This window comes from Pseudomonas sp. FG43 (assembly GCF_057809175.1).
Genome location: NZ_JBMDJL010000016.1, coordinates 57,672 through 114,938, shown reverse-complemented (window position 1 = coordinate 114,938; position 57,267 = coordinate 57,672). Strand labels below are relative to the sequence as shown.

At 56.1% G+C, this 57,267-nt stretch carries 54 protein-coding genes and 2 pseudogenes (2 of these 56 running past the window's edge); 37 read left to right on the top strand and 19 right to left on the bottom strand.

Going from position 1 to position 57,267, the window contains the following annotated elements; all coding sequences use genetic code 11:
- From ACODS3_RS18600 to ACODS3_RS18580, 5 genes are all read left to right on the top strand, one after another.
- Positions 1-815 carry the 3' end of an ATP-binding protein gene (locus ACODS3_RS18600; RefSeq protein WP_489035685.1) on the top strand. Its footprint begins 1,420 nt before the window's first position, so 815 of the gene's 2,235 nt are visible here — the last part of the coding sequence; its start codon lies off the left edge, out of view; it ends in the stop codon at positions 813-815.
- Positions 816-1,271: 456 nt separating this feature from the next.
- Complete coding sequence (locus ACODS3_RS18595; protein ID WP_489035683.1) at positions 1,272-1,487, top strand: DUF6124 family protein; 216 nt, start codon at positions 1,272-1,274, stop codon at positions 1,485-1,487.
- A 141-nt stretch (positions 1,488-1,628) separates the two neighbouring features.
- Entirely contained in the window at positions 1,629-2,147 is a 519-nt protein-coding gene (locus ACODS3_RS18590; RefSeq protein WP_489035681.1) for a hypothetical protein, read from the top strand.
- 403 nt (positions 2,148-2,550) lie between these two features.
- Positions 2,551-3,636, top strand: coding sequence for a nucleotidyltransferase family protein (locus ACODS3_RS18585; protein ID WP_489035679.1), 1,086 nt, complete (start codon positions 2,551-2,553; stop codon positions 3,634-3,636).
- A 199-nt stretch (positions 3,637-3,835) separates the two neighbouring features.
- Positions 3,836-4,492 (top strand): hypothetical protein, encoded by a 657-nt coding sequence (locus tag ACODS3_RS18580; protein WP_489035677.1) that lies wholly within the window; start codon positions 3,836-3,838, stop codon positions 4,490-4,492.
- Positions 4,493-4,594: 102 nt separating this feature from the next.
- Here ACODS3_RS18580 and ACODS3_RS18575 read toward each other — a convergent pair whose 3' ends face one another.
- Both ACODS3_RS18575 and ACODS3_RS18570 read right to left on the bottom strand, forming a co-directional pair.
- On the bottom strand, positions 4,595-5,317 hold the full coding sequence (locus ACODS3_RS18575; RefSeq protein ID WP_489035675.1) for a hypothetical protein: 723 nt from the start codon (positions 5,315-5,317) through the stop codon (positions 4,595-4,597).
- Positions 5,318-6,177: 860 nt separating this feature from the next.
- On the bottom strand, positions 6,178-7,356 hold the full coding sequence (locus ACODS3_RS18570; protein WP_489035674.1) for a XylR family transcriptional regulator: 1,179 nt from the start codon (positions 7,354-7,356) through the stop codon (positions 6,178-6,180).
- A 171-nt stretch (positions 7,357-7,527) separates the two neighbouring features.
- On the opposite strand from ACODS3_RS18570, the gene xylA reads away from it, so the two are divergent.
- From xylA to ACODS3_RS18550, 4 genes are all read left to right on the top strand, one after another.
- Positions 7,528-8,844 (top strand): xylose isomerase, encoded by a 1,317-nt coding sequence (gene xylA / locus ACODS3_RS18565; RefSeq protein ID WP_489035672.1) that lies wholly within the window; start codon positions 7,528-7,530, stop codon positions 8,842-8,844.
- A gap of 127 nt (positions 8,845-8,971) precedes the next feature.
- On the top strand, positions 8,972-9,973 hold the full coding sequence (xylF, locus tag ACODS3_RS18560; protein ID WP_201004481.1) for a D-xylose ABC transporter substrate-binding protein: 1,002 nt from the start codon (positions 8,972-8,974) through the stop codon (positions 9,971-9,973).
- 65 nt (positions 9,974-10,038) lie between these two features.
- Complete coding sequence (gene xylG / locus ACODS3_RS18555; RefSeq protein WP_489035669.1) at positions 10,039-11,595, top strand: D-xylose ABC transporter ATP-binding protein; 1,557 nt, start codon at positions 10,039-10,041, stop codon at positions 11,593-11,595.
- Complete coding sequence (locus ACODS3_RS18550) at positions 11,596-12,732, top strand: sugar ABC transporter permease (RefSeq protein ID WP_304575183.1); 1,137 nt, start codon at positions 11,596-11,598, stop codon at positions 12,730-12,732.
- Between the two features lie 64 nt (positions 12,733-12,796).
- On the opposite strand, the gene ACODS3_RS18545 is transcribed toward ACODS3_RS18550, so the two are convergent.
- Complete coding sequence (locus tag ACODS3_RS18545; RefSeq protein WP_201004475.1) at positions 12,797-13,168, bottom strand: winged helix-turn-helix transcriptional regulator; 372 nt, start codon at positions 13,166-13,168, stop codon at positions 12,797-12,799.
- A 109-nt stretch (positions 13,169-13,277) separates the two neighbouring features.
- Here ACODS3_RS18545 and ACODS3_RS18540 point away from each other — a divergent pair, with 109 nt between their 5' ends.
- Positions 13,278-14,027 carry an SDR family oxidoreductase gene (locus ACODS3_RS18540; protein WP_201019855.1) on the top strand — a complete coding sequence of 250 codons (750 nt, stop codon included), beginning with the start codon at positions 13,278-13,280 and terminating at the stop codon, positions 14,025-14,027.
- A gap of 292 nt (positions 14,028-14,319) precedes the next feature.
- Positions 14,320-15,024 (top strand): tRNA (adenine(22)-N(1))-methyltransferase, encoded by a 705-nt coding sequence (locus ACODS3_RS18535; RefSeq protein WP_489035666.1) that lies wholly within the window; start codon positions 14,320-14,322, stop codon positions 15,022-15,024.
- Here the strand turns inward: ACODS3_RS18535 and ACODS3_RS18530 are convergent.
- From ACODS3_RS18530 to ACODS3_RS18510, 5 genes are read right to left on the bottom strand one after another with little or no spacing between them, the layout of a single operon-like run.
- Positions 15,015-15,908 carry a LysR family transcriptional regulator gene (locus tag ACODS3_RS18530; RefSeq protein ID WP_489035664.1) on the bottom strand — a complete coding sequence of 298 codons (894 nt, stop codon included), beginning with the start codon at positions 15,906-15,908 and terminating at the stop codon, positions 15,015-15,017. The genes ACODS3_RS18535 and ACODS3_RS18530 overlap by 10 nt on opposite strands.
- 54 nt (positions 15,909-15,962) lie before the next feature.
- A complete protein-coding gene (locus tag ACODS3_RS18525; RefSeq protein WP_201019853.1) occupies positions 15,963-17,018 on the bottom strand; it encodes an alpha/beta hydrolase in 1,056 nt (351 codons plus the stop codon).
- A 33-nt stretch (positions 17,019-17,051) separates the two neighbouring features.
- Positions 17,052-18,122: an alpha/beta hydrolase gene (locus ACODS3_RS18520; RefSeq protein ID WP_489035662.1), complete on the bottom strand. Its 1,071-nt coding sequence runs from the start codon at positions 18,120-18,122 to the stop codon at positions 17,052-17,054.
- Positions 18,123-18,153: 31 nt separating this feature from the next.
- The gene (locus ACODS3_RS18515) at positions 18,154-18,738 is read right to left on the bottom strand and encodes a flavodoxin (protein WP_489035660.1); all 585 of its coding nucleotides are present in this window, start codon (positions 18,736-18,738) and stop codon (positions 18,154-18,156) included.
- Between the two features lie 11 nt (positions 18,739-18,749).
- A complete protein-coding gene (locus ACODS3_RS18510) occupies positions 18,750-19,739 on the bottom strand; it encodes an aldo/keto reductase (protein WP_489035658.1) in 990 nt (329 codons plus the stop codon).
- A gap of 288 nt (positions 19,740-20,027) precedes the next feature.
- On the opposite strand from ACODS3_RS18510, the gene ACODS3_RS18505 reads away from it, so the two are divergent.
- On the top strand, positions 20,028-21,272 hold the full coding sequence (locus ACODS3_RS18505; protein WP_489035656.1) for a Bcr/CflA family multidrug efflux MFS transporter: 1,245 nt from the start codon (positions 20,028-20,030) through the stop codon (positions 21,270-21,272).
- A 335-nt stretch (positions 21,273-21,607) separates the two neighbouring features.
- Entirely contained in the window at positions 21,608-22,102 is a 495-nt protein-coding gene (locus ACODS3_RS18500) for a demethoxyubiquinone hydroxylase family protein (RefSeq protein ID WP_201004578.1), read from the top strand.
- 36 nt (positions 22,103-22,138) lie between these two features.
- On the opposite strand, the gene ACODS3_RS18495 is transcribed toward ACODS3_RS18500, so the two are convergent.
- Positions 22,139-23,059, bottom strand: a complete 921-nt coding sequence (locus tag ACODS3_RS18495) for an aromatic alcohol reductase (RefSeq protein ID WP_489035654.1) — start codon at positions 23,057-23,059, stop codon at positions 22,139-22,141.
- A gap of 84 nt (positions 23,060-23,143) precedes the next feature.
- Here ACODS3_RS18495 and ACODS3_RS18490 point away from each other — a divergent pair, with 84 nt between their 5' ends.
- Entirely contained in the window at positions 23,144-23,554 is a 411-nt protein-coding gene (locus ACODS3_RS18490) for a winged helix-turn-helix transcriptional regulator (RefSeq protein WP_489035652.1), read from the top strand.
- Positions 23,555-23,720: 166 nt separating this feature from the next.
- On the opposite strand, the gene ACODS3_RS18485 is transcribed toward ACODS3_RS18490, so the two are convergent.
- A complete protein-coding gene (locus ACODS3_RS18485; protein ID WP_304575190.1) occupies positions 23,721-24,734 on the bottom strand; it encodes an NADP-dependent oxidoreductase in 1,014 nt (337 codons plus the stop codon).
- Positions 24,735-24,825: 91 nt separating this feature from the next.
- On the opposite strand from ACODS3_RS18485, the gene ACODS3_RS18480 reads away from it, so the two are divergent.
- The 5 genes and pseudogenes from ACODS3_RS18480 to ACODS3_RS18460 all read left to right on the top strand — a co-directional run bounded on the left by ACODS3_RS18480 (position 24,826) and on the right by ACODS3_RS18460 (position 28,096).
- Positions 24,826-25,728, top strand: a complete 903-nt coding sequence (locus ACODS3_RS18480; RefSeq protein ID WP_201004575.1) for a LysR family transcriptional regulator — start codon at positions 24,826-24,828, stop codon at positions 25,726-25,728.
- A gap of 40 nt (positions 25,729-25,768) precedes the next feature.
- Entirely contained in the window at positions 25,769-25,936 is a 168-nt protein-coding gene (locus tag ACODS3_RS18475; RefSeq protein ID WP_489035718.1) for a winged helix-turn-helix transcriptional regulator, read from the top strand.
- A gap of 366 nt (positions 25,937-26,302) precedes the next feature.
- Positions 26,303-26,839 (top strand): annotated as a pseudogene (locus ACODS3_RS18470) (GNAT family N-acetyltransferase).
- A gap of 286 nt (positions 26,840-27,125) precedes the next feature.
- Positions 27,126-27,635: a hypothetical protein gene (locus ACODS3_RS18465; RefSeq protein ID WP_489035649.1), complete on the top strand. Its 510-nt coding sequence runs from the start codon at positions 27,126-27,128 to the stop codon at positions 27,633-27,635.
- Positions 27,632-28,096, top strand: a complete 465-nt coding sequence (locus ACODS3_RS18460; RefSeq protein WP_489035647.1) for a hypothetical protein — start codon at positions 27,632-27,634, stop codon at positions 28,094-28,096. Before ACODS3_RS18465 ends, ACODS3_RS18460 begins: the two co-directional genes overlap by 4 nt.
- An 86-nt stretch (positions 28,097-28,182) precedes the next feature.
- Here the strand turns inward: ACODS3_RS18460 and ACODS3_RS18455 are convergent, their stop codons facing one another.
- Entirely contained in the window at positions 28,183-29,097 is a 915-nt protein-coding gene (locus tag ACODS3_RS18455) for a LysR family transcriptional regulator (protein WP_489035645.1), read from the bottom strand.
- A 162-nt stretch (positions 29,098-29,259) separates the two neighbouring features.
- Between ACODS3_RS18455 and ACODS3_RS18450 the strand changes: the two genes are divergently transcribed.
- Positions 29,260-30,270 (top strand): zinc-dependent alcohol dehydrogenase family protein, encoded by a 1,011-nt coding sequence (locus ACODS3_RS18450; RefSeq protein WP_095068513.1) that lies wholly within the window; start codon positions 29,260-29,262, stop codon positions 30,268-30,270.
- 72 nt (positions 30,271-30,342) lie between these two features.
- On the opposite strand, the gene ACODS3_RS18445 is transcribed toward ACODS3_RS18450, so the two are convergent.
- Positions 30,343-30,930 carry a hypothetical protein gene (locus ACODS3_RS18445; protein WP_489035643.1) on the bottom strand — a complete coding sequence of 196 codons (588 nt, stop codon included), beginning with the start codon at positions 30,928-30,930 and terminating at the stop codon, positions 30,343-30,345.
- A 24-nt stretch (positions 30,931-30,954) separates the two neighbouring features.
- Positions 30,955-31,242 carry a hypothetical protein gene (locus ACODS3_RS18440; protein ID WP_304575196.1) on the bottom strand — a complete coding sequence of 96 codons (288 nt, stop codon included), beginning with the start codon at positions 31,240-31,242 and terminating at the stop codon, positions 30,955-30,957.
- A gap of 412 nt (positions 31,243-31,654) precedes the next feature.
- Between ACODS3_RS18440 and ACODS3_RS18435 the strand changes: the two genes are divergently transcribed.
- Positions 31,655-33,025: a GntT/GntP/DsdX family permease gene (locus ACODS3_RS18435; RefSeq protein WP_201019842.1), complete on the top strand. Its 1,371-nt coding sequence runs from the start codon at positions 31,655-31,657 to the stop codon at positions 33,023-33,025.
- On the opposite strand, the gene ACODS3_RS18430 is transcribed toward ACODS3_RS18435, so the two are convergent.
- Both ACODS3_RS18430 and ACODS3_RS18425 read right to left on the bottom strand, forming a co-directional pair.
- Positions 33,017-33,520, bottom strand: a complete 504-nt coding sequence (locus tag ACODS3_RS18430) for a nuclear transport factor 2 family protein (protein ID WP_489035640.1) — start codon at positions 33,518-33,520, stop codon at positions 33,017-33,019. The genes ACODS3_RS18435 and ACODS3_RS18430 overlap by 9 nt on opposite strands.
- 79 nt (positions 33,521-33,599) lie before the next feature.
- Positions 33,600-34,685, bottom strand: a complete 1,086-nt coding sequence (locus ACODS3_RS18425) for an aldo/keto reductase (RefSeq protein WP_201019840.1) — start codon at positions 34,683-34,685, stop codon at positions 33,600-33,602.
- Positions 34,686-34,829: 144 nt separating this feature from the next.
- On the opposite strand from ACODS3_RS18425, the gene ACODS3_RS18420 reads away from it, so the two are divergent.
- The 3 genes from ACODS3_RS18420 to ACODS3_RS18410 all read left to right on the top strand — a co-directional run bounded on the left by ACODS3_RS18420 (position 34,830) and on the right by ACODS3_RS18410 (position 39,193).
- On the top strand, positions 34,830-35,768 hold the full coding sequence (locus ACODS3_RS18420; RefSeq protein ID WP_489035638.1) for an AraC family transcriptional regulator: 939 nt from the start codon (positions 34,830-34,832) through the stop codon (positions 35,766-35,768).
- Between the two features lie 155 nt (positions 35,769-35,923).
- Positions 35,924-38,119, top strand: coding sequence for an OsmC domain/YcaO domain-containing protein (locus ACODS3_RS18415; RefSeq protein WP_489035636.1), 2,196 nt, complete (start codon positions 35,924-35,926; stop codon positions 38,117-38,119).
- 540 nt (positions 38,120-38,659) lie between these two features.
- Positions 38,660-39,193: a BRO-N domain-containing protein gene (locus ACODS3_RS18410; protein WP_489035634.1), complete on the top strand. Its 534-nt coding sequence runs from the start codon at positions 38,660-38,662 to the stop codon at positions 39,191-39,193.
- Between the two features lie 77 nt (positions 39,194-39,270).
- Here ACODS3_RS18410 and ACODS3_RS18405 read toward each other — a convergent pair whose 3' ends face one another.
- The 3 genes from ACODS3_RS18405 to ACODS3_RS18395 form a co-directional block, all read right to left on the bottom strand.
- Entirely contained in the window at positions 39,271-40,113 is an 843-nt protein-coding gene (locus ACODS3_RS18405) for a hypothetical protein (protein ID WP_489035632.1), read from the bottom strand.
- 191 nt (positions 40,114-40,304) lie between these two features.
- Positions 40,305-41,306 (bottom strand): alpha/beta hydrolase, encoded by a 1,002-nt coding sequence (locus tag ACODS3_RS18400; protein WP_489035630.1) that lies wholly within the window; start codon positions 41,304-41,306, stop codon positions 40,305-40,307.
- A 33-nt stretch (positions 41,307-41,339) separates the two neighbouring features.
- A complete protein-coding gene (locus ACODS3_RS18395) occupies positions 41,340-42,218 on the bottom strand; it encodes an MBL fold metallo-hydrolase (RefSeq protein WP_201019834.1) in 879 nt (292 codons plus the stop codon).
- Positions 42,219-42,286: 68 nt separating this feature from the next.
- On the opposite strand from ACODS3_RS18395, the gene ACODS3_RS18390 reads away from it, so the two are divergent.
- Both ACODS3_RS18390 and ACODS3_RS18385 read left to right on the top strand, forming a co-directional pair.
- On the top strand, positions 42,287-42,856 hold the full coding sequence (locus tag ACODS3_RS18390; RefSeq protein ID WP_489035628.1) for a TetR/AcrR family transcriptional regulator: 570 nt from the start codon (positions 42,287-42,289) through the stop codon (positions 42,854-42,856).
- Between the two features lie 27 nt (positions 42,857-42,883).
- Entirely contained in the window at positions 42,884-43,342 is a 459-nt protein-coding gene (locus ACODS3_RS18385) for an SRPBCC family protein (RefSeq protein ID WP_304575205.1), read from the top strand.
- Between the two features lie 72 nt (positions 43,343-43,414).
- Here the strand turns inward: ACODS3_RS18385 and ACODS3_RS18380 are convergent, their stop codons facing one another.
- Positions 43,415-43,783: a PH domain-containing protein gene (locus tag ACODS3_RS18380; RefSeq protein ID WP_025259164.1), complete on the bottom strand. Its 369-nt coding sequence runs from the start codon at positions 43,781-43,783 to the stop codon at positions 43,415-43,417.
- A 215-nt stretch (positions 43,784-43,998) separates the two neighbouring features.
- On the opposite strand from ACODS3_RS18380, the pseudogene ACODS3_RS18375 reads away from it, so the two are divergent.
- The 11 genes and pseudogenes from ACODS3_RS18375 to ACODS3_RS18325 all read left to right on the top strand — a co-directional run.
- Positions 43,999-44,817: pseudogene (locus ACODS3_RS18375) on the top strand (HAMP domain-containing protein); the annotation flags it as partial.
- On the top strand, positions 44,812-45,675 hold the full coding sequence (locus ACODS3_RS18370; RefSeq protein WP_374063456.1) for a methyl-accepting chemotaxis protein: 864 nt from the start codon (positions 44,812-44,814) through the stop codon (positions 45,673-45,675). The pseudogene ACODS3_RS18375 and the gene ACODS3_RS18370, both read left to right, overlap by 6 nt.
- Before the next feature lie 60 nt (positions 45,676-45,735).
- Positions 45,736-47,556, top strand: coding sequence for an alpha/beta fold hydrolase (locus tag ACODS3_RS18365; RefSeq protein ID WP_304575206.1), 1,821 nt, complete (start codon positions 45,736-45,738; stop codon positions 47,554-47,556).
- Between the two features lie 39 nt (positions 47,557-47,595).
- Complete coding sequence (locus ACODS3_RS18360) at positions 47,596-48,135, top strand: hypothetical protein (RefSeq protein WP_236249347.1); 540 nt, start codon at positions 47,596-47,598, stop codon at positions 48,133-48,135.
- A gap of 432 nt (positions 48,136-48,567) precedes the next feature.
- On the top strand, positions 48,568-49,092 hold the full coding sequence (locus ACODS3_RS18355) for a hypothetical protein (protein ID WP_489035625.1): 525 nt from the start codon (positions 48,568-48,570) through the stop codon (positions 49,090-49,092).
- A 154-nt stretch (positions 49,093-49,246) separates the two neighbouring features.
- Positions 49,247-49,531 (top strand): DUF5629 family protein, encoded by a 285-nt coding sequence (locus ACODS3_RS18350; protein ID WP_025259169.1) that lies wholly within the window; start codon positions 49,247-49,249, stop codon positions 49,529-49,531.
- 93 nt (positions 49,532-49,624) lie between these two features.
- Positions 49,625-50,797, top strand: coding sequence for a lactonase family protein (locus ACODS3_RS18345; RefSeq protein ID WP_025259170.1), 1,173 nt, complete (start codon positions 49,625-49,627; stop codon positions 50,795-50,797).
- A 184-nt stretch (positions 50,798-50,981) separates the two neighbouring features.
- Positions 50,982-51,164, top strand: coding sequence for a hypothetical protein (locus ACODS3_RS18340; RefSeq protein ID WP_489035623.1), 183 nt, complete (start codon positions 50,982-50,984; stop codon positions 51,162-51,164).
- A gap of 140 nt (positions 51,165-51,304) precedes the next feature.
- Entirely contained in the window at positions 51,305-51,622 is a 318-nt protein-coding gene (locus tag ACODS3_RS18335; protein ID WP_201019826.1) for a hypothetical protein, read from the top strand.
- Positions 51,623-51,750: 128 nt separating this feature from the next.
- Positions 51,751-52,476 (top strand): hypothetical protein, encoded by a 726-nt coding sequence (locus ACODS3_RS18330; protein WP_201019825.1) that lies wholly within the window; start codon positions 51,751-51,753, stop codon positions 52,474-52,476.
- Positions 52,473-57,267, top strand: the 5' portion of a protein-coding gene (locus tag ACODS3_RS18325; protein ID WP_489035621.1) for a calcium-binding protein. Its footprint extends 4,457 nt past the window's final position; 4,795 of the gene's 9,252 nt are visible here — the first part of the coding sequence; its start codon is at positions 52,473-52,475; its stop codon lies off the right edge, out of view. Before ACODS3_RS18330 ends, ACODS3_RS18325 begins: the two co-directional genes overlap by 4 nt.

Sequence of the window (57,267 nt, the reverse complement as noted above, 5' to 3'; positions counted from 1 at the left end):
TCTGGAAAGTCGAGATGGCGGGCATTTCCACCAAATGGACCCACGGCGATGTCTTCGCCGCCAACGACCTGCGTCGCTCGGCGCTGGAAGACGACCTGGCTCGTCAGGTACGCCGTGAGCAGTTGGCAGTGCGTGCCAGGGATGAACTGGTCGCGGTTGTGTCCCATGACCTGCGCAACCCCATGACCGTCATTTCCATGCTCTGCGGCATGATGCAAAAAGCCTTCAGCTCCGATGGTCCGCACACCTCGCGTCGCATTTCTTCCGCGATCGACACCATGCAACAGGCTGCCAGCCGCATGAATGTTCTGCTGGAAGACTTGCTGGACACCTCGAAAATCGAAGCAGGCCGCTACATCATTTCGCCTCAGCCGCTGGAAGTGAGTCATATTTTCGAGGAAGCCTATTCATTGCTGGCGCCGCTGGCCATGGACAAATCCATCGATATCTCCTTCCATAGCGAACCGGACCTGAGAGTCAGCGCCGACCCGGAGCGCCTGTTCCAGGTGCTGTCGAACCTGATCGGCAACGCCATCAAGTTCACGCCCAAGCAAGGCCGGATCGACGTGGCCGCAGTGCCGGACGGCAACGAGATCGTCTTCACCGTGCGCGACTCCGGCGAAGGCATCCAGCCCGAACAACTGCCGCACATCTTCGAGCGCTACTGGACCATCAAGGAAGGCAACCCGACCGGCACCGGCCTTGGGCTCTACATCTCCCAAGGCATCATCAAGGCCCACGGCGGCGTGCTGACTGCAGACAGCACGGTGGGGCAGGGCAGCGAGTTCAGGTTTACGGTGCCGGTTGCCGGCTGATTGAGGCCTTGGCCGCGACTACCGCGTAGGAGCGAATTCATTCGCGAGACGTCATTTCAAACGACGTATCTCTGTCGGATGGACCGGACCTTCGCGAATGAATTCGCTCCTACGCGCTTGATGTGAATTCGTTACTTCACCTAACGAAAATCCCACCCGCGCAGGACATTTCCTGCAGGCCTTGCCCTTTCTTCTGTGCGAACTTTCCTAGAAAATCTCAAGCCCTTGCGCCTGTGAAATCTCGACACTAGGCTGCGTCGGTCGCTGAAAATCAGCGATCGGGTTTAGCAGCCTGAATCAGTTTTTTCCGACGCAAGTTCCGCTATGGCGGCTTTGCGTGGGGCACTTTCGAGTGCGCCGGAATTGGGAAAACTGCCGGTCTGCTAACCCGCGTCAAAGCTGCCACCCTTGTTCGTTTAGCAGCAAACATCCGGTGGCTTTATCGGAGTTTTCCCAATGATCGATTCAACACCGTCACCACCCTTCCCATCACTGGAAGAGTCCCTGCTGCATGTCAGTGACCTGCTACGTTGCGCCGCTGCAACAGCCTATGAAACCGGCGACACCCTCAATGGCCCCAAACGTGATCTGGCTTTTTCGGTCGTGCATCTGATCGGTATGGCCAAGGCCGAGCTGGATCGTTCGCTGGCGCGTGTCGAGGTGCGAGCCTGATCGTAGGAGCGAATTCATTCGCGAAGGGCATGGAACAAAGAGCATAGACCTATGCCCTGAGTACTGGTTGATACATCACCGAAACCATTATCATCAGCCCGCTATTCGGCAGTCACAAGCAACAGAATCACGGAGAGATGGATGTACCTCAATCAAAAATCCAGCCGCTGTATCTTGCTGGCCGGCGTGTTGGTAATCAGCGGTTGCACTTCGTTTTTACAGGGTAAGCAGTATGTCGTTCCTAGCCCCGATGAACCCTCTGCAACGATTCGCCTCAAGGCTGGAAATGGTGCGAGACTGGATGCCATGACGTTCAGCGACAATGGATGCTATGCGGGTTACACCGTGCTGCCCTCTAACGGTGACTACATCGAATCTCGGGTCGCTGTGAATAAGGAACTGATTTTGACCTATTGGCAGACCGCAGGAAGCAGCGTTTGCCAGATACCGTTCTCCTTCACGCCACATAGCGGCGCCACCTATACCTTGATCCAGGGTTCCTGGAGTGAGCCCAAGGCAGGCATTCTGCCGATCTTCAACCGCGAGGAACATTTCTGCGGCGTAGGCGCCATCAAGAAAGTCGGCGACCAGGAGAGCATCGAACCCATTCAACAGCTGAAAATCAAGACTGGGTTCGCATGTTTGAGGTTTGTTAAATAGAGATATCGCATGGTATTCGCTGCGGGTTGGTTGAATCATATTGGGTGGATGTCGCCTTCCCTGGCAATGATACTAATGACCGATTACTGGGCTGGGAGGTCAGCTTTCGGCCAAGATCGGCCTATCAAAAATCAGTCAGCAGCCTACTGAGTATTGTTTCGCCGAGGTGTCCTGCGATAGTTTTGGGTAAATCGTACATTGAGGTATGAAGAGTCTGTATAGTTACTTTGTTCTCAAATAGGTGTTGATTCTGCCCAAGTCAAGAACGGACGAAACGGAGAAGCATGTCTATTGCACAGAGCGGATTGCCAGCGAGCACACCATCAGTCAATAGCCATACCTTTAAAGAAAATTCGTACACAACCACCTACTCAAGCCAACTGTAAATGGATGTTGAAGTTTAATGAGACCTCAAGAAAACAAAGAATTCTATGCTTTCTACAACACAAGCGCTGAAAAGCTTGCGCAATATGATCTGAAGGTATCCACGCTTACAGAAATATACGACGATCACGTACAAAAAAAACCCGAACTGGAGAACACGGCTACTCTCTTGGCATCCACGATTCAGAAAATTCCAGACGTTCACTCGGTGCGCTGGAGAATCAAGGACGCTTCGCACCTGATTTCGAAAATCATAAGAAAGCACGAGAGCGGCAATGTAAAATACAAAAACATCGATGCGATGAGCTATCGATCGATTATTCAAGACCTCATAGGCCTAAGAGCACTGCATCTTTATAAAAGCGGTATGTTTTCTATTGACGACGAAATCAGGAAAACGCTCAACCTTCTGGAAGAGCCAACTGCTTATATACGCCTAGGTGACTTAAAGTCGGCCATGGAACGCAAGGGGTTCATTGTACAGGAGCACGCCGATGCCTACCGATCGGTGCACTACATCATCCAGACCACGCCTTTCAGGGACGTCATTTATTCAGAGCTTCAGGTCCGAACTATTTTCGAGGAGGGCTGGGCTGAAATCGATCATGACGTCCGTTATCCTGACTACAATGATAATGCGGTGGTGAAGCAGTTTCTGAGCATCTTCAATCGTCTGTGCGGTGGGGCAGACGAAATGGGTGAATTCGTAAAGACACTGACCGATGCGCTCTCTGTTGGAAAAACTGACAGCTCAGGTGAGACAAAAGATACACCTTCCCAGATCAGTACGCTCAAGACCAATCTTGAAAAATTGCAAACGCTGCCAGCTTCTGGTGACGAGCAACGTGAAATTATCGAAGCCCTGAAACAGCAAGTTAATGATCTGGAATCTAGTTATAGGCAGGCAATCCCTATTTCTAGCAATACTGTTAAAAACTCCTACGCGGGCCTTGAGGGTTGGGCCTTGGCTACGCGCATGATTTCGGATGTGATAGCCGCGTCAGACGCAGCAGAAAAGGCAAAAAAAGCACAACTTAAAATTCTGGATATGGGGGATGCCATAACTGTAGATAATCCATCGCATAAATATGGGAAGCTCAAATAGCCTTCTTATCTTTCTAAATCGCGAGCAACCGTAAATTAGTTACACTTCGCATAACTTGCGTTTGGCCGCTTTGGGGCGAGAGCAGACAACCAACTACACTTTATTGAGGATCTCGCGACAGGCAATATTTGACCTCGGCTCCGTACTTTGTTAAGCAGAGTAAGTAGTTTCATTTTTTGAACCGATGGACGGAGTATTCATGACGCAAGAGAAGCACGGAATCCAAATTTTTGATCAGACGGGAGGCCCTGTCCTAGAGGTTGGACCGCATCTCGTTCGAGAGAACTCTGAGTTTGCTGAGAAAATAGGCATAATCGCCGCATCATGGGCACAGGCAGAGGTTAATCTGAATTGCCTATTCGCAGTCCTACTAGATACAACTCCGGACGAGGCCGCGAATCAGCTCAAAAAATACAGCAGCGCAGCGAGAGCGGCAGATGGAGCAAGGAAGCTCGCTGCGGAATACCTGACAGGAGCAGAGCTTGAGTCCGTCACAAAAGCTTTGAACCAACTCGATCTGGTACGATTACGACGTAATCGAGTACAGCATGACGTATGGGCTAAGAAAGGTGACGACAATCAAACAATGTTTGCCATTCACTCGGATCAATACTTAGCTTTCACTACCAACGTTGTAGCGGCAACAGAGTTAGTGGTCCCTGAAGGCGAAAAAAGCGAAAGAGTCATAAATCTAGCGAACGAGTTCGCAGCAATAATAACAAAAGGCCATACCATTAGAGATCTTCAAGAAATTGACCAAGAGTTGAACCTTGCAAGCAAGTCTCTCATGGAGGCGATGTTCTTCCGTATATCCCAGCGTTTTAAGGAAAAAGGTGCTGCGCAGATTCAGAGGTAAATGCTCGACGACAGTCCGCTTCTGGCCGGGGTAGCCATTCAGAAGCGGCAACTATCAACCAGAAGCAACCAGCCGGTTTCATCTAGAAAAAAACGGAGCAATTCATTTTGCACTATATTGAACAAATTTTCTGATTTTTAAATCTTCATTTCCTAGTGCGCGCACCCAGCTATTGGTAGGGGTGCTAAATTTAAATACATCAAAAATATTATAAAATTTTCCAATGGCATCGCTATAATTGCCTTTTACAACGATGTAAGAGCTCAAGGCACTTTCTAGCGTAAAAGGATGCAAGGAATAATGCATGGACTTACCCGTTTCGTAAGAAAGGGTGATGTCATCAGGGAAAGTATCACCGAAACAAGAGGTATAAACGAGATCGTCTTTCAGCGGTGTGATGACTGCGCTTTCGAGCTTTACGTTGTAAGCGTTTGCATTTTTCCCTGAACAATATGGAATATCAAAAAATATTTTCTGCGGTTCAATTTCCTTAACTGAGATTCCCCTGTGGCAAAGATCGATAATGGGTCTTGACGTTTTGTTGGAGGCTGCATCGAGTTTTTTAATTTCGATCAATATCTGATTTTTACGTTCCCATATAGTTAAGGTAACTGCAACAATTATTAGAAATAAGCCAATAGGCACTGAGGGGTCTGACGCCTCAATTGATAAATATTTTAATAGGGTCGCCGATATGTATTTATCAAAAAAAGGGGAGGCTCCAATCAAGCTTAGTCCGCCAGCAATTAAGGCGACAATCACCTTGCCTATAAGGGTGCCTTTGATTATCTCAATAAGCTTTAAAATAAATAATTTTAAGTCCATAAGTAATTCTCAGTGCGTATAGCAGTATTGGAAGATGCGTAAAGTTGCGCTCTTGTCGTGATAGTGTGTCATATGGCACTCTTCCTTCCGTTGTCCTGTGGTCTCGATAAATACGACATTGCCCAGAAGACGAAACTATTCAAGTAGAATATTCGTGATGCTAACCATATGCCATCAATGTGTCCATCTCTGCTTCTGGCCGTTTCCTGCCGCTTCCCCGGGCTCTCTAAATCGAAACCTGCCAATCAATATCACCCCATGCGCTGGTCAAATACCGTACAAATGACTGATCAGATCAAATTCATATGGGTGTCAGCAGCTAAAGTCAGTCCAATCACGCAACAGGTATATGTCGTCTTCAACACCATCTTCGCGAATAAATTCGCTCCTACGCGGCGGATGTGTATTCGTTACTTCCCCTAACGAAAACCCCACCCGCGCAGGTCCTTTCCCGCATGCTTTGCCCTTTCTCCTATGCGAACTTTCCTGGAAAATCTCAAGCCCTTGCGCCTGTGAAATCCCGGCACCAGGCTGCGTCGGTCGCTGAGCATCAGCGGTGAGGATTACAAGTTTCGCAAGTGTCGCTTATGGCGGCTTTGCGTGGGGCACCTTCGGGTGCGCCGGTTAATTGCGCTTGTTCCCACCGGTCTGCTAACCCGCGTCAAAGTCGCCACCCTTTTTCGGTCGTACATCTAATCGGCATGGCCAAGACCGAACTTGATCGTTCACTGGCACATGTTGAGGTGCGTAGAACCTGATTGCAGGAGCGACGGGCAGTTACATCCGATAGAGATGTGTCGTTCAAAACACCGCCGTCGCGAGCAAGCTCCATCCCACGAATTGTGGGAGGGTAACGATATCTACACGGCCCCATCCAACTGATACCTGCGCGGCGTACACCCAAACTCCCGTTTGAACACCGTATGCAGATACTGCGCAGACTTGAATCCGCAATTACGCGCCGTGTCTGCAATTGTTGAATCCGTGTTCTTCAACCCGTTGGCTGCCGCGGCCAGTTTGAAACGCAGGATTTCGTCATGGACGCTACAGCCGCGTACTTTGCGGAAGTGCGATTCCAGCGATGAGCGCGATACGCCGACATAAGCCGCCACCTGGGCGGTCTTGATGCCTTGGCAGGCATATTGGCGGATGAACAGCAGGGCCTGCATGACGTAAGGGTCGCCCAATGGTTGATGCAGGCTGGATACCTGCACGTTGATCGATTCCGGTGGGATCAGGATCTGGGTGCCTTTGGCTGGCATGCCGTGCAGCATCTGGTGGAGCAGGCGTGCGGCGGTGCGGCCCATGGTTTCGGTGCCCTGGACGACCGAGCTCAGTGGTACTCGGGTCAGGCTGCGGGTCAGCGGGTCGTTGTCGATGCCGATCAGGGCCACTTGCTCCGGCACGGCGATCCCTGCGGTCAGGCAGGCTTGCAGCAACTGGCGGGCGCGGGCGTCGCTGACGGCGATGATACCGATGGGTTTGGGCAGGCTTTGCAGCCAGGCGATCTGTTGTTCGACGGCGCTGTCCCACAATGGCGCGCTGGTGCCCATGCCTCGGTAGATCTCGGCGTGCAGGCCATCGCGTTGCATCAGCCAGCGAAAGGCCTTTTCCCGTTCCTGCGCCCAGCGATTGGCCTGCGCTTCGGGCAGGCTGAAGCAGGCAAAGCGCGTCAGCCCTGCTTCGATCAGGTGCTCGTAGGCCAGGGTCATCATGGCCTTGTTGTCGGTGGCGACGTAGGGGATGTCTTGGGGATAGGCGCGTTCATCCTGATACGAACCGCCCACAGCCACCACTGGCAACTTGATCCCGGCCAGGGCTTCGCCTATCAGCGGGTCGTCGAAGTCGGCAATGATCCCGTCGCCCTGCCAGCGTTCGATGCCTTTCAGGCGGCACAGGAAATCCTCCTCAAGAAACAGGTCCCAGGAGGCGCGGGTGCTGCTCAGGTAATTGCCGATTCCGCTGATGATGCCGCGGTCGTAGATCTTGCTGCCGTTGAACAACAGTGCAACGCGGTGAACGGGCGGTACGGTTTTCATTGTTATTGTCCCGGGTCTGCCAACACCAAGGTGGTCGTCACAGCCTAGGCGCGTCGAGGGTGAATCTCAATACTCAAAATCGCACCCTGCGTTGGTGACTTTCATAATTTTCGGGCACAGCGCCGTTGCTAGTATCGATACACCGACAAGAACAACAAAAGGATACGACCCATGCCGTTCTTCCCCGACCTCGACAGGATTCGCTACGAAGGCCCGGCCAGCGATTCTCCTCTAGCCTTCCGCCACTACGACGCCAATAAAATCATCCTCGGCAAACCCATGCGCGAGCACTTGCGCATGGCTGCTTGCTATTGGCACACCTTCGTCTGGCCGGGGTCCGATGTGTTCGGTGCGGGGACGTTCAAGCGTCCGTGGCAGCGTGCGGGTGATCCTATGGAAGTTGCCATTGGCAAGGCGGAGGCGGCTTTCGAGTTCTTCACCAAACTCGGGATCGACTATTACTGCTTCCACGATACGGATGTGGCGCCGGAAGGCAGTTCACTGAAGGAGTATCGCAACCACTTTGCGCAGATGGTCGATCATCTGGAGCGGCATCAGGAGCAGAGTGGTATCAAGCTGCTGTGGGGCACTGCCAACTGTTTCAGCAACCCGCGCTTTGCCGCAGGTGCCGCCAGCAACCCGGACCCGGAAGTGTTCGCCTGCGCCGCCGCTCAGGTGTTCAGCGCCATGAACGCCACCCAGCGCCTCAAAGGCTCCAACTACGTGTTGTGGGGCGGGCGCGAAGGTTATGAAACCCTGCTCAATACCGACTTGAAGCGCGAACGCGAACAGATGGGCCGCTTCATGCAGATGGTGGTCGAACACAAGCACAAGATCGGTTTCCAGGGCGACCTGCTGATCGAGCCCAAGCCGCAAGAGCCCACCAAGCACCAGTACGATTACGACAGCGCCACGGTCTTCGGCTTCTTGCAGCAGTTTGGTCTGGAAAACGAGATCAAGGTCAATATCGAGGCCAACCACGCGACGCTGGCGGGGCATAGCTTCCATCACGAGATTGCGACGGCCGCGTCGTTGGGGATCTTTGGCAGCATCGATGCCAACCGCGGTGATCCGCAAAACGGTTGGGACACCGACCAGTTCCCCAACAGCGTCGAAGAGATGACCCTGGCCACTTACGAGATTCTCAAGGCCGGCGGGTTCAAGAATGGCGGGTTCAACTTCGACTCAAAGGTGCGCCGCCAGAGCCTTGATGAAGTGGACCTGTTCCACGGTCATGTCGCCGCGATGGATGTTCTTGCCCTGTCACTGGAGCGTGCAGCGGTCATGCTGCAGAACGACCGGCTTCAGCAATTCAAGGATCAACGCTATGCAGGCTGGCAGCAGCCGTTGGGGCAAAAGGTGCTGGCGGGTGGCTTCAGCCTGGAATCACTGGCCGAACATGCCTTCGCCCAGGAACTGAACCCGCAGGCCGTGAGCGGCAGGCAGGAAATGCTTGAAAACGTCGTCAACCGGTTCATCTATAGCTGACAGGCAGGCTGTTACATTCCCACGACAAATCTGTACTGGCCCGGCTCCACGACGCTCTACAGTTGTACCAGCACGATACTCATCGTCAGGCAGTGTCTTTCAAACAACAATAAAAGGACGCACCACCATGAATAAAGTCAAACGCACGTTACTGGCCAGTGCTCTGGCCCTGCTGTCCATCCCGGCCATGGCCGATTCTGCCAACCCGAAAATCGGTTTCTCCATTGATGACCTGCGCCTGGAACGTTGGTCACGGGATCGGGATTACTTTGTGGCGGCGGCAGAAAAGCTCAACGCCAAGGTCTTTGTCCAGTCGGCTGATGCCAACGAGCAGAAGCAGATTTCCCAGATCGAAAACCTGATCTCCCGTGGCGTCGATGTGATCGTCATCGTGCCGTTCAACGCCACCGTGCTGACCAACGCCGTGGCCGAGGCCAAGAAGGCCGGGATCAAGGTGGTGTCCTATGACCGCCTGATTCTCAACGCCGATATCGATGCCTACATTTCCTTCGATAACGAAAAGGTCGGCGAGATGCAGGCCAGCGGTGTGCTGCAAGCCGCGCCCAAGGGCAATTACTTTCTGCTGGGGGGCGCGCCTACCGACAATAACGCCAAGATCCTGCGTGAAGGTCAGATGAAAGTGCTGCAACCGGCCATCGACAAGGGCGATATCAAGATCGTCGGCCAACAGTGGGTAAAGGAATGGAACCCCACCGAAGCACTGAGCATTGTCGAAAATGCCCTGACTCGTAACGACAACAAGATCGATGGCATCGTCGCTTCCAACGACGCCACCGCTGGCGGTGCGATTCAGGCTCTGGCTGCGCAGAAACTGGCCGGCAAGGTGCCGATTTCGGGGCAGGATGCAGACCTGGCAGCGGTCAAGCGAGTGATCAATGGCACTCAGACCATGACGGTCTATAAACCGCTGAAGCTGATCGCTTCCGAGGCCGCCAAACTTTCGGTGCAACTGGCGCGCAACGAGAAACCCACCTACAGCTCTCAGTACGACAATGGCAGCAAGAAGGTCGACACCATCCTGCTCACGCCAACCCCGTTGACCAAGGACAACATCGACCTGCTGGAGAAGGACGGCTTCTACACCAAGGCACAGATTGCCGGGCAGTGATCTGACTGACCTGAGTACAACCCCCGGCCCTGCCGGGGAGTGGACCCTTTGTGTGAGCCCTCGCCATGTCCGACTACCTGCTGCAAATGAACGGCATCGTCAAAACCTTTGGCGGTGTCAAAGCCCTCAATGGCATCGACATCAAGATCAGGCCGGGGGAGTGCGTCGGATTGTGCGGCGAGAACGGTGCCGGTAAATCCACGCTGATGAAAGTGCTGTCGGCGGTCTATCCCCATGGCACCTGGGACGGTGAAATTCTCTGGGACGGCCAGCCGCTCAAGGCGCAGTCGATCAGCGAAACCGAAGCCGCCGGCATCGTCATCATTCATCAGGAACTGACCCTGGTTCCCGACCTGTCGGTGACCGAAAATATTTTCATGGGCCATGAGCTGACGTTGTTTGGCGGGCGCATGAATTACCCGGCCATGACCCGCCGCGCTGAAGCCCTGATGCGTGAGCTGAAAGTGCCGGACATGAACGTCTCGCTACCGGTTTCCCAGTACGGCGGTGGCTACCAGCAACTGGTGGAAATCGCCAAGGCGTTGAACAAGCAGGCGCGCCTGCTGATCCTCGATGAGCCGTCTTCGGCCCTGACCCGTTCGGAAATCGAGGTGCTGCTGGACATCATCCGCGACCTCAAGGCCAAGGGCGTTGCGTGTGTCTACATCTCCCACAAACTCGATGAAGTGGCCGCCGTGTGCGACACCATTTCGGTGATCCGGGACGGCAAACACATTGCCACGACCGACATGGCGGACATGGACATCCCCAGGATCATCACCCAGATGGTCGGGCGGGAAATGAGCAACCTGTATCCCACCGAACCCCATGGCATTGGTGAAGTGATTTTCGAGGCGCGCCACATCACTTGTTACGACGTCGATACCCCCAAACGCAAGCGGGTCGACGACATTTCATTCGTTCTCAAACGCGGTGAAATCCTCGGTATCGCCGGGCTGGTCGGTGCCGGTCGCACGGAGCTGGTTTCGGCGCTGTTCGGCGCGTATCCCGGTCGTTACGAAGGCGAGGTCTGGCTGGAAGGCCAGCAGGTTGATACCAGCACACCGCTCAAATCCATCCGTGCCGGGCTGTGCATGGTCCCCGAAGACCGCAAGCGCCAGGGCATCATTCCGGATCTGGACGTCGGCCAGAACATCACCCTGGCGGTGCTGGAGAATTACTCGCGGTTGAGCCGTATCGACGCCGAAGCCGAGCTGCATGGCATCGATCAGGAAATCGCGCGCATGCACCTCAAGACCGCGAGCCCCTCCTTGCCGATCACCAGCCTCTCTGGCGGCAACCAGCAAAAAGCCGTGCTGGCGAAGATGCTGCTGACCAAGCCCCGTGTCCTGATTCTTGATGAGCCTACCCGTGGCGTGGATGTCGGTGCCAAGTATGAAATCTACAAGTTGATGGGGGCGCTGGCGGCCGAGGGCGTGTCGATCATCATGGTGTCCTCGGAGCTGGCCGAAGTGCTCGGCGTTTCGGATCGGGTGCTGGTGATCGGTGAAGGTCAGTTGCGCGGTGACTTCATCAACCACGAACTCACTCAGGAGCAGGTGCTTGCCGCCGCGCTCAGCCAGGCTACTGGCCATAACAATAATGATCGGAAGTCTGCGTAGATGAACCAGGTCAAACAGCTTTTCACCCGCTACAAAATGCTCGCACTGGTCATCGCCGTGGCGATTATCTGGCTGTTCTTCAGTTGGCAGACCGACGGCGGATTCCTGACCCCGCGCAACCTATCCAACCTGCTGCGCCAGATGTCCATCACCGGGATTCTGGCCTGCGGCATGGTGCTGGTCATCATCAGTGGCGAGATCGATCTGTCGGTCGGCTCATTGCTGGGTTTGCTCGGTGGCCTGGCGGCGATTCTCGATGTGATCTATCACGTACCGCTGCTGGCGAACCTGAGCATTGTCGTCCTGTGCGGGCTGATGATCGGCATCGCCAACGGTTACATGACCGCTTACCTGCGCATCCCGTCTTTCATTGTCGGGCTGGGCGGCATGCTGGCGTTTCGCGGCATTCTGCTGGGCATCACCGGCGGCACCACCATCGCCCCGGTATCGCCTGAGCTTGTTTACGTGGGGCAGGGCTATCTGCCGCATACGGTGGGTACGGGCCTGGGCATTGTGCTGTTTGCACTGACGCTGTTCCTGACCTGGAAGCAGCGCCGCAATCGTGCCCTCCATGGGCTGGCAGCGCATTCGCTGGTGCGTGACGTCCTGCGCGTAGTGTTGATCGGCGCGGTGCTGGCCGGTTTTGTCCATACCCTCAACAGCTACGACGGTATCCCCGTGCCGGTGCTGCTGTTGCTGATTCTGCTGGGTGTGTTCAGCTACGTGACCAGCCAGACCGTCTTCGGACGCCGTGTCTATTCAGTGGGCAGCAATATGGAGGCCACGCGGCTGTCGGGCATCAATGTGCAGGCCGTAAAGCTGTGGATCTTCGGCATCATGGGCGTGATGTGTGCGCTCGCCGGCATGGTCAACACCGCACGCCTGGCCGCAGGCTCGCCCTCGGCCGGCAGCATGGGCGAACTCGATGCCATTGCCGCCTGCTTCATCGGCGGCACCTCCATGCGCGGCGGCTCCGGCACGGTCTATGGCGCTTTGCTCGGAGCACTGGTCATCACCAGCCTGGACAACGGCATGTCCATGCTCGACGTGGACAGCTACTGGCAGATGATCGTCAAGGGCAGCATTCTGGTGCTGGCTGTGTGGGTCGATGTGAGCACCCGGACCGGGCGGCGCTGATCGGCGCCGCCTGAGCAACTGGGCGTTTCGGTGAAAAAGCCATCGCTCGGTGCCAGGGTGCCTTTCAGGTTGATTTGTTTTCAATCTGATCCTGCATCATCTCCGCTGCATGCTGCTCTGCCCAGCGCACCAAAGCCGAAACAGGGACTTCAAGTGTTCGTCCAAGGTCGGTGACTTCATATTGAACAGCAACCGGAGACGAGGAAATCACTTGTCTGCTGATCAACCTGTAGCGTTCAAGTCGCCGGAGTGCTTCGGTGAGTGACTTCTGAGTAACGGTCCCCAGCAGTCGTTGTAATTCATTGAACCGGACCGGGCCGTCACCCAGTCGGGTCAGAATCATGATCGACCACTTATTGGCGATCTGATCCAGCACAGCGCGGGTTTGCTCCAGCCTTTCGGGGGAGCAGCACTCCGTTCCAGTATCGTCGAGCATATCTAGTACCTTTCAAGTGCGTAATTGAAACCTAGTATCCAATGTATATCATGATCGCTCAACCCATAATCTCATCCTCAATCTTCAGGATGAGCAAGAAGGATGCATCATGAAGCCGTTAAATGAACAAGTCGCTCTGATCACCGGAGCATCAAGCGGTATTGGCGAAGCCACAGCTAAAAAGCTCGCTCTCGCTGGATTGAAAGTGGGTATTGCAGCTCGTCGTACGGATCGACTGGAAGTTTTGAAGGCCGAGATCGAACAACTTGGCGGGCAGGCGCTTGTTCTGGAAATGGATGTTGTCGACAAGGCTTCCGTAGAAGCCGGAGTTAAAAAACTCATCGATACTTATGGCAGCCTGGATGTTTCATTTAACAACGCAGGGTTGATGCCACTGTCGAGTGTTGACGAATTCAAAACCGATGAGTGGGAGCGCATGGTCGATGTCAACGTCAAAGGCGTATTGAATTTGTCTGCGGCTGTTCTTCCGCAGATGATCAAGCAGAACTCGGGGCATATCATCAATACATCGTCAGTGGCCGGCAGAAAAGTGCTTGGCCCGGGCTTTTCAGTCTATTCGGCCACCAAGTTCGCGGTCAACGCCTTTACTGATGGGCTGCGCATGGAAGTTGGCCAGAAGCACAACATCCGGGTAACGAGTATTCAACCGGGGGCGACGACAACTGAACTTTCGCAGCACACGACCAGCGAAGAATATTCGCAAATGATGGCAGGCTTCTCTGCTCATGTTAAGTTTCTGTCCCCTTCGGATATTGCTGATACCGTGTTATATGCCATCTCGGCACCTGCGCACGTCAATATTGCTGAACTGCTCATCATGCCGATCAGCCAGGCTTGATGTGAACTAGAAAGTAACACCCGCGCTTAACATCTATCGAAGAGCTGTTCTACAGTTGGTGGAAATAGTGATATGTATTCGGTTTTTCCGATTCATGTCTCGACGATCAGTTGTGCCCGCTTATTTGTTTTTCAGCTCTTCTTTAGTGTGTTGTTCTTTCAGGAACTGAATCATCTTTCACGTTCTTTGGCTTATATCGATGTTCCGGGATTGAAATACCTGCCATTACTCGACAGAATCCCGCCCCGATCGGCCAAGGGTGCCGAACGTTTGTGGTGAAAAGGGGCGGCAGTTGAACGAACAGACATTGTCCATGCGCCTGGAGCGTGTAGCTGCGCATGTACCAGCAGGTGCGCGTCTGGCCGATATCGGTTCGGATCACGCTTACCTGCCAGTGGCCTTGATGCGCCGTGGTGCCATTGTTGCGGCAGTGGCTGGCGAGGTGGCGTTGACGCCGTTTCATGCGGCGCAACGTACCGTGCGCGAGAATGATCTGGAGCACTTGATTACCGTGCGTCAGGCCAATGGGCTGGCGGCAATCGAACCGGGAGACGGGATCACGGCGATAAGCCTGTGTGGCATGGGTGGCGAGACGATTCGCGACATCCTCGACAGCGGCAAGACGAATCTGAGCGGCCAGGAACGTCTGATCCTGCAACCCAACGGCGGCGAGCAACCGCTGCGCCAATGGCTGATGGAAAATGGCTACCGCATCCTCAGCGAAGAAGTGTTGCGAGAAAACCGCTTCGACTACGAAATCATCGTCGCCGAGCGTTCCGGGCCGGTGATGTACAGCGCTGAAGAACTGTTTTTCGGCCCGTTGCAGATGCAGACACGCAGCCCGGCCTTCATGCTCAAGTGGCAGCGCTTGCTGCACAAGAGGCAAAAGACCCTGACCAGCTTTGCCCAGGCACGGCAGGCCGTGCCCGAGGAAAAGCTGCAGGAACTCACCCGGCAGATTCGCTGGATCAGCGAAATGCTGGGTTCTCAGCGCTGATAACGCAGCGCATCAACCACTACGCCAAAAGCCGACGAGTGCTCGCGGCGGTTGGCGTAGTAGAGGTGATAACCGGCAAAGGGCTGGCACCAGTCTTCCAGTACCCGGACCAGGTTTTGCTCGGCAATCGCCGTCAAGACCATATCTTCAGGCAGAAAGCCCAACCCGCAACCCGCGAGGGCCGCGCGCAGGATCGGCATGCTGCTGTTGAACGTCCACTGTCCTTCGACACGCGCTTTCAGCTCTTGGCCATCCTTTTCAAAGTCCCATTGCAGCAGGCTTCCATAAGTCGGCAGGCGCAGATTGATGCAGTTATGGGCCGCGAGGTCGCCGGGCACTTTCGGCAGTGAACGCTGCTTGAAGTAGTCCGGGGAGCCCACTACCGCCATGCGTAACGGAGGGCCTATCGGAACGGCAATCATGTCTTTGGCGACTTGATTGCCCAGGCGTACACCCGCGTCGAAGCGCTGGGCGACAATGTCGGAGAGGGCGTAGTCGACGGTGATCTCGACCTTGATGTCTGGGTAGTCGGGAAGCACCTTCAACAGCTTGGGCCACAGGATGTTGTTCGCTGCATGTTCCGAGGCTGAAATCCGCACGTTGCCCGCCGGAGTGTCCCGAAACTCACTGACGGCTGCCAGCTCCAGTTCAATTTCCTCGAACCGCGGCGCCATGGTGAGGTACAGCCGCTGACCTGCCTCGGTGGGTGACACGCTGCGTGTGGTCCGGGTCAACAATCGAACGCCGAGGCGCGCCTCAAGGGCGCGCATGGTGTGGCTCAGAGCAGACTGCGAAACGCCCAGTTGTGCGGCGGCGCGGGTAAAGCTGCCCTCGCGGGCAATGACCACGAAGGCCTGGAGGTCGTTGAGGCTGGCTCGGGACATTGATGAGAGGCTCATGAGGGCACAGGATTATTTGACGGTAGCAAAATCTGCCAATTACAGCGTTCTTGCATAAAACCCGGTCAGCTTGCCGACGGCTGCCTCGACATATTTGGGCACCCAGTAGGTTTCGATATGGGTGGCCCCCTCGATTTTGAACAACTCCTTTTCTTGGGTGCCGGTGGCTTTGGCAAAGGCATCTTCGGTCATGTACAGGCTATCGGCCTTGCTGCCCGCGATCATCAGCAGCGGCTGTTCGATCAGCTCGATCTGGTGGGTGGCGTCGAAACGCATCAGGTCGAGCAAGCTGCTGGTGGTGTACTTGAAGGTCGAGTTGGGATGCGCGTGGGTCTTCCAGTAGTACTCGTAGCCCTGGCGATACAGGTCGAATGGCAATTTGGCGATCTGCTCGTCCGTCAGGTTGGCATCCCCTGAATAAAGCACTGCCCCACCAGCGGCTTCCTGAGCACGGGCAGCCGAAGCTTGTTGCAGACGAGGCTGGATGGTGCTCAGTTGCGAGTCGGCGTAACCATTGCGGCGAACCCGCCCGGAGTTGAACATGCTGACCGTCGCCACCGATTTGAAGCGCTTGTCCGTTTCAGCCGCCGCCAGGGAATACCCGCCACCGCCACAGATGCCGAGCAGGCCCAGGCGTTTCCCGTCGACCCCGGCATATTGAGTGATGAAGTCGGCCATGCCATGGATGTCTTCGATGCGATTGGCTGGCTTGTCGACACTGCGCGGTTGTCCTGCGCTGGCGCCTTGATACGCCGCATCGGCAGTAATCGTGATGTAGCCCTGTTCTGCCAGGCGTTGGGCATAAAGGCCTGCCACTTGCTCTTTCACTCCGCCGTTCGGGTGCGCCACGACCACCGTGGGGTAGGTTTTCTTCGGGTCGTAATTGGCTGGGGTATAAACGTTGGCAGCGATGTCCAGGTCATTGAGCTTGTAGGTGACCGCGTGGATATTCACCTTGCCAGGTTCATTCTTCGCAATCGCCCCGTCGTAGACCAGAGTGAAGGGATTCTTTTTGTAGTCCGCGGCCCCGACTTCACCGGCAGAGATTCCGACCATTGCCGCCATGAGCGACGCTTTCAAAAGGGTGTTTCGCATATGAAATCTCCTGAGGATTAAAAAGAGTGGGTATCAGTCCAGGTGTTTTTCGGTGAGAAATCCGGACACCAGGTCCGCGATCTCGACGTTGTTCAAGTCCGACATGGGGAAGTGGGTATTTCCCTTGATACCTATCTGCGGCAGATGGATCAGCCTCACATCACCGCCATGCCTGTTGACGGCGTCACGCCATGCGCGAGCCATCGCGAGTCGGGCACGCCAACTGTCCTGAGCGGGAAGGTCGACGGCCTGTTCCGGGATGTTGTCGCCGTACAGCACAAGGATCGGAATGCGCGTGAGTGCCATGAACTGTTCCATCGGCACCGCTGCGCCTTGCACGGTGTCGAACGCGCTGGGGATCGGCGCTGGCACTTCACCTTCCGGGAAGACAAAACTGCTGCCAGGCTCGAAGGCCACAATTGCCTTGACCTTGTTGTTCTTGATCGCCGTCAGCCAGCCTGGCCCGCCACCCTGCGAGTGGGTGAACAGGATGCCGGGGCCAACCCTGTTGAACACTGCCGACACGCCATCGGAAACCACGTTCATGTCGAACGGCCCGGTATTGGGTGTCATCGCACGGAAAAACTGGTCGCGCGTCTGCGCATCCCGGGCAACCTGCACGCCTTTGAAATAGTCAGGCCACAGGCCGATACGGAACTGGTTGAACCAGAGCTGTTCGTCCGGCACAGGCTTGATCGTCGTCTCCACCATGCTGCGCCCGGCATCACCCCGACGCGGCTGGTCGATCAGATACACGCCGAACTGGCGCCGCAGAAAGATATTCTGAAAACCTTCACGGCCATCAGCGGTGGTTTCCCAGGTCTTGGAAAACTGGCCCGCGCCGTGCCACATGACGATGGGCAGTTTTCGGGCATTGACCGGAATCTGATAGAAGGCGTACGCATGGTCGCCGTGATAGGTCTGGCCATCGGGTGCCATGGGCTTGTGCGGGTTGAACGTGCCCGGTGCCGTGGCCATGGTTCCGCCAGCGGCGAAGCTGCCTTGTTCCTGAATCAGCAGGGGAGCCGGGCCATTGGAGTGCGTTTCGCAAGCGGCAAGCACGCTCAGCAGGGCGATGCCCAACAGGGTTTTTCCAGCATTCATATGTCATCTCTCGAAACAGCAATTGCCTGTATTAACGACCTGATTCACTCAACCACTCGTTCACGCGCTCCATGGTCTTGCGTTCCTGCTCGCCCTCCATCACGAAGCCATCGACTATCCTGGCTTTGGGCGCATGGCTTTCGAGAACGGAACGGCTGTTGCCGAGCCCGTAGCCGCCATGGGTGGTGAAGGGGACAAGGGTTTTACCGGCCAGGTCGTGGGCCGACAGAAACGAGCGCACAACGGGAGGCGTGGTTTCACCCCAGATCGGAAAACCGAGGAACAGCGTGTCGTAATCGGCAATGTCCTGAACCTTGCTTTCCAGCGCTGGCTCGAAACCGCTATCGCGTTCCTGGCGTGCCTGTTCCACCGTCTCCAGATAATCCTCGGGGTAGGGCCTGGCCGGGCGAATCTCGAAAAGGTCTGCATGCAGGCTGCGCTGGATGAGCCCGGCGACGACGCGGGTATTTCCGGATCGGGAAAAATACGCCACCAGAGTGCGAGACCCTGAGCGAGGCTGCTCGCCATTGGCTTGCGTACCGGCCAGTGCCAGCAGTGGCGCGCTGGCGAGTGCGGCGACTACCGTGCGGCGTAGCGGATCGTGATCATTGCTCATGGCTATTGCCCTCAGCGCCCGACGCGGGCCTTGAGGGATTCGGGATAGCGGTCGCCCTGAATGCTGATCTGCTCCAGCGCCGCATCAATGGCCTTGAGTTCGACCTCATCGAGCGTGATGGCCGCACCGCCAATATTCTCTTCCAGCCGGTGCAGCTTGGTCGTACCGGGAATCGGCACGATCCAGGGCGCCTGTGCGAGCAGCCAGGCCAGCGCGATCTGGGCCGGTGTTGCATCCTTTTGCTCCGCAATCTTGCGGACCAGAACCACCAGTGCCTGATTGGCCTGAAGCGCTTCCTGACTGAAACGGGGCACGATACTGCGGAAGTCGTCGCTGCCGAATGAGGTGTCTGCCGATACCGCGCCGGTGAGGAAGCCCTTGCCCAAAGGGCTGAAGGGAACGAAGCCGATCCCCAGTTCCGTCAGGGTCGGGATAATTTCCTGCTCAGGCTCGCGCCACCACAGGGAATACTCACTTTGCAGCGCAGTGACAGGCTGCACGGCATGAGCACGCCGAATGGTCTGTGCGCCGGCTTCTGACAGGCCGAAGTGCTTGACCTTGCCTTCCCATATGAGTTCTTTCACCGCTCCCGCGACATCTTCGATGGGGACGTCCGGGTCGACCCGGTGCTGGTAAAGCAAGTCGATGTAGTCGGTCTTCAGCCTGCGCAGCGAACCCTCGACGGCAACCCGGATGTGCTCGGGACGGCTGTTGAGGACCTGCTGTTTGTTGTCGGACCCGAAGGTAAAACCGAACTTGGTGGCGATCACCACCTGATCCCTGACCGGCGCCAGCGCCTGGCCCACAACCTGTTCGTTCAGATAAGGGCCGTAGACTTCGGCGGTGTCGAAAAAGGTGATGCCTTGGTCAACTGCCGCACGGATCAAGGTGACGGCCTGATCTGTATCCGTGGCCGGGCCATAGCCGTGGCTGAGCCCCATGCAGCCCAACCCGAGGGCCGAGACTTCAAGAGAGCTGTTTCCGAGTTTGCGCTTTTGCATGTCAAATCTCCCAGCTTGAGCGTTCGGTAAAAGAGATGGCTGGAGGCAATGCCGTTGTGAAAACACTAAGCGAGCAGGCGAGGGGGTACTAGATGCCTGAGTCGGGAAGGACTTATGAAGAAAGTTCATGAGTCGGCTTCTATCGTGTGAGGTCAGGCATGGATGGCGTTGGAGGCGGGGTCGATAGATTCATGAGCTCAGCTCATTTCACCTTGCGAAATCATGGCATTCATTGATAGGCCGACAGTCACTACGATGCGGGTTTCGTCACTGGCAGACTCCATTCCCATGTCTTTACTCCAACGCCCTGCAACACTCTCTGCCACCAGCACCGAACCGCCGCGCAAAACGGCCGACCTGCGATTGCTGCTTAATCTCAGTGCGCTGATGTCATTCGCATCCATCTCCACCGACATGTATCTGCCCGCGCTGCCAACCATCAGCCGGGCGCTGCATACCGACACAGCCAGCATCGAGCTGACCTTTTCTGCATTCCTGCTGGGCTTCAGCCTCGGGCAGTTGATATGGGGAGCGGTCAGCGATCGTTACGGACGCAAGTTGCCGATTGCCATCGGAATGATCCTGTTCATCATCGGCTCGGTCGGCTGCGCGCTCTCGACCGATGTCACTCAAATGATGGTGTGGCGGGTGATTCAGGCACTGGGCGCCTGCGTAGGCCCTGTGCTGTCCCGCGCCATGGTCCGTGACCTGTATGGGCGAGAGCAGTCGGCAAAAATGCTGTCGACCCTGATTCTGATCATGGGAGTAGCGCCCTTGGCCGGGCCACTGATTGGAGGCCAGATTCTTGATTGGTGGTCATGGCAAGGCATCTTCTGGTCGCTGGCTCTTGTCGGGCTGGTGACGCTTTTTTCGTTTCGTAAATTGCCGGAAAGCCTGCCTCCCGATCAGAGAACAACCGAGCCGCTTGTGCATACGTTCGCCACCTATCTGCAACTCATCCGTGATCCACGGCTGATCAGGTATGCACTGTCGGGCGGCTTCTTCTACGCAGGCGCCTACGCCTTCATCGTGGGAACACCCTTTGCCTACATCGACTATTACCACGTATCAGCGCAGGCCTATGGCTGGCTCTTCGGGGTCAACATCCTTGGCATGATGATCGCCAACTTTGCCAACGGCCGATTACTGAACCGCATGGGCAGCGAACGACTTTTCCACCTCGGCACCTGGGCACTGGCCTTCTTCGGCATGATCCTCAGCCTGTGCGCATGGTTCGGCTGGGGCGGACTCTGGGGGCTGGTGATACCGGTGTTCTTCTACATGTCCATGAACGGATTCATCGTCGCCAACTCCGTGGCCGGCGCGCTTGCCTTCTTCCCCCAGCGGGCAGGCTCGGCATCCTCATTGGTGGGCGCGATGCACTACGGCAGCGGCATCTTCAGCGCGGCACTTGTCAGTTGGTTGTCCGACGGGACACCGAGGGGCATGGCGTTGGTGATGGGCGTGGCCGGCGTAGGCAGCCTGGGGACGGCTTTGGTTTCTGTGGGGCGAGGGCGAGAGGCGGGAATGTGAACGCTGCACTTGTTTATCTGTCCGAGGTGACAGCACGATGCATGCTGAAGAGCAAGGACATGCTCTAATGCCGATCAGTCAAGGTGTACATATCACTTGTAGGAAGGGCCTTGGCCGCGACGACTTGCTTACAGGCAACACATTTTCAGCGTCTTCATGAAGCTGTCGCGGCCAAGGCCCCTCCCACGGATTGTGAGCCCGGCACCAGATTCTTGAAATCAGCCTCCTGACTGACTGGCATCAGGACAGACCCGATGTCCTGCCCCCATCGAACAAGGCCTCTCAGCGTGAACCCCCAAGACTATATGGCTAATGGAAGTGACCTCGGTAACCGCATGATGAAGGTTGACCATGCAGGCGAGCACGGTGCGATCTGTATCTACAGCGGCCAGCTGTTCATGGCCCGGCTTTTCGCGCCGGGCATGGTGGATGAGCTCAAGGAGTTTCTCTCCCACGAACGCCGCCATCGGACGGTCTTTCAGGCTGAACTGCAACGCCGCAACTATCCCCGTTGCCGCAGTTACTGGCTGTGCGGCCTCGGTGGCCTGGCGCTGGGTTTGATCACCGGCCTCTTAGGTCGCAAGGCCATTGTCGCAACGACCGTCGCGGTTGAAAGTGTGGTGCTCAAGCACCTTGCCCATCAACTGCATGAGCTGCGCGATATCGATCCTCATGCAGTAACGGCCATTACCTCGATCGTGGAAGAAGAGCAGCACCATCATGACCACTCAGCCGCGCAGATCGATGTTCGCGATCCCTGGTTCAGGGCACTGACACCGGTTGTGACTGCGTGGACTGAGGCGGTGATCTGGATGGGGATGCGGTCTTGATCAGGTAAAGAGCGGGTCGCAGCTCACGCCACCTGCTCAGAGCAAATGTTGCTCAATCCACTGACCCACAGTGATGGTATCGATCTGCCGTTCGGCGTTGTAAGTGTGCGCCTTGGGCCAGGCAACGCCTTTGCCTTGCGCGAACACCGCCCGGTACTTGCGCAGCGAGTCGTCGGGTGCGGCAGCCAGATCGGCCTTGAGCGCTGGTACCGTCCATTCCACACGATCAACCGTGCGATTGAGCAACTGATCGACAGTGTCCGCCAGTTGCCGGTAGGTAAGGGTGTCGCCCGCCGTGAAGACCACTTCATTGGTCAGTGCGGGCTCAAAGAGAATGGATGCAGTCAGGCGACCGATATCTTCCGGCGTGGTGACCGTCACGGCAGTGTCCCAACTGCCCAAGGCACGTACGATGTTCTGGCTGAGGTCGACCACACCAAACGCAGGTTCAAACAGAAAGCTGGTGAACATGCCGGTGGAAATGATCAGCCATTGCACACGCGACTGGCCGCGCAGCAACTGACGCACGTCCAGTTGCTCGTCAAACAGGGTTTGAGGGCTGCCATAGCCGATCACGTCGTAATCCACACCGAATTGCCACGGCACATAACGTTTCGCGTCGGACTGCAACACGGCGCGGGTCAGCTTGAGTTGTGTCCCGGCACCGCCTGCAAAACCCAGGCAACTGACCACCGTGTCGAAGCCGCTGAACAACGCGGCGAGGCTTTCCTCGGAGTCGTTTGCAGCATCGGCAGACACCACCTCGATGCCCAGAGCACTCAGCTCGTCGAGAGTTTGGCGTTTAGGTTCAGACGTCGTGTCCAGAGCCGATGGCCGCAGCATGACAGTGACGCGCGCAGCCGGCTGCGCTGCCAGTTCGCGAAGCACCGCCATGCCCAACTCGCCCGCGCCCAGGACCAGAATAGTGTCGGTTGTTGCAGTATCGTGTGAGTGCATCAGTAATTCCCGGTGAGTGATCAGCGATGTTTTATCCTGTCACCCTTGGCGAATATTCAGAAGAAGGCACACGAGTGATACCGCATGAACGCAATAAGTGAAGATGAGGTCATCCGCCTGTCACAAGCTACCTGCGACGCGCTCAGCGCCGAAGATGACGGCCTCAAGCGCGAGGTCCTGACCCATGCGGGCAATCGCTGGTCATTGGGGATCGTCCATACGCTGGGAGTCGAGGGAAAACTGCGCCACGCCGAAATCGGCCGCCGCTTGCAAGGCATCACCCAACGCATGCTGACCCGCAGCTTGCGACAACTCGAACGAGACGGCCTGATCTCGCGTTGCGATTACGGCGAGGTTCCGCCGCGTGTTGATTATGAGCTGACTCCGCTGGGAAGGAGTTTTCTGGCGCATATGGTGCCGTTGTGGATGTGGTTGCTGGAGAATGCAGAGGAGTTTCGGGCGGCGCGGGGGCGGTTTGATGGGGGGAGTGTCTGAAGTGAGGTCGGTGGCGATGCCGATCAGTTAAGGCGTACATGTCCTGAAGTGGGAGGGGCCTTGGCCGCGACGACCAGCGTATAGGCAACACATTTTCAGCGTCTTCAACATGCTGTCGCGGCCAAGGCTCTTCCCACTTGTGCTGTCAGTTGGGGGCATCGATTGGTCAGACGATCAAAACGACCTTACCCTGAATACTGCCCTGTGAAGCTCGCTTATGCGCAGCCGATGCTTCTGCCAGCGGATATGTGCTGTCGATAACGACATGAATAGTACCGCTGTCGAGCAGGCGACTGGCCTGCGCCAGTTGCGTGCCGTTGGAGCGCACTTGTGTCGATGACACAGTGATTCCGAACCTGGCTGCATCACCATGCCCCGAGAATCCCAGAGGGTTGACCAGGAAGAGCGATCCGCCCGGCCTGATTACGCTCAAAAAGCGTTCCATATTCGGGCCGCCGACAGCGTCCAGCACCAGATCAACATCATGGGCGACCGTTTCGGCGGCTACCTTGGTGTAATCGATAAACTCATCAGCGCCCAGGTCGCGAAGAAGCTCTTCGTGTTTGCCGGAAGCGACCGCGATCACACGCGCACCTTTCCATTTGGCAACCTGAACCGCCAGATGCCCAACGCCACCTCCAGCGCCATTCACCAGAACCGTTCTGCCTTCGAGCGGGACAGGCATATGCCGAAACGACTGGAACGGGTTTGGCAAATCATGGCCGGGGTCGATCAGAAACTGCCAGGCAGTGAGTAGCGACATCGGTGCACCGGCTGCCTGGACATGATCTATACCCTTGGGCTTCAGGGCCAGTTCGGATTCAGCGACGGCCACATATTCGGCATACGCGCCACTGCCCTTCATCAGATCTTCCGGGAAACGGACCATTGCATAGACTTCGTCACCCACGCTAACCCCGAAAACCTCTTCACCAACCGCAGCCACGACACCTGATACATCAGTGCCCAGAATCAGCGGAAAGATTGGATCGGGCTGCCACTCAGGCGGTAGTGCCCGATAGCCGTCACGTAGGTATAGATCTGGTGGGTTGAGGCTTGCAGCATTTACGCGAACAAGCACTTCTCCGGCCTTCACTAGTGGTCGCGGAGCATCCCCGTATAGCAAGACCTCAGGGGCACCGAATTCGTGCAATTGCACGGCTTTCATCATGTCGTTCATCGCAACCTCGCTTAGAGATCAGTTTGGATGACCGATGTTATGAGGATTCTTTAAGGTTGATAATAGTGCCTTATTTCGTTTTAATATTGCCATGAAGGAACAAATTGGTTTTGAACGACTGACAGGCTTGATCGCATTCGCCCGTGTTGGCTCTCTGGGCAGCTACACCGCCGCAGCCCGCTCGCTGTCTGTCTCTCCCTCTGCGATAAGCAAAAGCATTCAGCGGCTGGAACGTCATTTCGGCTTCTCTCTTTTCACCCGTACGACCCGCTCGCTGAGCTTCACGGCTGAAGGCCGCGACTTGCATGAGCGCGTGCTACAGCTGCTACGCAATGCCGAAGAGATCGAACAGATGGCTAAGGCCGTTCGTTCCGAACCTGCGGGCACATTACGCATTGCGGCATCACTTCCGATTGGCCTCCACATCATTGCCCCGGCCATGACGGAGTTTCGCAAGCTTTACCCAAAGGTGATGATCGACCTGCGGCTGAGTGATCACATCGTAGGCCTGGTTGAAGAGAGCATTGATCTTGCGGTAAGGATCGGCGACCTTGCGGATTCGTCTCTTCTGTCGCGCCGACTCTTGCCATACAGGCTCTGCTGCTATGCCTCGCCAGATTATCTGGCCAGATACGGCACTCCGATGCATCCCGATGAACTGGTAGGGCACGAAACCGTCAACCTGCGCTATCAAAGTACGGGCCAACTGTTTCGCTGGCCGTTCAGGATCGGGGATAAGGAGATTGAGATATTGCCGTCATCTCCTGTCATCGTTGATGCAAGCGAAGCCGTCATGGCAACCATTGCTGCAGGCGCAGGTATCGGAATGGCCACAAGCTTCATGGCTGCTCCCAGGGTAAAGCGCCAAGAGTTAGTCCCGATCCTGTCTGACTTTGCCGTGGACCGACACAACATCACGGCCATATGGCCCGAGAGTCGCCGCACCAATCCGGCTGTACGCGCCTTTCTGGAAATGTTGATTGAGCGGCTTTGAATTGGGTTTAGCACGAACAGTAATGGGTGACGATTAGGTCATCCGTCTGTCACAAGCTACAAGCTACAAGCTATCTGCGACGCGCTCAGCGTCGAACGAGGGGCAGATCGTCTATACGCTGGGAGTAGAGGGCAAACTGCGCCACGCCGAAATCGGCCGTCGCTTGCAGGGCATCACCCAACGCATGCTGACTCGCAGCTTGCGGTAGCTTGAACGAGACGGCTTGATCTCGCGTTGTGATTACGGCGAAGTACCGCTGCGTGTTGATTGTGAGTTGATTCCGCTGGGGAGGAGTTTTCTGGCATCAAACAAGATCGGCCAGTCGGAGTAATGCCAATCAGTTAAGGCACAACGAAACTTGTGGGAGGCAGCTTGCTGGCGAAAAAGACCTGAAAACCGACAGAAATTCTGCGTTCAATGTGAAGTCGCCAGCAAGGTGATTTATGACCTTAACTGATCAGCATTAGCCCGCCGGAGTGCTTAGCTGCTCTGTATGGCGCGCTTTTGTTCAATCTGTGTCTAACACTTTCCTCTTGACCGCCCTAGCATCAGACGCTCCGTCTAGGTGCATGCGATGAAAGAGATCCCCGGCAACATCGATTTCTCAGGCTTGACGGCCCGTCGATTAGAGCCAAATGACCGTGAAATCATTTGTGTGCACCGCGAAACGATGTTCCTTGAAGCGGGAGGAGACCCATCGGAGTTGCGGGTAATGACTGAGCACTTTCGGCCTTAGTTGCACCAGCGCTTAATCGACGGCCGCTACTACGGTTTTGCGCTGATGGACACAGGGCAGCCTGTAGCGGCGATAGGACTGATGAGCATCGACTGGCCACCTCATCCGTCCCATCCGACCTTAGACCAGCGCGGCTATGTACTAAACGTTTTCGTCGAACCCGCTTACCGGGGCCGGGGCCTGGCCTCAAGCCTTATGAAGTTGGCTGAAGCCGAGTTCGCCCAACGCGGAATAAGTTTTGCCGTACTCCACGCGACCAAGGCCGGCAAATCGGTGTATGAAGGACTGGGCTGGGCGGCTACCTCTGAGATGGCGAAAACTGTTTCGGGTCGACTCGGTCAGTCGCGAAAGGCAGAAGTCGGCCGACTGTGTTGAAAAAGGCGATTTTTTCAAAATCCTAAATCATAAGGCGGTGAAAGCGCCTCTTTAGCGCGCATCTGCGTAAAATCTGAGTCCGAAGAACTCTGTGGAGATTCAAGATTTCAATCTCCGACGCGTACTTTTCTCACTCATAAATCGCAGCCGGCTTTTTCAACAGAATCGGCCATAAGCAATCTTCCAACTCTCAAAACAAACCCACCTCACCATAAACCTAACCAAGTATATTTCCCCTACCGCCAAGCTACCGTCCCCCCTCGCCACCAACCCTCAGGGAACGAATATGAAAGCAAGGATCGCAGCAGCACTGCTTGCCGTTGCAACCTCTTCCTCCGCAGAAGATTTGAAGGAGTTCAAATTCTCTACGCCGCTACCCGTTGTGCAAAACGACACCCCGGCTACCTGCGCTTTCAAGGATTTCAAGGCACCTGACGCCATGGAGGTATACGCGGCGGGAGCTTATTCGGGGCGTGAGTTGCCGTTTCAGATTGATCAAAGCGGCCATCAGGCCACTCAGTTCGATATTGCTGTCAACAGCCCTGAGCAACCGGTTGCGTTGATACTCGGCGCGTACGAGCCGACGGTGTGGAATATCGGCTGGAGCCAGGGCACGAAGATCGTGGCGGTGTATGTTTCGGGGTATCACCGTCAAGCCGTGGCTGGCCTGGGCCCCAAGGTGCCTGTGCTCAACAGCAGTTATGAAAACAAAGGCCCTTGCGGTTATCTCTATGTGGGCAAAGAGCAAAACACGGCGCTCAATCCATTGTCGCGCCAGTTGTTCGCCAACCGGTGAAGCTCGTTTATCACGCCGATAAGTCCGGCAATATTCTGATCGGCCAGCCACTCGGCGCTGACTCCCGGCTTGTCACCTCGACGGCAATAACCCCCGAGAGCTTTCAAGAAAAGGGCGCGCCGCTGGCCGGTCAGCCGGGCCTTGAGGAGGCGGTTACCAATGGCTTGCTCCGCCCAGCCACGAATGAGGACGCCCAGGCCTGGGTGAACGCCAAGATCGCCAGCACGCCCGAACGCGATGTGCCGCCAGTGGCGGGTGTCGGGAAGCCTCGTCCGAGCGCGCCAGACTTGTTCAACGCCTATGTTGTCCTTAAACCTTTTACCTACCCGGCTGGTCTGTACGGCGCACATGCCGCAACGCTTTTCATCCCCAAAGGCGTTCCGGTACCGAAAGGACAGCCCGGTCATTCAGCGGTATATGACTTCAATTCAATGCGTTGTATCACTGCCGTGTGCAGGTAGAGCTGAGCCGGTAGAGATGCGCTTTGAATACCTGCACATTCACTGCTGCGCCAGTCAGGGTATTTGATACGTATTTCAAGCAATTGCTAATTTTCCAGCCAACGGCCATAGATGATCGGGAATTGCTCGCGCACCCAATCGACAAAGACATGGACCTGCGGTGCCAGGTGGGACCGGCTCGGGTACAGGATTGATACGGGCCGGGGATGCGGGCGATAAGGTCGTAGCACCTCGACCAATGAGCCGTCGGCAAGAAAGCGGTCGAGGGTAATACCGGGTGCTTGAAGAATCCCAAAGCCAGCAACCCCGCACTCTACGTAGGCGTTGGATTCGTTGACGGTAATGCCGCGTCGGCTCACGTAGGTTTGCTCGCTACCGGCATGCAGAAATTGCCAGGGCAGCGGGCGCTGATTATGACCAGAGAGAAAGGTAACTCCCCGATGTGCATCCAGATCATCGAGGGTCTTGGGCTCGCCATGCTGCTCAAGGTATCTGGGTGCCGCGCAGGTAATCATCGTCGCCAGGCCAATCCGTCGCGCCACCAGACTTGAACTGGGCAATTCGCCAATGCGCAATACACAGTCCACTCCCTCTGCAACCAAATCCACGGTTCTGTCTGTGACACCGAGTGCCAGTTCGATTGCTGGATAAAGGTTGGTGAAATTCAACAGGCTCTCTATCAGCCCAGGCTGGGAAAAGGCTGTGGGGATATCGACCCTTAGTCGGCCACGCAAGGTTGAGCCTGGCAGTGCAAACATCGCTGTGGCCTCTGCAACATCGCCGAGAATGTCTTTAACCCGCTCGTAGAATCGCTCCCCTTCGGAAGTGAGCCGCACCGTGCGCGTGGTGCGCTGAAAAAGTCGGACACCTAACGAGGTTTCCAGCTCCTGGATCGCTCGGGTCACCTGTGGGCGGCCTATCTGCATTGCATCTGCCGCACGGGTAAAACTTCCAAGCTCAGCCAGTCGGGCGAACACCTGCATTGACTGAAGCAGCTCCATGGCACCTCCCTCACGCATTAGATTTGTTATCTAAAAAGAAACTATAAAATTAATATTGTTGCTTATAAAAATAACAATCTTGTGCCGGATTACGCATTTATTGCTCGTCTTTCTTACGGAAAAATACCGCCAACAGATTCACACCCTCCCGGAGATAGACAGATGAAAGCGTGGCTTTTGAAAGATTTCGGTCTCGACAATCTGGTACTTGGCGAAGCGACTACCCCTGAGCCTGAAGCAGGCGAACTGCTGGTAAAAATCGGTGCTGTTTCGCTTAACTTCCGCGACAAGGCCATCGTTGACGGTATCTACGAACCCCATCTGGTTCCAAAGCCACTGATACCGGTTAGCGATGCTTCGGGCACCGTCGTTGCGGTTGGCGCAGGCGTAAGCCGCTATAAGGTAGGTGATCGTGTCAACTCGCATCTGTATTCGCGGTGGATCGATGGCGAGCCCGGCCCGGACGAACCTGCCTACTGCTTCGGCATGCCGCTACCAGGCGGTCTGGCCGAATACATGATCATCCATGAAGACAGCGCCGTTCGTGCTCCTGACAATATGTCCGACGAAGAAGCTTCAACCCTGCCGATTGCGGCACTGACAGCGTGGTATTCGTTGGTGGATTACGGCCAGATCCAACCGGGCCAAACCGTTCTGGTGCAAGGCACCGGTGGTGTGTCGATCTTCGCCGTGCAGTTGGCAACAGCGCTAGGTGCCAAGGTGATCGTTACCAGCAGCAATGATGAAAATCTTGATGCAGTGAAAAAGCTCGGTGCCGTTGCAGGCGTGAACTATCGGACCTTCCCACGCTGGGAAGAAGAAGTACTGAAGCTTACGGATGGAAAGGGCGTAGACCTGTTGCTCGATGTTGCCGGCGGTGAAGGTTTGAATCAGTCCATCGCAGCAACCAAAGCTGCTGGCAAGATTGCGCAAATCGGGTTCTTGACCGGGCAGACCACCACGCTGAGCCTGATGCCATTGATCTTCCGCCAAACCACCATTCGTGGCATTGCGGTCGCCCCCCGTTCATCGTTTGATCGGATGAACGAATTCTTGAACAAACACGCGATCCGCCCGGTGATCGACAAAACCTATTCGTTTGAAGACGCTCATCAGGCCTTCCAGCACTTGGCACGTGGCGCTTTTGGCAAAGTGGTCATCAAGGTTTCTTAAACCGTGAGTCGGTGGCGGCGTGCCGTTGAATAAGCGCGTCGTCTCATAAAGTTTAAAAGTATGAAGGCAGTCTCACCGAATCTCATACGGAACAGCAGGAGGCATCAGCGAGTCTGGCATCTTCTGCCAGTTCTCATCTTCATGACCATATTTCCCGCCCCAGATCACATCCTTCTGACGCTGTAGCTTCCATTGCCTCTGCTCATTTTTGATCAGTTCATACGGCAGGCCGCGACACTGGCGCAGGCGCACGTCGACCTGCAGGCCGAACTGGTAATAGTGGCCCTTCTGCGGCACAAAGGTCATGTTGCTGCTGCACTGATTATTGGGGCCGTGATAGGCGAGGCCGATGCTTGTTTTCCGGCCTGCAATCACCGGTGTTTCGTAATAATCGCTCCAGGTCGATTTGTTCTGTTCGCTGTCCACAGGCATTCCGAGATCCTGGGTTCGTGTGAGTATGAATTCACTGCTGCGCACCAGGCCGCCAGTGCGTTGGCCATTCAACTCCTGCTCGATAGAGGCCCGTTCGGTGCCGCCCACAATACGCACCCACGCCGTATCCGGGCCAGCGGCGGGCGGGGTGAAAAACCTGTTGTGGGGAAACTGGCTACAGCCGCTGGATAACATCAGCAACAGGGCGACAGCGGTTTTGCGGTACATGCACTCTTCTCCGTGAGGCGACGATCAGGCAGTCAACGTCAGCAGTTCAGCCGCCAGCTCGCGTGCGTCCTGTTGATAGGTTTCACGCCAGGTTGCTGACCAGTCGGCAGGCCGCCCTTGTTCTTCCCACTCGGCCAGCGCCAGGCCGTTCAGGATCTCCAGCTCAAACCACAGGCTTTGCCAGGCTTCGGCATCCGTCACTAATGTGCTGTCCTGCCAAAGAAACTCGGTGCGTGCGACAAAACTGGCCCAGGCAAACAGAGTCTCGGATGCCTGTTTTGCCTGCTCGATCAACTGCGCCTTATTTGCCATATTTCACCGCCATCACTTTTCCAGAACGGCCATTGACCGTCGCGTGCCCCAGGTGTCGGGTTTGGCACCTTTGGTCTGCGTTGAGACTTTAAGTTCCGCTGCACAAACCTTTGAGTGTGGTCATGAATTGCCGACAAACTTCGCCAGTGCACAAGCAGTGAGACGCTATTCCAGACGACCAGTATTTGTCGGGTGTAGCGACCTTTCGCGAATAAATTCGCTCCCACACGAGAAGGTTCATCCGCTTCCTCTCAGCAATCACCAGCCCCTGTTTGCTGCACGACAGCGCGGAATGTGACCTTTTGTGAAAATTTAACTGCGACGCAATGCCGCATTCCGGTATGGTTTGGAAAAATTGAGACAAATTGTTTCAGTTGTTTCGTGAGAAAACCGTACCAAGAAGGGGTTTACGTTGGATCTGTCGTCTGCTGCCTGGGTGTTGCATGACACCCGTCTGATCATCTGCTGCCTGATTGCGATTGCCACGATCATCGTGCTGATCAGCGCTACCAAACTTCCTCCGTTTCTGTCGATTCTGGTGGGGACTTTCATCGCAGGGATAGGCGCAGGGTTGCCGCCTGAAGCCGTTGCAAAAGCTTTCAGCAAGGGCGCGGGCGGTATTCTGGGGGAGGCGGGGATTATCATTGCCCTGGGCGCGATGCTCGGTGCGTTGATGGCCGAGTCGGGCGCGGCGGACCGGATTGCTTCCACCTTGCTCGGGCTGGGCAAGGGCAAGACCCTGCCTTGGGTCATGGCGCTGGTGGCAATGGTCATCGGCCTGCCACTGTTTTTTGAGGTCGGGCTGGTGATGATGGTGCCGATCATCTTTGTCATGGCGCGTCAGTCCAATCAGCCGTTGCTGAAAATTGCCATTCCGGCACTGGCGGGCATGACCACGCTGCATGCCTTGATGCCTCCACATCCCGGGCCGCTGATCGCGGTCAGTGCCTTGCACGCCGATCTGGGGCTGACCATGTTGCTGGGGCTCTGCATTGCTGTTCCGGCGGTGATTCTTGCGGGGCCTCTTTACGGCAACTGGCTGTCGAAGCGCATGCACATCGAAGAGCCTGCCGAACTGGGCGAGTTGTTCAGTGCCAAGCCCGATGTCAGCCGTCAGCCGAGTTTTGGCATTTCGTTGCTGATCATTCTCTTGCCGGTGATTCTCATGCTCGGCAGCACTTTGGCCAAGGTGCTCATGGCACCTGAAAGCAGCCTTGCGCTGGCGTTGAAGTTTCTTGGCGAGCCGCTGGTTGCCTTGGGTATCGCGGTGTTGGCTGCAACGGTGTGCCTGGGCTGGGCCAACGGTCTTTCACGTGAGCATGTGGGCGGGACCTTGCGCAAAAGCCTGGCACCGATAGCCGTGCTGTTGCTGACCATCGGTGCCGGTGGCGGCTTGAAACAGACTTTGCTGGATGCCGGTGTCAGCCAGACCATCAGCAAAGTGGCGGAGGGCGCGCACATGCCGTATCTGCTGCTGGCCTGGCTGATTGCCGTGGCGTTGCGGCAGGCAACCGGTTCGGCCACCGTGGCGACGACTACGACGGCAGGCATCCTGGCGCCGATGATGGCCAGCCTTGCACCGGTCGAAGCATCGCTGGTGGCTTTGGTGATCGGTGCAGGCTCGGTGTTTTTCTGCCACGTCAACGATGCCGGTTTCTGGATGGTCCGCGAATATTTCGGGCTTCAACTGAAGCAGACGATTTGGGTCTGGTCAGTGTTGCAGACCATCGTTTCGGTTGTCGGGCTGATCGGCACGCTGCTGTTATGGCATTGGTTAACGTGACGCCGCAGCCTCGGGGATGCGCCGCAATACATCGTCATAAGGCGCAAGGTCGAGAAAGGCAGTGACCTCGACGGCCTTGCCGTTGCGCATGTGAAAGATCCAGGCATAGCTGTTGTTATAGGCCTGCCCGTCACGCGCCACACCGGCACCGTCCCACTGGATGATGACGTGATCGCCATCCGCCCATATCTGCCTGCTGACGGGCCTAACCGGCCTGGACAGCCGCGATACGAATGGGCGGATGGCCTGCTCGATGAACGGGTCGATACCTCGGTACACCCCGGCACTCGGTCCCGAGCCCTTGATCGTCCAGATGATGTCCGGCGTCAGCATTTCACTGAAGAAGCTGTTCCCGCCTGCGGCCCAGCGATCAAATGCTTCGCTGACGATTTGCTTGTTACGTGCTGCTACATCGCGCTCTGAAGCGGCATCGGCCATGCCCGACATGATCAGCACGACGAACGCCAGGGTGTTTCTGAAGCTTGCTATGCCCATGTTAAAGACTCCTTTTTCTGGAACGCCGCTTTCCCTGTGGGAGGCGGCTTGCCGGCGACTGTTTACAGGCAGATGATTTTTACCGCCCTTGCCACGGGCCAAAATCCGGCCTGCGAGCCCCGCCAAAGATCAGTTGCTGAACCATCGGCCGGGAGACGAAACGGGCCGGAAAGATCGGTTCGGGCGCACTGGCCTGATCCAGGCGCGCCACATGCTCGTCATCCAGTTGAAGGCTGAGCGCGGCCAGGTTGTCCAGCGCCTGAGCCAGGGTTCTGGCCCCCATGACCGGCGCAACTACGGCAGGATTGCGCAACGTCCAGGCCAGCGCCACCCGGGAAGGCGTCGTACCGATTTCTCTGGCGATATCGCCCACGACGGCAGCGATTTGCAAGGCGCGCTCATTCATATGCCCGGATGAGCTGATTACGCCTTTGCGAGTCGGCGAAACATTCGCTTCGCTGGCCTGACTCAGATCATCGCGGCTGTATTTGCCTGTCAGGATGCCGCCACCCAGCGGCGACCATGGCAGCACGCCAAGGCCCATCGCCTGCGCCATCGGGATCAACTCATGCTCGACGCTGCGTTCGACGAGGCTGTACTCGATCTGCAAGGCCACAAGGGGTGACCAGCCACGCAGGTCGGCCAGCGTTTGCAGTTCCGCGACTTTCCACGCCGGGGTATTGCAGATCCCGAGGTAGAGCACCTTGCCACTGCGCACCAGATCGTCCAGTGCCCGCATCACTTCGTCGGCAGAGGTGGTGAAATCCCAGGCGTGTAGGTAAAGCAGTTCGATACGATCCGTGTCGAGCTGCTTGAGGCTGGTTTCCACCGAGCGCACCAGATTCATGCGATGGTTGCCGCCCGAATTGGGGTCGCCAGGGTCGCGGGCCATGGTGTACTTGGTCGCAACTACGAGGCGATCACGCTTGCCCTTGAGAAACTGCCCCAAGATGCGTTCCGAAGCGCCGTTGGTGTAATTGACAGCGGTATCGATGAAGTTGCCGCCGTTATCGACGTACGTATCGAAAATCTGCCGCGCCTGGGCTTCATCCGCGCCCCAGCCCCAGTCAGAGCCAAAGGTCATGGTGCCGAGGGCGAGCGGTGAGACCCGCATGCCTGATCGTCCGAGCAGGCGGTAATGGTCGAGTGCTGAAATAGTGGACATACTGAACTCCTCACAGAAAGTGGAACCTGAAACCTGTAGGGAATGAGTCTGCATTCAGTGGCGCGCCTGCCTGTAGCCGGATTGTCCTGAGTCCTTGCATGATTATCCGTGTACGCAATAATCCTGACTTTCAAAGGAGCAAGCATGGGCTCTCTGGAAAAGCTGGTCGATCTCATCAGTCGTCACTCCCCGACTGACGGCATACATTCAACGCCGATTGCCGGCGTCAGCCTGGTCCGCTCGGGCGCGCCGACCATTCCGATGCCTGTGGTCTATGAGCCGACGCTCTGCCTGATCGCCCAGGGCCGCAAGCAAGTGGTGGTTGGAACCACTTCGTATGTCTACGATGCGGCCAAATACCTCGTTGCCTCCGTGGACATTCCCGTGACGGGCTCGGTGATCGAGGCAAGCGAGACGGCGCCTTATCTGTGCCTTGTTCTCGACCTGGACATGACTGTGCTGAGCGACCTCGTCCTGCGATACCCGGCTCCCGACGGAACGAGCGGCCTGCCTGCCGCAGGCATCGAACTCAACGACACAACCCCCGAACTACTGGACGCCGCCGCAAGGCTGGCCGCTTTGCTGGATACCCCGGACGATATCGAAGCACTGGCTCCGCTGACGATTCGCGAGATCCTTTACCGGCTGCTGACCAGCAGCGGTAATGGTGTGGTTCGACAACTGGCCAAAGCCGACAGCCGTCTGAGCCAGATTGCCAAGGCAATTGCCTGGCTGCGCAGCCATTACAGCGAAACCTGCCGCATTGATGACATCGCCGATATCGCAGGCATGAGCCGTTCTACCTTCCACGCGCACTTCAAGGCCGTCACCTCCATGAGCCCGCTGGAGTTTCGCAGCCAGTTGCGGCTCCAGGAGGCCCGTCGCTTGATGGTGGCCGAAGCGCTGGATGCGGCAGGTGCCGGTTACCGGGTGGGCTATGAAAGCCCTTCGCAGTTCAGTAGGGACTATGCCCGCATGTTCGGTTTGTCACCGGCCAGGGATGCCAGTCGGTTGCGCAGTGCAGTCCAGAGGGAATCTGCTGCCTTGCATCTTATTCCTGTGGGTGACGTTTCCTGGCGTTGAGTGGCGCGAGTCTGATGGTCTGACGTGTCTTGCATGGCCATATTGCCTGCGCTCTCCCAAAGCAACCCGACCACAGCCCGCCAAAGCGCAAGACTTCCCGCTGAAAAACCGGATAATGGCCGCCAATCGTTTGCTCGCTATTCTGGTAATCCCGCATGGAAATCAAGGTCAACTTTCTCGACAACCTCCGACTTGAAGCCAAGTTCGACGACTTCACGGTGGTTGCCGATCAACCTATCCGCTACAAGGGCGATGGTTCGGCACCGGGTCCGTTCGACTATTTCCTGGCCTCATCGGCCTTGTGCGCGGCTTACTTTGTGAAGTTGTACTGCGAAACCCGCAACATCCCCACCGACAATATTCGCCTGTCGCAGAACAACATTGTCGATCCGGAAAACCGCTACAACCAGATCTTCAAGATCCAGGTCGAGCTGCCTGCCGATATATCCGCCAAGGACCGTCAGGGCATCCTTCGCTCCATCGACCGCTGCACGGTCAAAAAAGTGGTGCAGGCCGGGCCGGAGTTCGTGATCGAAGAAGTCGAGAACCTGGACGCCGATGCTCAGGCTTTGCTGATGCCGAGCCTGGCTTCGGGAGCGGGCACCTGCATTGCGGGCAAGGACCTGCCGCTGGAACAGACCATCGCCAATATGTCGGGCATCCTGGCGGGCCTTGGCATGAAGATCGAAATCGCCTCGTGGCGCAATATCGTGCCCAATGTCTGGTCGCTGCATATCCGCGACGCGCAATCGCCGATGTGTTTTACCAATGGCAAGGGTGCGACCAAGGAAGGTGCGCTGGCGTCGGCGCTGGGTGAGTTCATCGAACGACTCAACTGCAACTTCTTCTACAACGATCAGTTCTGGGGCGAAGACATCGCCAATGCCGAGTTCGTGCATTACCCGGACGAGCGCTGGTTCAAGCCAGGCCGTAAAGATGCGCTGCCGGAGGAAATCCTCGACGAGTACTGCCTGGAAATCTACAACCCTGACGGCGAACTGCGCGGCTCTCATCTCTACGACACCAACTCCGGCAACGTCGAGCGCGGCATCTGTTCGCTGCCGTATGTGCGCCAGTCGGATGGCGAAGTTGTGTACTTCCCCTCCAACCTGATCGAAAACCTGTTCCTCAGCAATGGCATGAGTGCCGGTAACACGCTGGTCGAAGCGCAGGTTCAATGCCTGTCGGAAATCTTCGAGCGGGCAGTAAAACGCGAAATTCTGGAGGGTGAAATCGCCCTGCCGGATGTGCCGCAGGACGTGTTGGCGAAATACCCTGGCATTCTGGCCGGTATTCAGGGCCTGGAAGAGCAGGGCTTCCCCGTTCTGGTGAAGGACGCCTCGCTGGGCGGCGAATTCCCGGTAATGTGCGTCACTCTGATGAACCCGCGTACCGGTGGCGTGTTTGCCTCGTTTGGCGCGCACCCAAGCTTTGAAGTGGCACTGGAGCGCAGCCTGACGGAATTGTTGCAAGGCCGCAGCTTCGAAGGCTTGAACGATCTGCCGCAGCCGACCTTTGAAAGCCATGCGGTGACCGAGCCCAATAACTTCGTCGAACACTTTATCGACTCCAGCGGTGTGGTGTCGTGGCGCTTCTTCAGTGCGAAATCCGACTTCGAATTTGTCGAATGGGATTTCTCCGGCCAAGGCGAAAACTCCAATGCCGAAGAAGCCGCGACGCTGTTCGGCATTCTCGAAGACATGGGCAAAGAAGTGTACATGGCGGTGTACGAGCACTTGGGTGCATCGGCCTGCCGGATTCTGGTGCCGGGTTACTCCGAGATCTATCCGCTGGAAGACCTGATCTGGGATAACACCAACAAGGCGCTGCTGTTCCGCGCCGACATCCTGAACCTGCACAGCCTGAACGCCGCCAGCCTGAAAAAGCTGGTCAAGCGCCTGGAAGACAGCGAACTGGACGATTACACCGACATCACTACCTTGATCGGCATCGAGTTCGATGACAACACGGCCTGGGGCCAGTTGACGATCCTTGAGCTGAAACTGCTGATCTACCTCGCCTTGCAGAGGTTTGAAGAGGCGAAAGAACTGGTAGAAGCCTTCCTGCAATTCAACGACAACACCGTCGAGCGCGGCTTGTTCTATCAAGCCCTGAACGTGGTACTGGAAGTGGAACTGGACGAAGAGCTGGCGCTGGAGGACTACGAGGTCAACTTCCGTCGCATGTTCGGTAATGAGCGAATGGACGCGGTGCTGGGCTCCATGGACGGCAGCGTCCGCTTCTACGGCCTGACGCCGACCAGCATGAAGCTGGAAGGCCTCGACAGACACCAGCGTTTGATCGACAGCTACAAGAAACTGCATGCGGCGCGGGCGAAGGTGAATCGCTGAGTGCATCGTTAACGTCACAATCCCGCGGGAGAGTCCTTGGCCTGATGCCCGTCAGTCAAGAGGCTGATTTCACAAATCTTGTGTCTGGCAAAACCTGACCAGAACAGCTTGCTGGCGATAGCAGCAGTGAAGTGCGCATATAGGCGGCGTCTTCACATCAGTCTTCGCCAGCAAGCTGCCTCCTACAAAGTGATATGTGCGCCTTATTAGCTCAGTCGCATGGTTTCTTCCCTTTCCCTTGAGTGAAATTTCCTAGAAAATCCTGACCGCTTGTATGTGTCGATTCGGGGATTTAAGGTGCGGCGTCGCTGCAAAATCAGCGGCCGGGTTTAGCGATCCGAATCAAAGGCACAGCAGTGCTACACAACCTGCTTCAAGCGAGCTTTATGCTTGAGGCATGCGTTATGGCGGCTGTGCGTCGGAGACCTTAGGGTCTGCCGGTGTGCCTTTGGGGCCGGTTCGCTAACCGTCGTACAGTCGCCACCCAAATGCGTTTAGCGACGTATCGGGTGGTTAATTCCCCAAAGGAGTTTTACCCCCATGGACCTTCCATACCCCTCACCATCCTGCACCGACCACTTCGAGCCCACCATCTTCATCCGCCATCACCGCATGCTGCGCGCCGTGATGCTCGATGCCCAGGTCTGGTTTCCCTTGCAGGATCTGGCCCGGCTGATGGGCAAGCAACTGGACGAACGCGCCACCCTCAAACTCGATATCGACCAACGCCGCACGGTCTGGCTGCTGACCCACGGCAATTGGGCAAAATGTCTGATGATCAGCGAATCGGGCGTCTTTGCGATGCTGGTGCATCACTACGTCCCGGAGAACCGCGCACTGCGCCGCTGGCTGGCGCAGGAAGTCTTGCCAGCTCTGGATGCTGCAGATACAACCGATCAACCTCTGCTTTACCAGATGCGCTGGCAGGGCAATGCCCTGAGTTCGCTGCAATGGCATGGGGAGCTGTGGGTGAAGTTGCGGGATTTGCCGGAGCTGGTTCAGGTGCAGTCCGAGGCTGTGACCGGGTCCTGGTGGCGGCGGTTGCTGTGTCGGCGTTGGTCGTTTTTTGCTTGATGTGATGAGTTGATCGTTCCGGCTGGAGAGGTGGGGGCGATCAATCGGCATTGGCTGATCGTGATGTCCTGAGCTGGTTAGCGGTTTGCTCCCGCAACAATCGCCGCGATGAGGCGTACGAGGTTTGATAAAACCGTATAGGCCAGCAGGATTCCTGTTATCCACGACAGAGTGCTGCGAAACCGCCTGTAAAAATGAGCATTGGGCCGTTCATCACGGTGACCGGCTACGACCGATATGCAGATCAACGCAAGGCAAATATAAATGATGGCATACGGTATGATTTCGGTCCCGCTGACATGGAATGAGCCTCGCTTGCTCACGATCACCAGGTCATTGGTTGCGATCCCGTGAATAACAACTGCGGTAGCGACCAAACCAATGGCTGAGGTATACACCAGAGTAAATACCGTCTGCCGGTCATTGGGTTGAGGCAAGGGCAGTTTTGCGAGAGTCACCACTGCCAGGGCGCGTGCTGGCATTGATCGCCACTGCCATTTACGTCGGGGCGAGGGCACTGGGCGGGGCGGTTGCCATGTTTGCGATTGACGCACCAGCATCCATATATAGCCGCAAGCCAGGATCGGTCCACCCAACAGAAACGTGTTGTAGGTCATAGGTGCTGAGGACGCTAATACGCCAATCATCAACAGTGCGCCGTGAGCGATGGCCGGTATCGTGAGTGCTCTGAGCCAGACTTTGCGATTGCCGGAATTTATCCGATAAGACCGAATGCCAAACGCGGATGCCCAGATAATCCCCTGCATCATTAGCAACGCTGCCGCTGTCAGCGTCATGCCGTTACCAAGGCCAAGTCGCTGCCAGAACAATCCCCACGTCACGATGCTGGCGGGAAAAAGTGCTGCCAGCACCATCAGCCACAAGCAGACAGGATGATAAAACAAGCGTTGGTACGACATCCCGGTCATCCATGTTGGGGAAACGGCACTTGACTGGTTAGCCTAGCAGCCTTGGTGCCAAACAGGATTCAGGATTTGCGGGATTCATTCTTGTGATGGAAATAGGGTTTTTTTGCCTGTTCAGAGCAAGCGCGCTCCACCGTCCTCTGTTTGCTGCGCGACAGCGCGGCGCCAAGGCGGCGGGTGATCTCCTACTGTCCAAAGCTCTGCTCGGCCCCTCTATGAAACGCGGCATCCAGCGCCCCGGCGATCTGTGCCAGCAGTTCGGTGGTTTGCGGGATCAGGCGGCCCATGGTGATAAACCCGTGGATCTGCCCCGCAAAGTGGCTGTCGGTCACTGTGACACCCGCTTCATGCAGGCGTTTGCCGTAGGCGCGGCCTTCGTCTTCGAGAGGGTCGCAGCCACAGGTCACTATAAAGGCGGGAGCCAGGCCGCTGAGGTCTTCGGCCAATAACGGGGACGCTCGCCAGTCCAGGCGGTCGGCATCGTTGCGCAGGTATTGAGCCTTGGTCCAGTTCAGTGTGGCGGCTGTCAGCGGCGGTTCCATGGCCAATTGTTGTTGGGAGCGATGAACGCCATGGAAGTCGGTTACCGGGTAGATCAGTGCCTGCAATACCAACGGCGGGTAGCCTGCATCCCGCGCCATCAAGGCGAGGACAGCGGCGATGTTGCCACCGGCGCTGTCGCCGCCGACGGCAAGACGTTCGGCATCGACGCCCAGTTGCGCGGCCTGTGCCCGGACGTAATCCAGAGCTGCGAAGGCATCTTCTATTGCCGCAGGGAATTTGTGCTCTGGCGCCAGGCGGTAATCCACTGCGATCACGATGCAGCGAGCCAGCAGGGCCAGTTGCCGACAAACGCCGTCATGGGTATCCAGATCACCGACGACCCAGCCACCCGAGTGAAAGAACATCAGGGCAGGCAGATTTTCGCCCTCGCTGGTTTCGACCCCGCGATAGAGACGCAAAGGTATCTCGCCGCCCGGGCCTGGTGTGCTCAGGTTTTCAACGGCAACGATTTCCACAGGCGCTGCCGCAAGGGCCTGGCGGCTGCTGCGAAAGGCTGCCCGGGCTTGTTCGGGAGTCGGTTCGCCCGTGGCAGCAGAGGCCTGACGCATCAGGGCAACCACGCGCGCGGCGCCGGGGTCCAACGTCCTGACGTTCAGGGTGGGCGCGAGGTGAGGTGCAGTCATGGCAGTGTCCTTGTGCGATGAGTGAAGGGCGGATTATTCAAAGTGCCAGCTGTAACCGTCGCCCTGGCGTTTGACACGCCCGGCCGAGGTGCCAGCGAAATGGGAGCTGAAATACAGGGCGTCGTGCTCAACCAGAAACGCCAGCAACCATTGCCGTGAGCGATTGGCGGCCTCTGGCAGGCCGCAGAAGCAGGAAGCCCAGAGCGGTTGCGAAACCTGTATGGGGTGATGCATGACGTCGCCGCCAAACATGGCCGTCTTGCCATCGTGCTGATAACTGATGGACATGTGGCCCACGCTATGGCCTTGGGTCGGATGGAAGTGGAAGTCCTCCAGAAACGGCCCGCCCTCGGCTCCGATCATCAGTGCCTGACCGGATTCGATCACCGGCAGCACGCTGTCGACAAAGGCCTGATAACCCATGGCCTGACGTCCGGGGCCATTGACGAAATACTCATACTCAACCTCTGGAAACACATACCTGGCATTGGGAAAGGTCGGCACCCACTGGCCATCCACCAGATGAGTGTTCCAGCCGATATGGTCGGTGTGCAAATGGGTGAGCAGTACGTAGTCGACCTCTTCGGGGGTTACCCCGGCAGCCGCCAGGCGTTCCAGCCAGGGCTCGTTCAACTGGTGAAAGATGGGCAGTGCAGGACGATGTTTGCCATTGCCGACGCCGGTATCGACCAGCACCGTATACTGCGGCGTCTTGATGACCCAGGTATGCACGCTGATGATCACCTTCTGGCCTGTGGCGGTGAGGCTATCGGGCACCAGCCATGAGCGCTGCGGGTCAATGGCGCTGTTGTCCCAGTCCGGCAACAGCGCATTGGGCGCAAAGGCGTCGAACAGTTTTTCGCTGACGCGGGTGATGTGGGTCGAGCCAAATGTGTAGTGCTTGGCGTTCATGTTAATATCTCGCTGATACCGATCAGTATCATGTTGATACCGGTCGGTATCATAGTCAAGGGTGACTCATGAAAAGAGACAGTCAGAAATTGCCGCCTCGGGAGAGAATCCTGCTCGCCGCCGATGAGCTTTTTTATCGAGACGGGATTCGTGGCGTCGGCGTGGAGGCTATCGCCGCCCATGCAGGCACCACCAAAATGGGGATCTACCGGCACTTTGCGAACAAGGACGCGCTGGTTGCCGAATGGTTGCGACTGGAGTCCCTGGCCTATGCCGATGTGCTGGACCAACTCAAGGTGCAACACCCCGATGATCCCAAGGCCCAGTTGCTGGGCTGGGCTCGGTTCATTGCCAGTCGTTTGGCCGCCGATGCCGATAGAGGCTGCTGTTTCGCCAACTCGGTCGCCGAGCTGCCGGACAAGGAGCATCCTGCGCGAGCTGTGATTGAAGCTCACTCACGCGACCTCAGCGAGCGTCTGATTGCGCTGTGTACCGAGGCAGGTCTGACGGACCCGGAAGGCACCGCCAGCGAAATCCTGTTTGTGCTCGACGGCGCGCAGTTGGCGGCGCAAAGCCGGGGCGATGCTCAGAAGGTTGGTGAACGACTGGTGAGCATCGTCCAGCGTCTGGTCGGGTAAGCAAAGCGTAATCATCAGAGGCAGAAAATGCGGCAAAACCGAATCAGGATGATCATGCCAGCCAGCGCCGCCGACGCTTTTGAGGCCTTCCACGACCATGATGTACGAATGTGCTGGGACAGCTTGCTATCGCGGGCTGAAGTGGAAGGCGGCGGGAGCCATCCCTATGTGGGCGCGATCACCTTCAATCAGGGGCGCGGCTGGAAACGCTTTTTCGCCATGCGCACTCGATTTGTGAATTATCAGCCGGGCAAGGTAGCGGCTGCCGTGCTGGTTGAGCCTGCGGGCTGGTTCGAGGGCTGGGCTGCATCGATGCAGCACCGCGACCTTGATGACGAACGCTCGGAGCTGATTTACACCTTCCGAATCCAGATGCGCCCACGCTGGCTGGGCCGAGTCCTCGATCCTCTGGTCAACCGACTGTTCGAGCACGAAACCCGGCGGCGCTTTGCTGCGATGGCGGAGTATTTGCGGAGCAGGGATTGAAAACCGGTGGATGTTGATCGTGCCTGTCTACTGGAGATGGAACGATCAACTAGCGCTGAGCAGGTCGCGAGTTTAGAAGATGTGCCTGGAAATGATTTTTGAAATCTCGACAATCTCGGTCTTGCCGGTGAATTCAAATTTCACTTTACCCAGCGCTGAAAAGTAGACCTCAAGTTCGGAGTCCAGATCGAAGGTCCCGGAGGTTTCCACGGAATAGGCGACGATGTTCTTGTAGGGCAGGGACGTGAAGTCCTTCTTGCTGCCGGTGATGCCCTGCACGTTGACCGCAATGATTCGCTTGCTGGTGAAAACCACGCCATCGCGCAACGATTTATAGGAATCGATGATCTGTTCGCCTTCCAGCAGAAGTTCAGTCACACGCTCGGCGTATTCGCTGTTCTGCTTCAGCTTGAAGAAACCTTTGTTACTGAAGTCAATCATCCCTTTATCCCTGTCTTCAAATGTGTGTTTTCAGGCCTTCGGGCATCTGCCAGCAGGCTGACTGTGGATGCCGCGCCGAGGATAGCACTATGCCTGTTTTCTGGCTGGATGTGTCTTCAATGAGTGTGGCAGAGCGGTTGCGGACGCCCGGATGCAGCCAGTATCGGTAGCCAATCAGCGAAAACCTGCAAATAGTCTTAACTAACCCGGCGAGCGTGCCGACAACCCATCTAGAGCTACGTTTGTATCTATCTGAAGGACCACAAGAGGACGGCAGGGTGTCTATAAAACTACGTTTGCTTCTGCTTATCGGGACCGGTGTGCTAGCCATCCTGATCATGAGTCTGGTCAGTTATGTGGGCAATGTCCGGATGGCCCATGCGATGGAGGACAACGAGGTCAGCATGACCGCGCTGCGCAACCATCTTGAAGCCGACATGATGCATGACGCTTTGCGCGCCGATGTGCTCTCGGCCATGCTGGTTGGCCTGGGCAAGAGCGACAGCACCAAAGACGAGGTGCGAAGCTCCATTGCCGAACATGCCGCACTCTTTCGTAAAGTGCTCGACGAAAACCTCAAGCTGCCGGTCGATGAAACCATCAAGGCAGGCCTGAACAAGGTCAAACCCAGCCTCGAAACCTACATTGCCGCTGGCGAAAGAATTGTCGGGCTGGCCCTCGACAACCCTGAGAGCGCACAAAAGGAACTGGGCTTCTTCAACAAGGCGTTCGGCGAGCTTGAAGACGAAATGGCCAGCCTGAGCGAGGTCATCGAAAGCAGCACGCAACAGACCAGCGAAGAAACTCAACAAGCCAGCAGCAATGCCAACCTCACCCTTGGTGTTGTACTCGTCGCCAGCCTGATATTGCTGGTCGTTCAGGGGCTCTGGGTTATCCGCAGCATCATGGGGCCGTTGCAGTCCGCCAGCCGGATCGCTGAAAGCATCGCCCATGGCAACCTGAGCGAATCCATCGCCGAGCCCCGGCAACAAGACGAAGCGGGCATGCTGATTCGCAGCCTGGCCACCATGCAGCGCGACTTGCGAGGCATGATCGAAGTGGTGCGCCGCAATGCCCACGGCGTCACCGACATGAGCCAGCAACTGAGCAGCGGCTGCCATGAAGTGGCGGGTAGCAGCCAGCAGCAAAGCACCGCAGCCAGCACCATGTCTGCAGCGGCCAGTGAAATGACGGCCAGCATCGAAGAAATCACCCGGCATGCCGAGCGTGCTCTGAACATGGCCAACCAGGCCGAAGCTCTGGCCAGAAATGGTGGTCGAGTGATTCATCAGGTGGTCAGCGATATGGAAGGCATTGCCCGTTCTTCGCAGCAATCGGCCCAGGTGATCCGCAATCTGGATGAAGAGTCCGAGGGCATTTTCAACATCATCCAGGTGATCAAGGGCATCGCCGACCAGACCAACCTGCTCGCCCTCAACGCCGCTATCGAAGCCGCCCGCGCCGGAGAGCAGGGACGTGGCTTTGCGGTGGTTGCCGACGAAGTCAGAAGCCTGGCCGGGCGCACCAGCGCCTCCACCCAGGAAATTGCCAGCATGGTTTCGCGTATCCAGCAAAACACCCGCGAAGCCGTCACCAGCATGGAAGCGGGCGTTGCCCAGGTCGACAAGGGCATGGCCGTCACCGCCGAAGTCGAACGCGCCATCCGCGAAATCCTCGAAGCCACGCTGAGCACGACCCAACTGGTCAACGACATCAGCCGCACCATCAGCGAACAAAGCCTGGCCAGCAACGAAATCGCTCATCAGGTGGAAATGATCGCCAACATGTCCGAAGGCAATAGCAGAGTCATTGGCCAGACGGCGGGGACGACCGATGACTTATCGGCGCTGGCGGGGCAGTTATCGCAGTCGGTGGATCGGTTTCGGCTTTGAGTCAGGGAAGCTCTTTGGCTTCAATTTATCTGGATGGATTGTAAGGATAGGGATATCGACATGATCGTTAAAGAAGAGCACGCCTCTACGAGTGAGTTGAACATGACTCTGTCGGACAACTGTTCGGGGGAGGGTCGCTTGGTCGTACTGCTTCATGCCTATCTACGACAGGCCTCGAGTCTCAAGGCTGTTTCCGATTCAATTCAAGAGCTTTGGCCCAAAGCAAGAATCTGGTGTCCAGAACTTCCTACAGGCCTTTTCTCACGGGTCGATCCCGATGAAATTGTTTGCAGCCTGCTTGTTGGTGTCGATGAGCTGGTCGACTTGGCTAGTCATGAAGGCAGCCCTTTCACATCAATAGTGATTGTTGGGCACAGTGTAGGCGGTGTCATTGGCCGTAAGCTTTATGTCGCTGCCTGTGGTGAAACCTCCAAAGCACCTTTTGAGCCGATTTATCACCAGCAAGGCTTCAAGAGTGAAAATGGACTGCTATCGGCGCGAACCTGGGCGCCATTGGTAACGCGCATTGTGCTGCTTGCGGGGATGAATCGAGGCTGGCAGATCTCCCATCACTTGAGCCCTCTACATGCAATTGGCTGGCGTCTTGGTCTGGTGATGGCCTATATCATCAGGTTTTTCACCCGGCGCTGGCTTCTGATTTTCAAGCTCAGACGAGGGGCTGAGTTCATTACTCAACTGAGAATTCAGTGGCTGAAGCGTCCAACGTTTCCCGGTGAGACTCTGATAGTACAATTGCTGGGCTCTCGGGATGATGTTGTATCGCCGCAAGATAATCTGGATCTTGTTTCCGGGCATGATTTCATTTATCTGGATGTGCCATTTTCAGGCCATGCCGATGTGGTGGACTTGCAGGATCTACAGTATGGATTTGATCGTAAAGCAGTCCTAAAGCAGGCATTGAGTTCGTCTAAGGAGTCTTTACGCGGATTAGAAGTTATTCCGGCGGATGAGAAGTTTTTTGTGGAGAATCCTGCCATAGAGAACGTTGTGTTTGTCATTCACGGTATTCGGGATCAAGGGTTCTGGACGCAGAAAATCGCCAGAAGGGTAAGGACTCTGGCTGCCAAAGAAGCCACGGCACCTAACGCCGTCCTGGCATCATGTGAGTGGGCTACGGAAACCTCCAGCTATGGCTACTTTCCAATGCTTCCGTTCCTGTTGCCATGGTATCGCCGCAATAAAGTGGAATGGTTGATGGATCAGTACACAGAAGCCTTGGCGCGCTACCCCAATGCCGAGTTTTCTTACGTCGGACATAGCAACGGCACTTACCTGATCGCCAAAGCTCTGGAGTTGTATCCATGCTGTAAATTCAAAAATGTGGTTTTTGCAGGCAGCGTTGTCCGGGTCGGGTACGACTGGGAGAAGCTTCTTGATGCCAATCAGCCCAGAGTGAAAAATGTGCTCAACCTTGTTGCCACTTCCGATTGGGTCGTCGCCTTTTTTCCTAAACTTTTTCAGGTTTTCGGTTGGCAGGATCTCGGTAGTGCTGGCCACGATGGGTTCAAAGCTTTCAAGAACTCGAATGGTTTATTTCAGGTTCAATATTTGAAGGGGCAGCACGACGCTGGTATCAAAGAAGAGGAGTGGGATTTTATTGCCAGGTTTGTTCTGAAGGGCACGCTCGATACAGAAAAAATCATCAACTCAGTATCTGGACGTAATGCCATTGTCGAGTTTCTGGGACGAATGCCTTACCTGGTCTGGGGGCTGATACTCTTATTTATTTACTTTGGCTGGACGTTGATCGTGGGGTTGATCCCCGTGAGCATCAGTGACCCCGAAACCCGAGGGTTGCTCAAGGGGCTGGGGCTCAGTTCTTACGTGGTTTTGATCTGGCTGGCAGTTACCAGATTGTAGAAACCCTTCAGTGATGTACCAAAGCCTCAAGTTTGCGCATTGGCTGCCGAAATCAATGCTCTTGACCGCTTTGGTACGACGAAGGAATGTTTGATGTTTTATCCGCGCGAAGCTGAAAAAGATAATCTGTTCAATCGAGTCATTCTGCTTACCTTTGCCTGTTGCGCGATTCTGTTTCTGGCTTCGCTGGCTCGGCATCAAGGATCGACTTATGCAGTCATGCAGCTTGGTGCCGTCCAGGTCTCGGGGAGTGTAAAAGCGCTGGAAAATATTCCCCGAAACAGTATGGGCAAAATAATCCATTATCGGTATGTGGATGAGGAAGGCGAGGCTCACGACGATCAATACTTCGATCCGCGCTATGACGAAAATACTCACTATGAGGTGGGAGACGCCATCTCTCTGGTTTATTCGAGCTGGTTTACCGGGAAAAACGCGATTGCTTCCGAGTTGCACACTTACCGTCCGGATTTTTACATCCTGTCCGGTGGGCTATCACTGACACTGATCCTGCTACTGATCTCTCTCTGGACGATAAGGCGTATCTATGTCCTGAAGCAGGAGGATCGTGTTTATTGAGCTTCAACTGTCACTATAGAAATGCAAGTTCGGCAAGCAGTGGCGCAATATTGAGCCGCCACTGTCTCTCTCTTTTTTGGACGTTGATCGAGCGGTTGATCCCCGTGAGCATCAGTGATCCCGAAATCCGGGGGGACAAGGGGCTGGGGCTCAGTTCTTATGTGGTTTTGATCTGACCCGATTATAGCCATGCATCAATCGAGATATTGAATATCGATGCTGAAAATTAGAGTGTAAGGTGATAAGCAGGCGAGGGGGCGGTGTTTTTGAATCGTGAAGGAAGAGACTCGTCAACTGTTTGGATATAACACGGGTAGTTTAAACCTGAAAGTATTCTAGCGACTCTGTCTGGTGCCATTAAGTGACGAGAAAATACTGCTACCGTAAAGAGTGAGTAGGGGTGTCATAGGAGATGGCACAATGGAAAGTTTAATGGATACGTTTGTCAAGGCTGCGCCGGGTTCTATATTCAGGGTGGAGGAAAAATCGGGGAGTGTGAGCTTTGTATACGAGGGTGAGCTGAAGTCGGTTGATGTTGCCAAAAAGACGATCGGCATATTGGATAAGGTTTATAAAGGAAAAGTTTATACTGTTTCTGTGGATAAAATCGTACGTGTCAATGGAGATGAAGTGTGGGGTGCACGTTCTATTGGGTCGGAATTAATAGGGCATCAGAGTGTTGTTGCCTGGACGGGTACAGAGTGGTATAACGAGTGGTCGCATGGTCTAGGGCTTGATATGGATACTGCATTCTCTCGAATTCCTGAGGGCACTGAGCTTATAATTCCTGGTTATTTCTGTGGAACTCAACAGCCTCAGCATGCTGCACTTAAGTTGGTTGATTATGAAGCGGATCTGGCTGTTTTGGATAGTATCACTTCGCCAGGGCAGATAATAAAAGTGCCTATGAATAAGGTGGCTTCGATTGATAATGGAGTCATCAAACCTGTGGCATAGAAGACCTGGGTATTAATCTTGAATAAAAAGTGCCAGAAGGCAGACGTCGGAGATACGGAACCGGAAGTGTGTCTCCGTGCCTCACGGCATGTTCATAGCCGTCCCATCGGTATTGCCCTATCATTCGCCCTTTTACAAAGGCCGATGATCCCTCATGACAACCACACCCACCACCCTGCTGGCCGCCCTGCAAGCTTCTACGATGCTGGAAATCGATGGGCTTCACGCCTGGGAGTTCTCTCTGGGCGATGATTTGAATATCGAATGCATGGATGGCCGCGAGCGCAAGGTATGGCGTTTCAGCCTGGCGCAGATTCAGGCGGCGTCCTTCGATGAAAGCCTGCAAAGCTGGGTCGTCAACGATGGCAATGCCGATCACCGCATCATCTGCCTCGATGCGTTCACCCCCAATGATGAGGATGAAAGCGAGCTGGATTGATTCTCCCGCAAAACTACATGAGCGATAGCCTGTCATAGCCCTGACTGTCGCTAAGCCGGCACCCATAATTTGAACAAGAAAAGGAATGCCCCCATGACTCCTGCGTTTCTGCCGTGGCTGGCGCTTGCCAGTGCAATCAGTGTTTTCCCCGTACAGGCCCAAACCATGTCCGATACCGATTTGCTGGTGGGTTCCTACACCCAGGGCAAGAGCGAAGGCATCTACCGTTTCGGCTTCGATAGCCAGACGGGCAAGATCGATCCCGCACCGCGTCAGGTGATCCGTGCCGAAAATCCCTCCTGGCTGACCCTCTCCAAGGACGGGCGTTACTTGTACGCGGTCAACGAGAACGGGCCAGGGCAGAGTGATGTGGAAGGCAAGGTCAGCAGTTTTGCCATCGCACCCAAGACCCATCAGGTGACGCCTCTCAATCAGGTCAAGAGCAAGGGCGACGAGCCTACGCATTCGAGCCTGAGCCCTGATGGGCGTTATCTGTTTGTCTCCAACTATGCGGTACAGCCCGATCCTGGCGGGTCTTTGGCTGTATTGCCGATCGGCAAGGATGGCAAGCTTCAGGACGTTGTGCAGTCTGCCGGGCCGAATGCTGCCAGCCAGGTCAACCCGGAGCGGCAGATGTCTTCCCATGTGCATGCGGCGGTTCCTACGCCCGATGGCAAGTATGTGGTTGCTGCCGATCTTGGCGCCGACAAACTGTTCGTGTACCGCTATGACGCCAGTCAGGCCAGGCCTTTGCAGCCGGCCAGTACTGCTTCGGTGCAGTTGCCGGGCGGTAGCGGACCGCGGCATATCCTGTTCAGTCGTGAAGGCAAGCATGCCTGGCTGGTTCTGGAAATGTCGGCTCAGGTCGCGGTGCTTGATTATCTGGATGGCGAGTTCAAGCAGACCCAACTGGTCGATCTGAAAAATCAGGGCGTGCAACAACGCAATGGTGCCGGTGGTTTGCATGCATCGCCCGATGGCCGTTTTCTGTATGTCGCCAATCGGGGTGAAGCCAATCAATTGCTGGTTTTCCGGATCGATCCGACCACGGGCAAGCTTGAAGAGCTACAGCGTCGCTCGGTGGAAGGTACGGAGCCACGGGAATTCAGCTTCGACCCCAGTGGCAAATTCATGCTGATCGCCAACCAGAAGAGCAACCAGATCGTGACGGTTCGCCGCGACCCGCAAAGCGGAATGCTGGGTGATACGGTGCAGAAAATCGATTTCGACTCGCCTTCGGATTTGCATTTCCTGTCTCGCGATTGACTGCCTCCAAGGCTCAAGCCCGTGGTTTACGTGGGCTTGAGCAACTATTAATCCAGATGATATGAGTTAGTGGCATAAAAGATTTTTGAATGAGCAGCCTCGGGCGTAAGTTTGAGTCACGGCCAGAACGGCCACCACTTGAATCCAAGCGTGCATATATAAAAGACCACCGAGGGTTAACGACATGAACTTCAATATCTTTTCCATCATTGCAGCATCGGCTATTTCGGCATCTGTTGTTCTCCCTGCCAGCGCCAGCGTTGAAGTCAGCGACAATAAAGCCCACGCCACCCAGACTTACACTCCAAAATACCTGCAACAAAGTGCCAACTTCTATGCCGCGCTGGACCACAAGACCGCGCAGTAAGCACTGAACGACCACGGTTTTCACTGGCTCACACAGGTTTTTGCGACCACTGCCCATTGCGTGGCAGACCATGCATCTACTGTGGACTGGGCTTACACCGAATCCCCCGTTACTTCATGAGTGACGGGGGATTTTTATGCGTGGGTGTTTATCCTGGGTTGAGCTTTTATTTTCCACTCATCAAGAAAACTGATAGTGGCTATGCATACCTATGGTTTTTCAATGTTGTGGATATCGACGATCCTGTTGGCCATGCAAAACATTATGGAGCAGTAAACATGGCCACTGCCATTCTGGGTTCAATCAAACAAGGCGCGTATATCGCGATTTCGCTTTATGTGGTTTTCATTGCTGTAGTGACCATCACCAGCATGAACCCCCAGCTTAAAACCCGCACCTATGAATCGGCTGCACCTTCTGTGGTCGTGGCTGCGGACTCACAGGAACGCGCGTCGTGATTCGGGTTGTTCGCGAATAAATTCGCTCCCACACGGTTTGGGTAGGAGAGAATTCATTCGCGAAGAATTTTGCACATTAGCCTGCTTTCAATACAGAATCACTTAGCTATCACGCCGAAGGGATTCCTGTGACTCACGACGCCTATGCAAGGCTCTGCCGCTGCCTCGTTCTCTTGCCTTTGTTCTTCTTTCTTGCCGCCTGCAACAAGGAAGCTCCCAAGATCAATACCCCCGAGTACCTTGCTGCCCACGGTATTACCAAGGGTGAACCGAACACGATCCAGGTCGCAAGCTCGACTTTCCGCGTGCCTGCGGATGTTGTGTTCGATGTGTATACGGCTGGCACCATTCAAGCCGCAAAGGCTGACATGCTGACCTTGCACCTCAACATGGGCTTCCTCTTTACCCCACCCAGAACGGGGCCGGCAGGCAAAGGGGAAAAGCACATGATCAGGACAGAGATCTCCACGCGGGGAGACCCCACCCGGATGGAAAGCATGTTGTCTTTTGAAAAGACAGACACGCCAGTCGAGCGCACAGACCTGGACTTGATCGAATACCCTGTAAACGCCCCGTCTTCTACAGACTTCTCCCGCAATTATATTTACCAATCCCGGGAATCAGACAACACCACGCCCCCGACAGAGTTCTTCTGCTGGGTTGTCTGGTTAAACGACCCTTCCAGAAAAAACGGCACGTGCAGGACGTCTTTCTACAGTCACTCAGGGCTGCTCATTCAATCTTTTTTCTCCTATGACCTCCTGAAGGATTGGAAGTCCATCACGAAAGAAGTGCGTAACAAGATTGATGTATATGAAGTAAATAACAATCAAAGCCATGGAGGTTCACGATGAGCAATAGCTACCTGACGGACGAACAGATATCAATCATTCGCGACCTTCAAGGCCGCGCTCCGAATGCTGATGGCAACTATGCCGATGTGTACAACGCCATTGCCAGCATGCTTCCGGATGGCGCTGTAAAGTTATGGTTGCAGGGGGCGGCACTTGCCAACGCGGGGCAAGGGGTCTTTGCGGAAATTATCAGGTCTTACAGTCAGCGGCAGATGGAACTGCGTGGTGTCGCCTATTCAGACGCCCTCATGCAGAAGGCTTCAAATCAGGTGGCAATCAATGCCCTGAATGACATTCTCGATCCGAGTCGCCGATCCAGCACTGGACAATGGCTGGTCCCCACTATTTCAGATATTGCAAATAATGATGCGACTGGCGTAGGGCAGGTTTTATTTGCCTCTTTGGGGAACGACAGCGCCGGTGGAGAAATAAATGCCGCTTGGTCGGGGACCATTCTTTTCTCGGCGCTCGGGCAGAATGAAACCAATCGGTTCACAAGACAGGGCGGGGACGATCTCAATCGCGTAGATGACGTCAAGAACCTGCTCTTTGCCTATGACGCTTATGCCTATGCCTTTGAAAAAACCAGAAGTGCTGGACTGACTGATCTTCTTACTCTGGACAAGACCCTTCTGGATGACCTGGGCGTCGGATGGGAGACTTTTGATACTGCCGGCTTTGGTGAGTTGCGGGCACTCGCAACCAATAACATCACGTCCCTCTTGTCTGGCGAAGCACGAAAACTCGGAGAACTCATTTCCGAAGCCGGTACGCATGTGGTCCTGGACTGGCTTCGGGCGACCTATCTAGGCAAACGCTCAGACTCGGCGACCACTCCCGAGAATTTTGCAGGTGCGGCACAAAGCTTTTTCTCCGGCCTTGATTCATCGATTGCGCTCAACGCGAATACGATCCTTCTGCCCGGCGAGAAGGGGGCACTTGTTTCGTTGGCCAAGAGCAATATTTCGGTCAGGAATGCGCTGTACGCCTTGTCTCCGATCGCCATCGAGCTTCCAGGCTACTCCAGCGATTTGAGCCTGGCGGACGTGAAAACCGGAAAAGGTGCTCTGTCCGATGAGTGGATCGACAAGCGTGCATCGTTCCTCATCTTCGAGAAATTCTATCGAGAGTCCGGTGACACGGATGGCTCCTATGAAATGCCATTCGGCCTCCCTGTTCCCATTCCCGGTGACATCGAGTTCCGGGATTACAGCAGTGGCTCAGAGTACAAGCTGACGATCGATGGCGTTGATCTTGGCGTCATGGACAAGCGCTACATCGTTTTCGGCGGCAGCGGCAGCGATAACATTCAGGGTGGAGAGGGCAAGGATTACCTTTTCGGCATGGATGGCGCCGATACGCTCAATGGCGGGGAGGACGACGATTACATCGAAGGCGGCGCTGGCGATGACAATATCGACGCAGGAGAGGGGGTCGATACTCTCTATGGCGGGCAGGGCAACGACACCCTGCTGGGTGGGGAAGGCAAGGACACCCTGTATGGCGGCCAGGGAGATGACAGTCTCGAGGGTGGTCTCGGGGACGACTACCTTGAAGGGGGCGACGGCCAGGATAACCTCAAGGGCGACGATGGATTCGACATCTACAAGGCCGATAGCCAGGACATCATTTCCGATACTGACGGCAAAGGGAAAGTTTACCTGGGCAATCAGCAACTCACCGGTGGCTCCCGCAAGGAAACCGACCCCGAGAACACGTACTACGGCGGCGGTAATACCTATTTCCTGGATGGCACCACTCTGGTCGTCAATGGCTCTCTCGTCATCAATGACTACAACAAGGACAGCAGCGACTTGCAGATTGTCCTCAGTGAGGAAGAAGAGGAAGAAGACGAAACGCCTGAGACCGATGATGCCGAGAGTCGCACATCCCCCATCGTCCTTGACCTGGATGGAGACGGTATCGAAACGCTGGAAGTCGGTGCCAGCTACTTTGACCTGGATGGTGATGGCCTGAGTGAAATGTCCGGCTGGGTCAGCCCGGACGACGGGCTGCTGGTACACGACCGCAACGGTGATGGCCGTATCAGCAACGGCACCGAACTGTTCGGCAACCACAGCATCCTGAGTAATGGCCAGACTGCCGAGAACGGTTTTCAGGCCTTGGCCGAGTATGACGACAACGGCGATGGCGTGATTGATGCGCAAGACAGCTCTTACGCTGAGCTGCAAGTCTGGCGCGATCTCAATGGCAACGGCATCAGCGATGTGAGCGAGTTGCAGAGCCTGGCCGATGCCGGTGTGGTGTCGATCAGTACGGGCTACACCGACTCCAGCCATGTGGACACTCACGGTCACGAGCATCGTCAGGTCGGCACCATCATGCTGAGCAATGGCACCGCCTCCACTGCTGCGGACGTGTGGTTCAAGGTAGACACCACACGCCGGGTGAACAGTGGCGACATCGAGCTTGCCCCGGACATCCTGTCCCTCGCCAATGCCAAGGGGTTCGGCAAGGTGCATGACCTGCACCAGGCCATGGCAATGGACCCCGAACTGAAGTCCCTGCTTGAACAGTATGTGTCGTCCAGCGATGCCGCCAGCCGCGACGCGCTGCTCGACGATCTGATCTACCGCTGGGCGGGTGCCGAGGGTGTGGACCCGTACAGCCGGGACCCGATGAAGGTTTATGGCCATGTGATGGACGCGCGCCAGCTGGTGACGCTGGAGAACCTTGTGGGGCGTTCCTACATGGGAATCTGGTGCTGGGGTGAGTACGATCCGAACCCCCATGGCCAGGCCGCGCCGATTCTGGTGGCCGAGTATCTGGAATTCAAACGTTTTACCGCTGCCCAGATTCTGGCGCAGACCGAGTATGCGCAGGAGATGAGCATCATCCAGTCCGCATTCGGCTCTGACGCCAACGGCATCACAGTGGACTGGGGCAGCCTGCAAGGTACATTGGAAAACCTTTACGCCAATGACCGGGTCGACCGGATCGCCAGTGTCATTGCGATCCTGACCGACCTTGGGACTTATTCGCCTGGCTACCGCGACAAGCGCGATGCTGCCTTTCAGGCCATTGCTGCCGCTAACACCGATCTGGCCTCGTTCTTCGACTTCTCGACCAGGATCGGCACGACGGTCAGCGATACGTTGTCCGGGATAGAAGCTGACTCCATATTCTATGGCCTGGGTGGCGACGACAGGCTCTACGGTCAGACGGGCAATGACAGTTATCACTTCTCCTGGGGCCATGGCAACGACACCATCCTTGATCGCGGCGGTCTGGATCAGGTGGTGTTCGGCGAGGGCATTGGCCAGGACGATCTTGTGTTCTCGCGTAACGCCACTACGGTCACTATCAGTGTCAAGAACCCCGATGGCAGTGATTCGGGTTCGTTGCGTATCGACAACTTCTTCGACTTCGACGGCACGCTTGATTTCGGTGCGATAGAGCGGCTGGCCTTTGCCGACGGTAGCAGTCTGAACATCGAGCAGATCCTGGATATCCTGACCGCGTCCTCGATCACCGAGGGCAACGACCTGATATTCGGCAGCACGGTGGGCGATACCATCGATGCTCTGGCAGGCAACGACAACATCCATGGCCTGGCGGGTGACGACCAGCTATCCGGTGGTGCCGGTGATGATGTACTGATGGGCGATGACGGCGATGACACACTGATCGGCGGCACAGGCAACGATTCGTTGATCGGCGGCCGTGGCAGTGACACCTATCTGTTCGAGGTCGGGTATGGCAACGATGTCATAGACAACGCGGCACAAGTGACGGGCGCCAGGGTGGATCGCGTGGTGTTCGGCCAAGGCATTGACCCGGATGCGGTCAGCATCGAGCGCAGCAACAGCCACCTGTTCATTCGTACTTCTGCCAGCGACAGCATTCGCCTGAACAACTACTTTTCCAGCGAAGCTGCCAACAGCATGGCCGTTGACGAGATTGTCTTTCACGACGGTACCATCTGGACCATCGCAGATGTCATGGGGATGGTGCTGCAAGCCAGCGATGGTGATGACCTGATCGAAGGGTATGCTTCCGACGACGTGCTGTCGGGCCTGGCAGGCCACGACTTTCTGTATGGCAACGGCGGCAACGACACTCTGCTCGGCGGGGAAGGGAACGACACACTTGACGCTGGTGCCGGCAAGGACACTCTGTTCGGGGATGCCGGGAACGACTTGTTGCTCGGTGGTGAAGGTGACGACTCACTGGACGGCGGCGACGGCAACGACCTGCTCATTGGTGGTGCTGGCGACGACATCCTGAGCGGCGGTGCAGGCAATGACGACCTCCAGGGGGGCGCGGGTCGTGACACCTTGCAGGGAGGCGACGGCGACGATGTGCTGTCTGGCGGAGCCGGTGATGATCTGCTGGCTGGCGGTAAGGGCTACGACCAGCTTTATGGTGGTTCGGGCACAAACAGCTACCTGTTCGCTCGTGGAGATGGCCGGGACGTGGTCGTGGATACTTACGAAAATGTCGTGACGATCTACCTCTCCGACCTGCCGCTGGAAAGTCTGGTATTCCGTCGCAACGGCACCAGCCTGGATATTGTCTTCCCCGACAGCGTCGGCGACCAGCTATCGCTGTCCTCCTTCTTTAGTGGCGAGATCCCGCTTGGCGGGATGCGCCTGCGCTACGGAGACGGGCTGGAGACTGTGATTGACCCGGAGCAATTGCGCCTGCTCACCCTTGAAGGCACTGAGGCTGCCGACCTGATCAACGCCTATTCCAGCGATGATCTGATCGAGGCCCTTGGGGGCGATGATGTGGTGAGTGCCGGAGATGGCAACGACAGCCTCTACGGTG

Excerpts from the sequence above, each read along its gene's own strand:
- ACODS3_RS18595 (WP_489035683.1), top strand. The coding sequence starts at position 1,272 with ATGATCGATTCAACACCGTCACCACCCTTCCCATCACTGGAAGAGTCC.
- ACODS3_RS18590 (WP_489035681.1), top strand. The coding sequence starts at position 1,629 with ATGTACCTCAATCAAAAATCCAGCCGCTGTATCTTGCTGGCCGGCGTG.
- ACODS3_RS18585 (WP_489035679.1), top strand. The coding sequence starts at position 2,551 with ATGAGACCTCAAGAAAACAAAGAATTCTATGCTTTCTACAACACAAGC.
- ACODS3_RS18580 (WP_489035677.1), top strand. The coding sequence starts at position 3,836 with ATGACGCAAGAGAAGCACGGAATCCAAATTTTTGATCAGACGGGAGGC.
- ACODS3_RS18575 (WP_489035675.1), bottom strand. The coding sequence starts at position 5,317 with ATGGACTTAAAATTATTTATTTTAAAGCTTATTGAGATAATCAAAGGC.
- ACODS3_RS18570 (WP_489035674.1), bottom strand. The coding sequence starts at position 7,356 with ATGAAAACCGTACCGCCCGTTCACCGCGTTGCACTGTTGTTCAACGGC.
- xylA (WP_489035672.1), top strand. The coding sequence starts at position 7,528 with ATGCCGTTCTTCCCCGACCTCGACAGGATTCGCTACGAAGGCCCGGCC.
- xylF (WP_201004481.1), top strand. The coding sequence starts at position 8,972 with ATGAATAAAGTCAAACGCACGTTACTGGCCAGTGCTCTGGCCCTGCTG.
- xylG (WP_489035669.1), top strand. The coding sequence starts at position 10,039 with ATGTCCGACTACCTGCTGCAAATGAACGGCATCGTCAAAACCTTTGGC.
- ACODS3_RS18550 (WP_304575183.1), top strand. The coding sequence starts at position 11,596 with ATGAACCAGGTCAAACAGCTTTTCACCCGCTACAAAATGCTCGCACTG.
- ACODS3_RS18545 (WP_201004475.1), bottom strand. The coding sequence starts at position 13,168 with ATGCTCGACGATACTGGAACGGAGTGCTGCTCCCCCGAAAGGCTGGAG.
- ACODS3_RS18540 (WP_201019855.1), top strand. The coding sequence starts at position 13,278 with ATGAAGCCGTTAAATGAACAAGTCGCTCTGATCACCGGAGCATCAAGC.
- ACODS3_RS18530 (WP_489035664.1), bottom strand. The coding sequence starts at position 15,908 with ATGTCCCGAGCCAGCCTCAACGACCTCCAGGCCTTCGTGGTCATTGCC.
- ACODS3_RS18525 (WP_201019853.1), bottom strand. The coding sequence starts at position 17,018 with ATGCGAAACACCCTTTTGAAAGCGTCGCTCATGGCGGCAATGGTCGGA.
- ACODS3_RS18520 (WP_489035662.1), bottom strand. The coding sequence starts at position 18,122 with ATGAATGCTGGAAAAACCCTGTTGGGCATCGCCCTGCTGAGCGTGCTT.
- ACODS3_RS18515 (WP_489035660.1), bottom strand. The coding sequence starts at position 18,738 with ATGAGCAATGATCACGATCCGCTACGCCGCACGGTAGTCGCCGCACTC.
- ACODS3_RS18510 (WP_489035658.1), bottom strand. The coding sequence starts at position 19,739 with ATGCAAAAGCGCAAACTCGGAAACAGCTCTCTTGAAGTCTCGGCCCTC.
- ACODS3_RS18505 (WP_489035656.1), top strand. The coding sequence starts at position 20,028 with ATGTCTTTACTCCAACGCCCTGCAACACTCTCTGCCACCAGCACCGAA.
- ACODS3_RS18500 (WP_201004578.1), top strand. The coding sequence starts at position 21,608 with ATGATGAAGGTTGACCATGCAGGCGAGCACGGTGCGATCTGTATCTAC.
- ACODS3_RS18495 (WP_489035654.1), bottom strand. The coding sequence starts at position 23,059 with ATGCACTCACACGATACTGCAACAACCGACACTATTCTGGTCCTGGGC.
- ACODS3_RS18490 (WP_489035652.1), top strand. The coding sequence starts at position 23,144 with ATGAACGCAATAAGTGAAGATGAGGTCATCCGCCTGTCACAAGCTACC.
- ACODS3_RS18485 (WP_304575190.1), bottom strand. The coding sequence starts at position 24,734 with ATGAACGACATGATGAAAGCCGTGCAATTGCACGAATTCGGTGCCCCT.
- ACODS3_RS18480 (WP_201004575.1), top strand. The coding sequence starts at position 24,826 with ATGAAGGAACAAATTGGTTTTGAACGACTGACAGGCTTGATCGCATTC.
- ACODS3_RS18465 (WP_489035649.1), top strand. The coding sequence starts at position 27,126 with ATGAAAGCAAGGATCGCAGCAGCACTGCTTGCCGTTGCAACCTCTTCC.
- ACODS3_RS18455 (WP_489035645.1), bottom strand. The coding sequence starts at position 29,097 with ATGGAGCTGCTTCAGTCAATGCAGGTGTTCGCCCGACTGGCTGAGCTT.
- ACODS3_RS18450 (WP_095068513.1), top strand. The coding sequence starts at position 29,260 with ATGAAAGCGTGGCTTTTGAAAGATTTCGGTCTCGACAATCTGGTACTT.
- ACODS3_RS18445 (WP_489035643.1), bottom strand. The coding sequence starts at position 30,930 with ATGTACCGCAAAACCGCTGTCGCCCTGTTGCTGATGTTATCCAGCGGC.
- ACODS3_RS18440 (WP_304575196.1), bottom strand. The coding sequence starts at position 31,242 with ATGGCAAATAAGGCGCAGTTGATCGAGCAGGCAAAACAGGCATCCGAG.
- ACODS3_RS18430 (WP_489035640.1), bottom strand. The coding sequence starts at position 33,520 with ATGGGCATAGCAAGCTTCAGAAACACCCTGGCGTTCGTCGTGCTGATC.
- ACODS3_RS18425 (WP_201019840.1), bottom strand. The coding sequence starts at position 34,685 with ATGTCCACTATTTCAGCACTCGACCATTACCGCCTGCTCGGACGATCA.
- ACODS3_RS18420 (WP_489035638.1), top strand. The coding sequence starts at position 34,830 with ATGGGCTCTCTGGAAAAGCTGGTCGATCTCATCAGTCGTCACTCCCCG.
- ACODS3_RS18415 (WP_489035636.1), top strand. The coding sequence starts at position 35,924 with ATGGAAATCAAGGTCAACTTTCTCGACAACCTCCGACTTGAAGCCAAG.
- ACODS3_RS18410 (WP_489035634.1), top strand. The coding sequence starts at position 38,660 with ATGGACCTTCCATACCCCTCACCATCCTGCACCGACCACTTCGAGCCC.
- ACODS3_RS18405 (WP_489035632.1), bottom strand. The coding sequence starts at position 40,113 with ATGTCGTACCAACGCTTGTTTTATCATCCTGTCTGCTTGTGGCTGATG.
- ACODS3_RS18400 (WP_489035630.1), bottom strand. The coding sequence starts at position 41,306 with ATGACTGCACCTCACCTCGCGCCCACCCTGAACGTCAGGACGTTGGAC.
- ACODS3_RS18395 (WP_201019834.1), bottom strand. The coding sequence starts at position 42,218 with ATGAACGCCAAGCACTACACATTTGGCTCGACCCACATCACCCGCGTC.
- ACODS3_RS18390 (WP_489035628.1), top strand. The coding sequence starts at position 42,287 with ATGAAAAGAGACAGTCAGAAATTGCCGCCTCGGGAGAGAATCCTGCTC.
- ACODS3_RS18385 (WP_304575205.1), top strand. The coding sequence starts at position 42,884 with ATGCGGCAAAACCGAATCAGGATGATCATGCCAGCCAGCGCCGCCGAC.
- ACODS3_RS18380 (WP_025259164.1), bottom strand. The coding sequence starts at position 43,783 with ATGATTGACTTCAGTAACAAAGGTTTCTTCAAGCTGAAGCAGAACAGC.
- ACODS3_RS18370 (WP_374063456.1), top strand. The coding sequence starts at position 44,812 with ATGCAGCGCGACTTGCGAGGCATGATCGAAGTGGTGCGCCGCAATGCC.
- ACODS3_RS18365 (WP_304575206.1), top strand. The coding sequence starts at position 45,736 with ATGATCGTTAAAGAAGAGCACGCCTCTACGAGTGAGTTGAACATGACT.
- ACODS3_RS18355 (WP_489035625.1), top strand. The coding sequence starts at position 48,568 with ATGGATACGTTTGTCAAGGCTGCGCCGGGTTCTATATTCAGGGTGGAG.
- ACODS3_RS18350 (WP_025259169.1), top strand. The coding sequence starts at position 49,247 with ATGACAACCACACCCACCACCCTGCTGGCCGCCCTGCAAGCTTCTACG.
- ACODS3_RS18345 (WP_025259170.1), top strand. The coding sequence starts at position 49,625 with ATGACTCCTGCGTTTCTGCCGTGGCTGGCGCTTGCCAGTGCAATCAGT.
- ACODS3_RS18340 (WP_489035623.1), top strand. The coding sequence starts at position 50,982 with ATGAACTTCAATATCTTTTCCATCATTGCAGCATCGGCTATTTCGGCA.